47 protein-coding genes (1 of these 47 only partly in view) are annotated in these 57,671 nt (G+C 35.8%); 12 read left to right on the forward strand and 35 right to left on the reverse strand.

Going from position 1 to position 57,671, the window contains the following annotated elements; translation table 11 throughout:
* The 4 genes from ACRD7B_RS00545 to ACRD7B_RS00560 form a co-directional block, all read left to right on the forward strand.
* Positions 1 to 166, forward strand: the 3' end of a protein-coding gene (locus ACRD7B_RS00545; protein WP_430822481.1) for a lipoprotein N-acyltransferase Lnb domain-containing protein. Its footprint begins 1,013 nt before the window's first position; only the last 166 of its 1,179 coding nucleotides appear in the window; its start codon lies off the left edge, out of view; its stop codon occupies positions 164 to 166.
* 132 nt (positions 167 to 298) lie between these two features.
* Positions 299 to 775 carry a thioredoxin domain-containing protein gene (locus tag ACRD7B_RS00550; RefSeq protein WP_430822482.1) on the forward strand — a complete coding sequence of 159 codons (477 nt, stop codon included), beginning with the start codon at positions 299 to 301 and terminating at the stop codon, positions 773 to 775.
* A gap of 6 nt (positions 776 to 781) precedes the next feature.
* Positions 782 to 1,363 (forward strand): thioredoxin family protein, encoded by a 582-nt coding sequence (locus tag ACRD7B_RS00555; protein WP_430822483.1) that lies wholly within the window; start codon positions 782 to 784, stop codon positions 1,361 to 1,363.
* 84 nt (positions 1,364 to 1,447) lie between these two features.
* Positions 1,448 to 2,776 carry a serine hydrolase domain-containing protein gene (locus ACRD7B_RS00560; protein WP_430822484.1) on the forward strand — a complete coding sequence of 443 codons (1,329 nt, stop codon included), beginning with the start codon at positions 1,448 to 1,450 and terminating at the stop codon, positions 2,774 to 2,776.
* 537 nt (positions 2,777 to 3,313) lie between these two features.
* Here the strand turns inward: ACRD7B_RS00560 and ACRD7B_RS00565 are convergent.
* Together ACRD7B_RS00565 and gyrA are read right to left on the reverse strand one after the other, a co-directional pair.
* Positions 3,314 to 4,498: a tetratricopeptide repeat protein gene (locus ACRD7B_RS00565; protein ID WP_430822485.1), complete on the reverse strand. Its 1,185-nt coding sequence runs from the start codon at positions 4,496 to 4,498 to the stop codon at positions 3,314 to 3,316.
* 47 nt (positions 4,499 to 4,545) lie between these two features.
* Positions 4,546 to 7,083, reverse strand: a complete 2,538-nt coding sequence (gyrA, locus tag ACRD7B_RS00570; RefSeq protein ID WP_430822486.1) for a DNA gyrase subunit A — start codon at positions 7,081 to 7,083, stop codon at positions 4,546 to 4,548.
* 259 nt (positions 7,084 to 7,342) lie between these two features.
* Here gyrA and ACRD7B_RS00575 point away from each other — a divergent pair, with 259 nt between their 5' ends.
* On the forward strand, positions 7,343 to 9,850 hold the full coding sequence (locus tag ACRD7B_RS00575) for an ATP-dependent Clp protease ATP-binding subunit (protein WP_430822487.1): 2,508 nt from the start codon (positions 7,343 to 7,345) through the stop codon (positions 9,848 to 9,850).
* 87 nt (positions 9,851 to 9,937) lie between these two features.
* On the opposite strand, the gene ACRD7B_RS00580 is transcribed toward ACRD7B_RS00575, so the two are convergent.
* The 29 genes from ACRD7B_RS00580 to ACRD7B_RS00720 all read right to left on the reverse strand — a co-directional run bounded on the left by ACRD7B_RS00580 (position 9,938) and on the right by ACRD7B_RS00720 (position 41,534).
* The gene (locus ACRD7B_RS00580) at positions 9,938 to 11,080 is read right to left on the reverse strand and encodes a 1-acyl-sn-glycerol-3-phosphate acyltransferase (RefSeq protein ID WP_430822488.1); all 1,143 of its coding nucleotides are present in this window, start codon (positions 11,078 to 11,080) and stop codon (positions 9,938 to 9,940) included.
* A 1-nt stretch (position 11,081) separates the two neighbouring features.
* The gene (gene flxY / locus ACRD7B_RS00585; RefSeq protein WP_430822489.1) at positions 11,082 to 12,374 is read right to left on the reverse strand and encodes a flexirubin biosynthesis putative acyl-CoA ligase FlxY; all 1,293 of its coding nucleotides are present in this window, start codon (positions 12,372 to 12,374) and stop codon (positions 11,082 to 11,084) included.
* A 16-nt stretch (positions 12,375 to 12,390) separates the two neighbouring features.
* A complete protein-coding gene (locus ACRD7B_RS00590) occupies positions 12,391 to 14,058 on the reverse strand; it encodes a C45 family autoproteolytic acyltransferase/hydrolase (RefSeq protein WP_430822490.1) in 1,668 nt (555 codons plus the stop codon).
* Positions 14,059 to 14,060: 2 nt separating this feature from the next.
* Positions 14,061 to 15,575 carry a phytoene desaturase family protein gene (locus tag ACRD7B_RS00595; RefSeq protein WP_430822491.1) on the reverse strand — a complete coding sequence of 505 codons (1,515 nt, stop codon included), beginning with the start codon at positions 15,573 to 15,575 and terminating at the stop codon, positions 14,061 to 14,063.
* A gap of 4 nt (positions 15,576 to 15,579) precedes the next feature.
* Positions 15,580 to 17,058, reverse strand: a complete 1,479-nt coding sequence (locus ACRD7B_RS00600) for a phytoene desaturase family protein (protein WP_430822492.1) — start codon at positions 17,056 to 17,058, stop codon at positions 15,580 to 15,582.
* A complete protein-coding gene (locus ACRD7B_RS00605; RefSeq protein WP_430822493.1) occupies positions 17,051 to 20,905 on the reverse strand; it encodes a 1-acyl-sn-glycerol-3-phosphate acyltransferase in 3,855 nt (1,284 codons plus the stop codon). The genes ACRD7B_RS00600 and ACRD7B_RS00605 overlap by 8 nt, the downstream gene beginning before the upstream one ends.
* Before the next feature lie 4 nt (positions 20,906 to 20,909).
* Entirely contained in the window at positions 20,910 to 22,076 is a 1,167-nt protein-coding gene (locus ACRD7B_RS00610; RefSeq protein ID WP_430822494.1) for a DUF2062 domain-containing protein, read from the reverse strand.
* A gap of 14 nt (positions 22,077 to 22,090) precedes the next feature.
* Positions 22,091 to 22,459 carry an ApeI family dehydratase gene (locus ACRD7B_RS00615; protein ID WP_430822495.1) on the reverse strand — a complete coding sequence of 123 codons (369 nt, stop codon included), beginning with the start codon at positions 22,457 to 22,459 and terminating at the stop codon, positions 22,091 to 22,093.
* Between the two features lie 7 nt (positions 22,460 to 22,466).
* Positions 22,467 to 23,054: a flexirubin biosynthesis protein LolB2 gene (lolB2, locus tag ACRD7B_RS00620; protein ID WP_430822496.1), complete on the reverse strand. Its 588-nt coding sequence runs from the start codon at positions 23,052 to 23,054 to the stop codon at positions 22,467 to 22,469.
* Positions 23,017 to 23,673 carry a flexirubin biosynthesis/transport protein LolA2 gene (gene lolA2 / locus ACRD7B_RS00625; RefSeq protein ID WP_430822497.1) on the reverse strand — a complete coding sequence of 219 codons (657 nt, stop codon included), beginning with the start codon at positions 23,671 to 23,673 and terminating at the stop codon, positions 23,017 to 23,019. The genes lolB2 and lolA2 overlap by 38 nt, the downstream gene beginning before the upstream one ends.
* Positions 23,670 to 24,407 carry a polysaccharide deacetylase family protein gene (locus ACRD7B_RS00630; RefSeq protein WP_430822498.1) on the reverse strand — a complete coding sequence of 246 codons (738 nt, stop codon included), beginning with the start codon at positions 24,405 to 24,407 and terminating at the stop codon, positions 23,670 to 23,672. Before ACRD7B_RS00630 ends, lolA2 begins: the two co-directional genes overlap by 4 nt.
* A 2-nt stretch (positions 24,408 to 24,409) precedes the next feature.
* Complete coding sequence (locus ACRD7B_RS00635) at positions 24,410 to 25,387, reverse strand: beta-ketoacyl synthase chain length factor (protein WP_430822499.1); 978 nt, start codon at positions 25,385 to 25,387, stop codon at positions 24,410 to 24,412.
* 1 nt (position 25,388) lies between these two features.
* Complete coding sequence (locus ACRD7B_RS00640; RefSeq protein ID WP_430822500.1) at positions 25,389 to 26,570, reverse strand: beta-ketoacyl-[acyl-carrier-protein] synthase family protein; 1,182 nt, start codon at positions 26,568 to 26,570, stop codon at positions 25,389 to 25,391.
* A gap of 6 nt (positions 26,571 to 26,576) precedes the next feature.
* Positions 26,577 to 26,831 (reverse strand): phosphopantetheine-binding protein, encoded by a 255-nt coding sequence (locus ACRD7B_RS00645; protein ID WP_430822501.1) that lies wholly within the window; start codon positions 26,829 to 26,831, stop codon positions 26,577 to 26,579.
* 3 nt (positions 26,832 to 26,834) lie between these two features.
* A complete protein-coding gene (locus ACRD7B_RS00650; protein ID WP_430822502.1) occupies positions 26,835 to 27,395 on the reverse strand; it encodes a hypothetical protein in 561 nt (186 codons plus the stop codon).
* On the reverse strand, positions 27,388 to 28,524 hold the full coding sequence (locus ACRD7B_RS00655; RefSeq protein ID WP_430822503.1) for a beta-ketoacyl synthase N-terminal-like domain-containing protein: 1,137 nt from the start codon (positions 28,522 to 28,524) through the stop codon (positions 27,388 to 27,390). The genes ACRD7B_RS00650 and ACRD7B_RS00655 overlap by 8 nt, the downstream gene beginning before the upstream one ends.
* Positions 28,508 to 28,924, reverse strand: a complete 417-nt coding sequence (locus tag ACRD7B_RS00660) for an acyl-CoA thioesterase (protein WP_430822504.1) — start codon at positions 28,922 to 28,924, stop codon at positions 28,508 to 28,510. The genes ACRD7B_RS00655 and ACRD7B_RS00660 overlap by 17 nt, the downstream gene beginning before the upstream one ends.
* A gap of 15 nt (positions 28,925 to 28,939) precedes the next feature.
* On the reverse strand, positions 28,940 to 29,335 hold the full coding sequence (locus ACRD7B_RS00665; RefSeq protein ID WP_430822505.1) for a hypothetical protein: 396 nt from the start codon (positions 29,333 to 29,335) through the stop codon (positions 28,940 to 28,942).
* A 6-nt stretch (positions 29,336 to 29,341) separates the two neighbouring features.
* Complete coding sequence (locus tag ACRD7B_RS00670) at positions 29,342 to 29,755, reverse strand: hotdog family protein (protein WP_430822506.1); 414 nt, start codon at positions 29,753 to 29,755, stop codon at positions 29,342 to 29,344.
* A gap of 6 nt (positions 29,756 to 29,761) precedes the next feature.
* A complete protein-coding gene (locus ACRD7B_RS00675) occupies positions 29,762 to 30,829 on the reverse strand; it encodes a methyltransferase (RefSeq protein WP_430822507.1) in 1,068 nt (355 codons plus the stop codon).
* 1 nt (position 30,830) lies between these two features.
* Positions 30,831 to 31,727, reverse strand: a complete 897-nt coding sequence (locus ACRD7B_RS00680; protein ID WP_430822508.1) for a lysophospholipid acyltransferase family protein — start codon at positions 31,725 to 31,727, stop codon at positions 30,831 to 30,833.
* The gene (locus ACRD7B_RS00685) at positions 31,727 to 31,966 is read right to left on the reverse strand and encodes an acyl carrier protein (protein WP_430822509.1); all 240 of its coding nucleotides are present in this window, start codon (positions 31,964 to 31,966) and stop codon (positions 31,727 to 31,729) included. Before ACRD7B_RS00685 ends, ACRD7B_RS00680 begins: the two co-directional genes overlap by 1 nt.
* Positions 31,967 to 31,973: 7 nt before the next feature.
* On the reverse strand, positions 31,974 to 33,200 hold the full coding sequence (locus ACRD7B_RS00690) for a beta-ketoacyl-[acyl-carrier-protein] synthase family protein (protein WP_430822510.1): 1,227 nt from the start codon (positions 33,198 to 33,200) through the stop codon (positions 31,974 to 31,976).
* Between the two features lie 6 nt (positions 33,201 to 33,206).
* The gene (gene flxB / locus ACRD7B_RS00695) at positions 33,207 to 33,932 is read right to left on the reverse strand and encodes a flexirubin biosynthesis SDR family reductase FlxB (RefSeq protein WP_430822511.1); all 726 of its coding nucleotides are present in this window, start codon (positions 33,930 to 33,932) and stop codon (positions 33,207 to 33,209) included.
* Positions 33,933 to 33,959: 27 nt separating this feature from the next.
* Positions 33,960 to 35,519: a flexirubin biosynthesis tyrosine ammonia-lyase FlxA gene (gene flxA / locus ACRD7B_RS00700; protein ID WP_430822512.1), complete on the reverse strand. Its 1,560-nt coding sequence runs from the start codon at positions 35,517 to 35,519 to the stop codon at positions 33,960 to 33,962.
* 209 nt (positions 35,520 to 35,728) lie between these two features.
* Entirely contained in the window at positions 35,729 to 38,209 is a 2,481-nt protein-coding gene (gene hrpB / locus ACRD7B_RS00705; RefSeq protein ID WP_430822513.1) for an ATP-dependent helicase HrpB, read from the reverse strand.
* A gap of 84 nt (positions 38,210 to 38,293) precedes the next feature.
* Complete coding sequence (locus ACRD7B_RS00710) at positions 38,294 to 39,748, reverse strand: aminoacyl-histidine dipeptidase (RefSeq protein WP_430822514.1); 1,455 nt, start codon at positions 39,746 to 39,748, stop codon at positions 38,294 to 38,296.
* A 37-nt stretch (positions 39,749 to 39,785) separates the two neighbouring features.
* Positions 39,786 to 40,655 (reverse strand): transglutaminase-like domain-containing protein, encoded by an 870-nt coding sequence (locus ACRD7B_RS00715; RefSeq protein WP_430822515.1) that lies wholly within the window; start codon positions 40,653 to 40,655, stop codon positions 39,786 to 39,788.
* A gap of 3 nt (positions 40,656 to 40,658) precedes the next feature.
* A complete protein-coding gene (locus ACRD7B_RS00720) occupies positions 40,659 to 41,534 on the reverse strand; it encodes a nucleoside phosphorylase (protein ID WP_430822516.1) in 876 nt (291 codons plus the stop codon).
* A gap of 216 nt (positions 41,535 to 41,750) precedes the next feature.
* Between ACRD7B_RS00720 and ACRD7B_RS00725 the strand changes: the two genes are divergently transcribed.
* Complete coding sequence (locus tag ACRD7B_RS00725) at positions 41,751 to 42,200, forward strand: DUF4293 domain-containing protein (protein ID WP_430822517.1); 450 nt, start codon at positions 41,751 to 41,753, stop codon at positions 42,198 to 42,200.
* 69 nt (positions 42,201 to 42,269) lie between these two features.
* On the opposite strand, the gene odhB is transcribed toward ACRD7B_RS00725, so the two are convergent.
* Positions 42,270 to 43,532 carry a 2-oxoglutarate dehydrogenase complex dihydrolipoyllysine-residue succinyltransferase gene (odhB, locus tag ACRD7B_RS00730; RefSeq protein ID WP_430822518.1) on the reverse strand — a complete coding sequence of 421 codons (1,263 nt, stop codon included), beginning with the start codon at positions 43,530 to 43,532 and terminating at the stop codon, positions 42,270 to 42,272.
* 84 nt (positions 43,533 to 43,616) lie between these two features.
* Entirely contained in the window at positions 43,617 to 46,439 is a 2,823-nt protein-coding gene (locus tag ACRD7B_RS00735; protein ID WP_430822519.1) for a 2-oxoglutarate dehydrogenase E1 component, read from the reverse strand.
* Between the two features lie 152 nt (positions 46,440 to 46,591).
* On the opposite strand from ACRD7B_RS00735, the gene ACRD7B_RS00740 reads away from it, so the two are divergent.
* The 3 genes from ACRD7B_RS00740 (at position 46,592) to ACRD7B_RS00750 (ending at position 50,113) form a co-directional block, all read left to right on the forward strand.
* Positions 46,592 to 49,456, forward strand: a complete 2,865-nt coding sequence (locus ACRD7B_RS00740; RefSeq protein ID WP_430822520.1) for a PD-(D/E)XK nuclease family protein — start codon at positions 46,592 to 46,594, stop codon at positions 49,454 to 49,456.
* 136 nt (positions 49,457 to 49,592) lie between these two features.
* Positions 49,593 to 49,820 carry a hypothetical protein gene (locus ACRD7B_RS00745; RefSeq protein WP_430822521.1) on the forward strand — a complete coding sequence of 76 codons (228 nt, stop codon included), beginning with the start codon at positions 49,593 to 49,595 and terminating at the stop codon, positions 49,818 to 49,820.
* Positions 49,817 to 50,113 (forward strand): type II toxin-antitoxin system RelE/ParE family toxin, encoded by a 297-nt coding sequence (locus ACRD7B_RS00750; RefSeq protein WP_430822522.1) that lies wholly within the window; start codon positions 49,817 to 49,819, stop codon positions 50,111 to 50,113. Before ACRD7B_RS00745 ends, ACRD7B_RS00750 begins: the two co-directional genes overlap by 4 nt.
* Before the next feature lie 14 nt (positions 50,114 to 50,127).
* Here the strand turns inward: ACRD7B_RS00750 and trmD are convergent, their stop codons facing one another.
* A complete protein-coding gene (gene trmD / locus ACRD7B_RS00755; RefSeq protein WP_430822523.1) occupies positions 50,128 to 50,805 on the reverse strand; it encodes a tRNA (guanosine(37)-N1)-methyltransferase TrmD in 678 nt (225 codons plus the stop codon).
* A gap of 185 nt (positions 50,806 to 50,990) precedes the next feature.
* Here trmD and ACRD7B_RS00760 point away from each other — a divergent pair, with 185 nt between their 5' ends.
* The 3 genes from ACRD7B_RS00760 (at position 50,991) to yidC (ending at position 56,614) form a co-directional block, all read left to right on the forward strand.
* Entirely contained in the window at positions 50,991 to 52,994 is a 2,004-nt protein-coding gene (locus tag ACRD7B_RS00760) for a DUF349 domain-containing protein (RefSeq protein ID WP_430822524.1), read from the forward strand.
* Positions 52,995 to 53,135: 141 nt separating this feature from the next.
* On the forward strand, positions 53,136 to 54,737 hold the full coding sequence (gene pyrG / locus ACRD7B_RS00765; RefSeq protein WP_430822525.1) for a CTP synthase: 1,602 nt from the start codon (positions 53,136 to 53,138) through the stop codon (positions 54,735 to 54,737).
* A 14-nt stretch (positions 54,738 to 54,751) separates the two neighbouring features.
* On the forward strand, positions 54,752 to 56,614 hold the full coding sequence (gene yidC, locus ACRD7B_RS00770; protein WP_430822526.1) for a membrane protein insertase YidC: 1,863 nt from the start codon (positions 54,752 to 54,754) through the stop codon (positions 56,612 to 56,614).
* A 380-nt stretch (positions 56,615 to 56,994) separates the two neighbouring features.
* Here yidC and ACRD7B_RS00775 read toward each other — a convergent pair whose 3' ends face one another.
* Positions 56,995 to 57,657: a Crp/Fnr family transcriptional regulator gene (locus ACRD7B_RS00775; protein ID WP_430822527.1), complete on the reverse strand. Its 663-nt coding sequence runs from the start codon at positions 57,655 to 57,657 to the stop codon at positions 56,995 to 56,997.
* Positions 57,658 to 57,671 lie beyond the last annotated feature (14 nt).

A 57,671-nucleotide genomic window follows, 5' to 3' on the forward strand; every position in this document is an offset into this window, starting at 1 on the left:
AAATTTTATAAAGTACCTTTTAATTTTTAGTCTTAGTACACTATTTTTGTTCTTAGCAGCTTGGTTTATTATTCCACAGCAATTGCCACCAATGGTTTTTCCAATAGCCATCTTATTATTCGTGCGTTTAGCTTTATTATATAGGTACATTTTTCAACAGAAATAAGTTTTTGCGAACCTTTTTATTTCACTTCTGTTTTAATATCAGATAGATAAAACTTTTAAACGTTTTCTAATTATCATAATTGATAGTGGGAAGGTTTTTGAAGGTGAATTATTTAATGGTAAACAGAAATAAGTGAAAAAGTTTGTTTTAATACTAGTTATAATTTTTGGAGTTAATACGCTGTTTTTAAAGGCACAGCAACCATCAGTTGTTAAAGCCGATGAACTTGTCAAACGTATTGAAAGTCCGTCTGACACCCTCTATATTGTTAACTTTTGGGCTACTTGGTGCGCTCCATGTGTCGAAGAACTACCTGTATTTGAATCTTCCATTTATAAGTCAGATGATACAATTATTAAAATATTACTAGTTAGTCTAGACTTTAAACAGGCATATCCGTCACTGGATTTATTCTTATCAAAGCATAATATTACCGAAGATGTTTTGTGGTTAAATGAAAAGAATCCAAATACTTGGGTTGATAAAATAGATAAAAGTTGGAGTGGTGCCATTCCTGCTACAAAATTATACTACGGTAGCAAACAGCTATTTCATGAGGGACAAATAAGCATAGATCAATTGCAAAAAATGATTAATAATTTAAAATAGAAAGATATGATTAAGCAAGTATTATTCACCGCAATGTTATTGGTATCATCAATCAGTTTTGCTCAATTAAAAGTTGGCGATGTTGCGCCTGATTTCAAATTGCTAAACACAAACATGCAGATGGTTTCGTTAAGTGATTATTCTGAATATGAAGGTGTTGTTGTTATTTTCACATGTAACCATTGTCCATATGCGAAATATTATGAGGATCGTATGAAAGCCTTAAATGAAAAGTATGAGCAAAAAGGATTTCCGGTAATTGCAATTAATCCAAATGATTCAGTTGCCTATAAAACAGACGGTTTTTCATATATGGTTGAAAAAGCATATGACTTCCCTTACTTACTGGATAATAAGGGAGTATATAAGAAATATGGTGCTACAAAAACGCCTCATGTCTTCCTGTTAAAACAAGAGAACAATGGCTTTAAAGTGGCCTATATTGGAGCTATAGATGATAGCCCCCAGGATGAAACACAGGTTGAAGAAAAATATTTGGAGATCGCAATTAACGCGGTTAAACAAGGAAAAAAGCCAAAATACAGCAGTACGAAGGCAATAGGATGTAGCATTAAACCTTTTAAGTAGGTAATTAGCTTAAATTAAGGCCTTAAAATTTCAAGAAGTTCAAGTAAACTGTTATTTTTGCACCCAATGAGTGGTACAAGAAATATGAGATTATTACTAAAAACATCCGTTTCAGTAATAATGGGGACGGTGATTTGGGCTTCTTTTGCATTTTTTTATCCAATGACGGAGTCATTTGGAAGTGATTTTACACCACCTAAAAACACACCTAATTCTTTTAAAGTTGCCAATTTCTTTTCTGAGAATGATGAATTTGCCTATTTAGAGAAGCAAGTAAATCGTTTTATTCGAAGAGAACACTTGGCTGGTGCATCCGTTGCTATAGCTAAAGATGGTGAATTATTATATGCTAAAGGCTTTGGTTATGCAGATAAGGAAAACATGCATCTTGTTGAGCCACATCATTTATTTCGTGTAGCGAGTGTTTCAAAACTCGTGACAGCAGTTGGCGTTATGAAGATGATAGAAGATGGCCAATTGACACTCGATAGTAAAGTATTTGGTCAATCTGGTATTCTTAACGACTCAATCTACCTAAATTATATTGATAAACGAGTTACTGATATTACTGTAAGGCATTTACTTGAACATAGCGGAGGATGGACCACAAGATGGGGTGATCAAATGTTTATGCCAACCATTATAGCCCGATCATTAAAGAAATCCTTACCTGTTGATGAATCTGACATAATACGCTTTGTACTGAGTAAACGCTTACATTTTACTCCTGGACAATCTTCTTATTACTCAAATTTGGGTTATATGGTACTGGGTCAGGTTATTAGTAAGGTATCTGGATTAGATTACGAAAAGTATATTCAAACAAATGTACTGTATCCATTGGGTATTTTCGATATGCAATTGGGAGGTAGCCATTTAAATGAAAGGGTTGAATCGGAGGTTAAATATTACGAGCCTGAACAAACTTTTTATGTAGATGATTATACCGGCACGGGCGAACAGGTACTTCGTACTTATGGAGGAAATGATATGCACACCTTGGGTGCTGCTGGTGGTTGGATTGCATCATCAACAGATCTAATGAAATTATTGTTGTCAATTGACGGTTTTGAATCTTATCCCGATGTTCTTGATGAAGAGTCAATTGAAACGATGTCGACACCAATTCGTTTGGGTTATAGTCCGTTAGGATGGCGAAGAATTAAGAAAGATGCCTGGTATCGCACTGGTACGCTGGCTGGAACATCAGCTTTAATGGTTCGTAAAAACGATGGAATATCATATGTGGTATTGGTAAATACAGGAAGTTGGAAAGGACCCGCATTAGCCAACGACATAAGTAAAGTAATGGAACGTGGTTTACGTAAAGTTACTGATTGGCCTGAGTATAATCTTTTTGAGTTAGATAATTCATGGGCATCTAACAGAAAGCGTCCTCAGGTGATATATTAATGATTCTCTAGGCTCTAAAAAAGCAATCATTTCAATTTCTTATTATTATCAGAATATAATATAACTCAGGATTATGTAATTATTTCTAAGATAGATAAGCTTAGTCTAATTGAAATAATCTTGTATTCTTAAATTTAAACTGGTTCTTATAATAATGAGTGCGTATTAAGTTCGATCATTATTATCATAATTAAGGCAGTTTCTTTTACTTATTATTTTTGATCTTTACTACAACTTAAGAATACCTCGTTAAAATTTCTATCAATTTCAGGTTTTGTTATATATTAGCTGATATTAGGATTACAAATCAAGGTTATTTAAGTTTTTAGTTTGTTTCCGGAAACGTTTGAGCTTACTATATAATTCTTAGCAATGATTATCTATTTTCGTTATGCCTGAATTTCTTGAGGGTTTACAGGTTTTTAAATTCCATTGGTAATAAACGATCCCCATATGCTTGTCCTATATTTGATATTATGTTATTTTTAAGTATAAATAAATAGCCAGACTAATTCTGGCTATTTATTCTTAATATTCTTAGTTAGAACCTAAAGCTTCAATTTTAGCTTTAACCTCATTGTACTTATCCATATTTTCAAATCGATAATACAATCCTTTTAAAGTTTCTAATACTGCAACCTTTTCACCAACACTTTGCGATTCAGGCTGAACTAAATGTGCTTTTTCCAAATATGGTAAAGCTTGTTCCCAATAGCCGTTTGCTACTTCAATTGCTGCATTGTATTCTTTTGTAGTCGTTTTATCATTGGCAATACCTTGTTGTTCTACGCCTTTGTTGAAATAAATTACGCCAATATTATACAATGAATTAAAAAAGTTGTCATCTATTTCAAGACATTTCTCATAATTACTGATTGCCTCTTCTTTATCAATACTCTCGAATAAGACACCACGGGCATAATAGAATGATGGATTGCTAGGATCTTTTTCAATAGCCGTATTTAAGTAATCAAGTGCCGCATCGTTTTGTTTGCTATCTAAATAAAACTGAATTAGACTTGTTAAAATACGACTATCTTCAGGAAATAATTCAAAACCACGTTGTAGGTTTTGAGCCAATTTAACAGAATCACCAGTTTCATCAAATACTTGATCTAACAGTAATATAGCATCTCCTCCACCATATTTATAATCTATGGCTTTGTTAAAATACTCTTCAGCTTTTTCCCAATTCTTCGCATTGTAGGCTGCTAAAGCACAGTTATAAATAATAGAAGTATCAACAGCTGCACCTTCTTCTGCCATTACAGGTAAAGAATTAATGTACAGAACATTTTCAAATGCGAATAATGCTTGATTAAAATCTTCTGTATTAAACCCTTCGATACCAGAATTAGTAAGATCAGGCTTAAAGAAAGTTAATTGTAATTTGATTTCCTTCTCATATTTGCCAATACCTTTTCCTTTATGATCACCTTTTTGATCTAGCTCAATGGCTTTTTTGTAAAAATCAACGGCTTTCTTAATGCCGTCAGCATCTTTACCATTTTTGTATAATTCGGTATATACTTTTGCTGCAACAATGTAAGTTTTAGGCCAATTAATTGACTTTTCATGTTCCAATGCGACATCAATCGCTTTCTGTGCAGCCTCAAAATCATTTGTATCTAAGTAACCAGATGCAGCAGAAACTTTACCTTTTTGGGCAAATACTGCGGAAACAGTTAACATTAAAATTGCAAATAGCGCGACTCTTTTCATTACTAAAAGTTTTAGATTTATTCTGTATGGTAATTTAACTTTAAAATTTATTCATTTGTTGTTTCAGTTGAATTATCAGTATCAACATCGTTTTCAGGAATTTCAGCTCCTTCAGTAAGTTGTTCTTCTTCTAATTCTACTTCAGATGTAACTTTAGCAACCGACGCTATCTCATCTTGTTTTTTCGACAAGTTGATTAAACGTACTCCTTGAGTTGCTCTTCCTGTAACCCTCATATCACTAACAGATAGGCGAATGGCAATACCTGAACGATTGATAATCATCAGATCATTGTCATCTGTTACGTTCTTAATCGTAATAAGTTCCCCTGTTTTGTCAGTAATTTTCATGGTTTTTACACCCTTACCACCGCGGTTGGTAACTCTGTAGTCTTCCGTTTTTGATCGTTTACCAAAACCTTTTTCAGAAACAACTAAAACATCTTCTGACTCTATATCCTTCACAGAAATCATGCCAACAACTTCATCATGCTCTGAAGCCAGCGTTATTCCTCGTACCCCGGCACCTGTTCGACCTATACATCTAACCTGAGATTCGTTAAAACGAATAGCACGACCAGAACGTGAGGCCATCAAAATTTCTGTCTGACCATTGGTTAAACGAGCTTGCAACAACTCATCATTTTCTTTAATTGTTATGGCATTAACTCCATTAACACGAGGGCGAGAATAATCCTTAAGAAGTGATTTCTTAACGATACCCTTCTTAGTACCCATGATGATATAGTTCTCATTCACGTAATCCTCATCGTTCAATTTCTTAACTCGGATAAACGCTTTTACTTGATCATCAGGATCGATATTAAGTAAATTTTGGATAGCCCTACCCTTACTGTTCTTCGTTCCTTCAGGTATTTCGTATACTTTTAACCAGAAACACTTACCTTTTTTAGTGAAGAACAACATCGTATTGTGCATCGATGCTGGATAGATATATTCAATAAAATCCTCTTCACGAGTTGTAGAACCTTTTGAACCAACTCCTCCTCTATGCTGTGTTTTAAACTCAGCTAGTGGCGTACGTTTCATGTAACCCAAATGCGAAATTGTAATAATCATTTCATCATCTGCGTAGAAATCTTCAGGGTTGAATTCTTCAGAACTATATACAATATCAGTTCGGCGATCATCGCCATATTTAGCTTGTACTTCAATTAACTCATCCTTGATGATGTTCATGCGTAACTCAACATTAGCTAGAATCTCTTTCAAATGAGCAATCTCTTTCATCAATTCATCGTACTCAGCTCTTAGTTTATCTTGCTCTAGTCCTGTTAATTGACGCAGGCGCATCTCAACAATTGCACGCGCTTGAATATCAGTTAATTCAAATCGATTAATCAAATTCTCGCGAGCTTCATCAGGAGTTTGTGCAGCACGAATAATCTTGATTACTTCATCAATATTATCACTTGCGATAATTAATCCCTCAAGAATATGGGCACGTTTTTCAGCTTGATCTAATTCGTATTGCGTACGGCGAACAACCACATCGTGACGATGCTCTACAAAACACTCAAGCATCTGTTTGAGGTTCAATAATTGAGGACGTCCCTTAACTAAGGCGATATTATTAACTCCAAAAGACGTTTGTAAAGCCGAGTATTTAAATAAATGATTTAGAACAACGTTTGCAATTGCATCTCTTTTCAAGTCAATAACGATACGCATACCATTACGATCCGATTCGTCATTGATATTTGAAATACCATCTAACTTCTTTTCATTAACAAGGTCAGCTATCTTAATAATAAGCTCAGCCTTATTAACCATGTATGGTATCTCGGTAATAACGATCTTTTCGCGACCGTTACTTTCTGTTTCAATATCAGATTTAGCACGTATAACAATACGTCCCTTACCAGTATTAAAAGCATCTTTTACACCTTGATAACCATATATTGTACCTCCTGTTGGGAAATCAGGAGCTTTAACGATTGAAATTAAATCTTCAATTTCAATGTCATTATTTTCGATATAGGCTATGGTAGCATCGATGGTATCTTTTAAGTTATGAGGAGGCATATTAGTAGCCATACCCACAGCAATACCAGAAGCACCATTCACTAATAAGTTAGGAATACGTGTTGGTAACACGGTTGGTTCCTTTATAGTATCATCAAAGTTGAGTTGAAAGTCAACCGTATTCTTATCTATATCGATCAACATTTCTTCGGCTAGTTTATTTAAACGAGCCTCAGTATAACGCATGGCGGCAGGGCTATCGCCATCAACCGAACCAAAGTTACCTTGTCCATCAACTAAAGGGTAACGCAACGACCATTCCTGTGCCATACGTACCATTGCAAAATAAACAGATGAATCGCCATGCGGGTGAAACTTACCAAGTACCTCTCCCACAATTCTTGCGGACTTTTTATAACCTTTATTGGCCGCAAGTCCTAATTCGCTCATTCCATACAAAACCCTGCGATGAACGGGTTTCATACCATCTCTCACGTCGGGCAAAGCGCGCGAAACAATCACTGACATCGAGTAATCGATGTAGGCAGATTTCATCTCCTCTTCAATGTTGATTCTTATTATCTTTTCTCCTTCAGTCATTTATGATTTTATTTTGATATGCTATTACAATAAAAAATGGCTTTTTGAAGGCCATTTTTTGAACGCCCTAATTTAAGTAAATTAGCTAACATGAGAAAGCGAAAAAGACACCAATTTATTAACAATTAATTGCTATAGGAGCATCCATATAAATATGCTAATTTTGACTATTAAATGAGATTCATTATTTTCATGTTTGTAAACAACATGTATATTTGACTTGTTAGTTAAAAAAAACGAAAATTCATCAACTAATTATATGGATTTAAATTTTTCACCACGTATTAAAGACGTTATATCGTATAGTAAAGAAGAGGCGGAACGTTTAGGCAATCACTTTATATCACCTGAGCATTTAATGCTGGGGATATTGCGTGAAGGAGAAGGTACGGCAATGGGTATATTACAAAACTTGGAAGCTGATATTCCTCGTATTAAAAAAGCCATTGAAAAATACCTCAAGGGTGACGAACCAATACGAAACGAGAATCTTCCTTTGTTAAAGTCTACCGAAAGAGTGCTTAAGTTAGTACATCTGGAGGCTAAATTACTAAAGAGTGAACGTATTGATACGGGACATTTATTAATTGCTCTTCTAAAAGAAAAGAGCAGCGTAATATGGGAAATTATGGCAGAAGAAAATATTCATTACCAAAACGTTAAAAGCCTGCTTGAGGCACAGCAACCAATAGCTAAAGCTGATTATCCAGAGGATGACGATCAGGAAAGCTCATTCTCAGGTTCGAGTAGTTCGGGTGAAGGTTCCAAATCTAGTTCCAAATCAAGTTCGGATACACCTGTGCTTGATAACTTTGGAATTGATATCACTAAGGCCGCTGAAGAAGGACGTTTGGATCCAATTGTTGGACGTGAGAAAGAAATTGAACGTTTAGCTCAAATATTAAGTCGTCGTAAAAAGAATAATCCGATATTGATTGGTGAGCCTGGTGTAGGTAAATCGGCCATAGCAGAAGGATTAGCTTTGCGTATTAATGAGAAAAACGTATCAAGAGTTTTATTCGATAAACGAGTTGTAACTTTAGATTTAGCTTCAATTGTAGCGGGAACAAAATACAGAGGGCAATTTGAGGAGCGAATGAAAGCCATTTTAAATGAGCTAAGTCGTAACCCTAGTATTATTTTATTTATCGATGAAATACACACCATTGTTGGAGCTGGTGGGGCTACTGGCTCTTTAGATGCTGCAAATATGTTGAAACCTGCGCTTGCGCGTGGCGAAATTCAATGTATTGGAGCTACTACTTTGGATGAGTACCGCCAACATATTGAGAAAGATGGTGCCTTGGAACGTCGTTTCCAAAAAATAATGGTGGAACCTACCTCTATCGATGAAACGGTTGAGATTCTGAATAACATTAAAGCTAAATACGAAGATCATCACAATGTGAATTACGATGGTGATGCTATAGAAGCCTGTGTCAAACTAACAGAGCGTTATATTTCTGATCGCCATTTACCCGATAAAGCAATTGATGCGCTTGATGAAGCTGGTTCGCGTGTACATATCTCAAATATCGTTGTTCCCGAAACAATTGTTAAGATTGAAGGTGAAATTGATGAGATTAAGGAGAATAAAATAAAAGCTGTTAAAGCTCAAAACTTTGAATTAGCGGCTAGTTTCCGTGATAAAGAGAAGAATCTTCTTGATAGCCTTGATGAAGCTAAGACTAAGTGGGAAGAAGAACTTCAACAACATCGCGAAACAGTTGATGCTGAAAAAGTTTCGGAAGTAGTTGCAATGATGACTGGTATACCTGTTCAACGAGTTGCACAGGCTGAAGGCTTCCGCTTATTAAAAATGGGAAAAGAATTAAATGGTAAAGTTATAGGACAAGACGATGCCATTGTGAAAATTGTTAAAGCAATTCAACGTAACCGAGCCGGATTGAAAGATCCTAACCGTCCAATTGGTTCATTTGTATTTTTAGGCCCTACCGGTGTTGGTAAAACACACTTGGCTAAAGTGCTTGCACAATATTTATTTGATACAACTGACGCGCTTATTCGTATTGATATGAGTGAATACATGGAGAAATTCTCGGTGTCGCGTTTGGTTGGAGCTCCTCCGGGATATGTTGGGTACGAAGAGGGTGGTCAATTGACAGAAAAGGTACGCCGTCGCCCTTATGCAGTGGTGCTTTTAGATGAAATTGAAAAAGCTCACCCCGATGTGTTTAATTTACTTCTTCAGGTACTTGATGAAGGAAGATTAACCGATAGTTTGGGACGAAAAGTGGATTTCAAGAACACGATTATTATCATGACTTCGAATATTGGTTCACGCGAATTAAAAGATTTCGGTCGTGGCGTAGGCTTTACACCTTCTAGTAGTGCTTCTGATCAGGAACATGCAAAAGGGGTTATTGAGAAAGCGCTAAAGAAAGCTTTTGCACCTGAATTCATTAATAGAATTGATGATGTTGTTATTTTCAATAATCTTGAAAAAGATGATATTCACAAAATCATTGATATCGAATTAAAAGGTCTTTATAAGCGAGTTGAGGGACTTGGCTATAAACTTGAATTAACTGATGAAGCTAAAGACTTTATTGCATCTAAAGGTTATGATATTCAGTATGGAGCAAGACCACTGAAAAGAGCCATACAGAAGTATCTCGAAGATGAAATGGCGGAGGTTATCATTCAGGCATCTGTTTCGGAAGGAGATATTATTAAAGTAGATTACAATGCTGATGAGAAAAAGATTGAAACAGAAATTGTTGAATTATCGAAAAAGAAAAAGTAATAAATACTTAATTTAAATAGAAATAGGCAAGCTTTATTAGCTTGCCTATTTTATTATATATTCAAGCGCATAAATATTTAATTGGAATTACTTCTGATTAAGATAATTTCTTACTGGTGCTGCATACATTTCGTATAACTTTTGTTTAGCCATATTCTTATTAATAGCCGATAATTCATTGGCCTTTCTATCGATTAAAGCTCTTGTTTCCTTAATATCCGTTTCATTATAAGTTACATTCAAGCCCGAATCTATATATGAAATGATGTCATAACATACATAATTGATGGGATTCAATTTATAATTCAAATAGATTTGTCGATCCATTTCCTTACACACATTCTCATGAATATTACAAGCAGTTAATGTATCCGCATTGGCATCAATAAAAGAGTTGATTGGCTCACCAAAAGCCAGATGTATCTTGCCTTTCTTTCCTGTTATACCAGTTAATACACTATTAAAATCTTCATCTTTCTTTTTAGCATACGAGCCTTTTTCAGAAATGATACTTTCATTAACTTTAAGTATATCGCAAGGTTCAAGCTCATAAGAGATACTCACAGGGACAATATTAAACTGTTTGATTGCTTTAATTGGATCTTTTTGTTTGATCGTTAACATCTTTAAAAGAGAGAGCTGCGTTTTATCATTCCCATTTTTTGTTCGCCCATCCCTCTGGGCTATCCAAATTGATTGATCTTCTTCGGTGAGAACCTTTTTAATATATAATGAATGAGCTAAAGCGTTGTAGTAAATGTCATTTCGAGATCCTCCACGATAAAAAGTGAACATCTTGTTAATTTTTCCGATGTCGATAATAAACTGATTACTCATTAAATTACTACCAAAAGTAATTTGAGTTGTTCGATGCCCATTTGTTAATAGTACATTCTGGAGAATTGCACTATCCATAACAATATCGCGATGGTTCGATATAAATAAATAAGAAGAATCATTTCTTAGATTCTCCAGACCGGAAAATGAAAAACATGAAGCCGTTTTATTCAGAATTTCCTCAACAGCACTACTGCTAAATATCCTTTGAAAATCATTGGTTGATTTAACATTTCGCATTTGTTCCAACGAAATATCAATATCCTGATTGGGAAAAACATATTTAAGTATCTGCTCAAACTCTTTGTGTTTCAGAAGTCTTATCATTGCCTCCTGCACCTCTATATCATTATACGGTCGCATCTCGACCAACTTTCGATCTAAATCAATCATACTATACCCTGTTATCCACAAATGTTACTGGCTTCCTGCTCATATCGGGAAATTGCATCTTAGAAATTTCTGACGGAGCATAAAATGCCACGGAAGGTGCAACTCTTAATTTTGTTCTGAAGCTATCCTTTATCAATTTCTCAAGCTTCTCACTTATATTATTCGCCCCTATTCTGATCTGTATGTCATCCGTTCCAATCGTGTTTTTATCCACTAAAACAATGTAATTTTCCACCCCTTCAATATCATTTAACACATCGTATAAGGCAGGAGGATAAAGTGTTGTACCCTTATATTTTATCATCTGATTTTTACGTCCAATTACAGGACCTAATCTGGTTGTTGTTCGTCCACATTCGCATTTTTCAGTATGGTGATTACAAATATCACCAGTTTTAAAACGAAGCAATGGCATTCCTTCAACTCCTAATGTGGTAATTGTTACCTCTCCTGGAGTGCCCGGTTTTACCGGCTTTTCATTTTCATCCAAAAATTCCACAATTATCATTTCAGGATGATGATGTCCACCCTTACCAAACTGACAATCGGTAAAGGCTGTTCCCATTTCTGTTGATGCATAGGTTGAGAATAACTGAATGTCCCATTTATCTTTAATGCGCTGTCCTAATTTATTTAAAGAAAAATCTTCGTTGCGAATACTCTCGCCTATGCAAATAGCTTTTGTGATTGAGCTATTCTTGTAGTCGATATTATTTTTCTCGGCATACTCAACCAACTTTAGTAAAAAAGACGGAACAGTAACCAAAGCAGTGGGCTTTATGCGTTCAATGGTGTCAAATTGCAAACCTGGATTTCCGGGACCCACTCTAACGATGGCACCACCCAGTTTCCTGATGCCTTCGTAGTAGGCCATTCCGGCCATAAATCGGCGATCTAAGGTAACCATCAACTGGAAAATATCATCAGCCCTTGCCGTTGCACAAGCAAATGAAATGTACTCATTATAAGCTAAGCGCTGTAAATCTTTTTCTGTTTCCGCAAACACAACTGGCTCTCCACTTGTACCAGATGTAGTTAAATAATCGATTACTTTTTTAGGTTTAACACATAAAAAATCCATATTGTGCTTTTGCAGATCATCCTTCGATGTGGTAGGAATATGAACCAAATCATCCAAAGTATTTATCTTGCTAATATCTACCTTATGTGTTTTGAAGAATCGTTGATAAAAAATAGAATTTTCTTGTAAATAGTTTAGCAAGCCTTTCAGTTTTCCTTCCTGATAAAGCTTTATATCTGCTTGTGCTTGGGTTTCTATTTTTGGTATTAGCATTTTAGTCATTTAAACATTAATTCAACTCTTCCATTTCCTTAAGTGCATCTATAACCTGCCGACGATCAACTTGACGAGGAAACTCACATTCTAGTGCCTTATTAAAATATTGGCGAGCCTTATTAAAAGCCTTCAATTCTTTATAATGTTGTGCAATAATGTAATAAGCGTAATAATAGTTAGGGTTTTTAATTAAAATATCAGTTATCGAACTCTCCGATAATTCTACGATATTATCATCCCCCATATGTTCTTTTATAGAATCTAACTGTTGACGGTATTCCCAAATGGACTCAACACCACCCTTACGGTAAAAGTTGGAGGACTTAACGCTTAGGCTATCTATTATAAAATCGGGCCTTGACACATTAAAAGTATCTGAGAACAAAACATTTAAATCATACGCAACAAAATCATTTTCTTGATATGGAAATTGCGATACCCACATCAATCTTTCACTTGGTTTAAATACAAGCGAGTGATGGCATATAAGCTGGTTAACTGCCATTTCGTTACTTAAACCAATATCTGAATTATTTAAGCCCTTTTTATCACGTAAAATGGCAACCATTTTTTCATGATCGATATTACTGCTTTGATCTATTAATTCATGTGTTCGATTTAAGCGATATACTGAGCAACCTTCATTTTTAGCTTCTATATTTAGCTTACTATCTGCAAGTTTCTTGCTTTGAAAATGATTGGTTAAAACCAATTTGGAGGACTCTGAATCATAGACATCGGTCTCATCTAACGATTTCTCAATTACTACAGCTCTATTATCAAAAGCTGAGCTGACAAAGAAGGATTCGGAAACAAAGGTTTCGTGATCGGCAATAATTTCATAGGCCTCTTCGATGTTCTTGGCATTCTGTAAAACGGCTCTCGAGACTAATGACACAGGCGATTTAGCCGACATAGGAATACCTGACTTAGCAGAATTCAGACTAATAGATAAGCCATGTTCATTCATACCGGAAAGTACTCCAATCATTCCGCCCCATGCTATGTAGGCAAATTTATATCCGGAATCAGGCTTACAGAAAACAACAATTTTCTTTCTGGCAAAGTCATCGCCTGCTGAAAAATCCAAATTACGACCAACGAATAAACTGCTATCTTTCGTATACTCATTTTGAACACTAAAGGCTGTACAATTAACCAGATTCATATTTTGGATTGTATGTCCTATATCATGTGCCGCATGATAGTTTAACATACGATGATATTTATCGCCGATAAAATCAAAATCATCCGAGGCTGATAATGAAATACCATAAATTTCCTGTCTGTATTCCAATGGGATGAAATCATCCAGATCCTTATTAAAAATGGTAATAAAATACCTCAGATAATTAAGGGTAGTTTCAGATGGAATTAATGTTTTTATAAAATTTACAAAATGAAGCTCTTGCTCTTGTGCCAGTTCTTTGGTTAATAAACCGTTTTTAACCCCCATTTCAAAAGGAGCGCCAGATATATATAATTCATATAAACCTCCCTTGTTTTTATGAAGCCAATCATCGTCGCATACCCAAAGATTACTATCTTGTTGCACTACTTTGTAATTATTAAGCAGCGAATAATCCACATTAGGTGGAGAAAGAATCATTGATCGAATGGAAATATAAGTAATTCCAATAACCACCAATAAGGCTATGAATATGTATTTAATCCATTTCATACTTATGTTGTTTGCTTGTGCTTGCGTAAATCTGCCATAATGTTATTAATTCCTTCTATCTCGCCACATGTAAGAATTGCTCCTATTGAAACGCCTAATATTCCATGCATGTTTATATTTTGGCCCGTTAGAAATAAATTTTTCACCCTTGTACGTGGCTGAATCTGCGACTCAAAAGGGTTACGATTATCAACCGATACGCCATACATTGCACCTTCACGAACACCCGTATAATCGCGATAACTTAATGGCGTGGAAGAATAAGTGTTTGCTATATCCTTTCTTATGCTTGGAAACTTCTTTTCAATCAAGTTAATCAACTGATCGCTCTTTTGAGCTTTCATTTTTTTGTAATCATCACCTCGCTTTTCAATTTCAGTATCAAACCAAGGAGCCATTTCATTATATTCCATTGGCGATAATACTATCATACTTTCGGCATATCCCTTGTGCTCCTTACTTTCCTTCATATAAAGCATAAAGCCCTGCGGCCATGTTTGTTCGCTATAGTTATCTATACCCCAAACGTCTTTATCGTTGTAATAATAAAGATTGGAGTTAATGTACTTGACGGATTTTTCTTTAAATACAACATAAAGACTAAAACAGGAAATGGTTTGTTCTTGTCTTTTCAAACGACTAAGGTATACCTTTCGAAAATTACCCCCCGTTGTCATTTCCATTGTAGTTAATGGATCAATGTTAGAAATAACAATTTTGGCTTGAATTGAATTTTGGCCTTTAACCTTAACTTCTTCTATTCTATCTTTATCACAGATTAAACCCTCAACTTTTGCCTGTGTAAGAACCCTTCCTCCATTGTTTTCAATTACTTTTTTGAAAGCATTTGCTATTTGTCCTCCCCCATGTTTCAACTTATAGGCACTTTGCAAATAAAAAATAGAAATGACTGCATGTATAAATAGAGAAGCCGATTTCTTTTTACCTGCATACAATGAGTTAGTATAGCACAATATATTTTGTAAATCTATATCTGAAGTAATACTCGAAACAAATTCAAATACATTTTCATCTAAGCCCTTTTTACCGGCCAATTCAAATACATTAACGTCTCGCAGATTAATAATATCAACCGAACTAAATATTTCTTTCAGTTTGTTGATATAGGTCTTAATGCCATCTTTCTCATTTGGAAAAGATTCAATTAGTTTCTCTTTGAACTGTTTAATTCCCTGAGGTATAGAAAACTCCTTATTATTAACATTTAAAACATCAAACGCATGCAAATCCAGCTTTTCGGCATCCACATCCTTGTAAATGGCAAAATATCGAAATAATGTATTTAATATCTGACCATCATCGTAGCTACCAATGTAATGCATACCAGTATCAAACAGTTTTCCTTTCCGTTTAAAATCCTGCAAACACCCACCTATTTGATGGTGTTGTTCAAGTACACAAACGCTATAACCTCTTTGACTTAATATACTTCCACAAGCAAGTCCACCCAAGCCACTTCCAACAATCACAATATCATATTTGCTTTGTGTTTCCATTAACTCAATGCTTAATAAGTTTTTGGTATAAATAATTATCGCCTAAAAATTGTGCGCAGGTTAAGAATGATGAAATCGATACACCAAGAATACCATGCATATTTAAGTTTTGGCCAGTAAAATATAAATTTTTCAAGCGCGTTTGCGGAGTAATAATTGAATACAATGGATTTTTGTAATCTTTTACCACACCATAAGCCGAGCCATTATAGCTTGCGGTATAATCGCGATAGCTTAATGGTGTTGATGTATAAAACGACTTGATATTTGATTTTAATTCTGGTATTTTCTCAGAAGCTAAATCAATTAATTTCAAAGCCTTTTCATTTTTAAATGCCTCATATTCCTCACCTCTGTTTTCAATGGTACTATTGGCCCATTTTTCTACGTCTGAATATTTCATGTAAGCAATAATACAGAAACCATTGGCATATTCATTGCTCTGGTGATTTAAAGGTGTATACATCAATACATTCTGAGGCCATTTGTCAAGTTCTGTTGTCCAAACTTCATTGCTTTTAAAGTAGTGATGGTTGTAATTTTGGTATTTTATCTTGTTCTTTTTTAAAACCACATATACCGAAAACATTCCGATGGAATCTTCCTGAGATAATATTCGATTTCTATATACTTTTTTGAACGCACCATCATCAATTATCGACATAAATGTTTTGGGGTGCATACTTGAAATAAACTTTCGCCCATGAATAATTTCTCCATTTTTGAGCTTTACGTTTTGTACAGCACCATCTTTTACATCAATCTCACTAACTTCAGAATTGCGTTTAATTATACCACCATTTGCCTTTATCGCATTGGCCATAACGTTTGCCATACCGCTTCCACCTTCCTTTATTCTCCATGAACTTTTAATAAAAGAATAGTTTATTAAGGCATGTGTATACAAGGCGGTTGAACCAGCTTTACCTGCATACAAAATATTGATACCTGCCAAAACTGCTCGAAGCTCGGCATTGGAAGTTAAACCATTGATAAATCCGGAGGCCGATTGTTCTGTATAAGGACTTTCTGCTGAAAAATTCCTTATCTCTGATTTTAAACTGTACAAAGGAAATGATTCACAGACCTTTTCTATACCCTTCATGTATTCATCTATCCCATTTACTTCCTTTGGGAAATAGGATTTTAAAGTTTCCGAGTAACGCTCATGGCCTTGTGGAATTTGATATTCCTTATTATTAATAGTCAGTAGTTCGGATTGATTTAAATCAAGCTGTTTTAATGTTAGTTGCCCCTTTAGTCCGAATAAATTAAAATACCTGTCTAAGACCTCTCCATCGCCTAAGCTCTCGGTGTAATTTAATCCTGTATTAAAAACTACTCCGTCGCGAACAAATGATTGCATCATACCACCTATTCGATCGTTTTTCTCAAGCACACACACCTTCAGTCCTTCTTTACTTAAAAGGTAAGCGCATTGCAAGCCTGACAAACCACCTCCTATAATCACTACATCAAACATGAACATTGTTTTTAGGTGACTTGGAAAGAATATATGTTACGTTGGAGGTATATTTGGCATTATCAACCTTATTAAAGTGTAGATTATTCTTTTGGGCAAATTCCATAATTATTTTGGATGATACAAAATCTACCTCATAATCCATCTTATTAAATTTAAATAACTTAATGGAGAAGAACTCGGTTAACTTGGTCACTTTAGTTCTATTCTTTAAATCTGTATCGGCATCTCGAATTACAAGCATTCCCAAATCTGACAGTTGCTCATACGCTTTGCCAAGTACCTTTAGTTGTTTTTCCCTGGAAAAATAATGTAGTACATCATTAAAAATAAACACATCAGCAGGTTCAAACACATCGGTAACCACATCTTTTTTATTAAAGTGCAGCTGCTTGTTTTCACTTGCCACTTCTTTAGCAACACCTATTTTATCTTCGTCGTAATCCCATCCTACAATCTCACGATTATTGGTGGTATATGACAACATGTTACACAAAAAACCATAACCACAACCAACATCTATTATCTTTCCATCTTTAGGAATTATTTGATCATAAAACCTATAATTCTTTTCCAAGCTAATCTTAACTCTAAGGTACCATTCAAGTATGGGACCTTTATACACATATTGATTAATTAATCGGCGAGCGTAAAAGTCAACATTTTGTTTTTGATCTTTAAGAACCCCAAACTGTTCTCTATAAAACGCAGTCACTTTTTTTGCTTGTGGCCGATATGTTATTCCTTTTTCAAGGTTTATCTCATCAACCTTTATTCGGTCGAAGAACTTAAGCGTTATGTGACCTGCTCTTAAAAAGAATTCAGTTTTCGGCATGCATTCGTAAGCACCATGCAACAAAATCGGCAGTATGTCTAAGCCCAGATAGTCAGCTAGGCTAAATGCTCCCTGGTGAAAACGATTAATCTTCCCATTTTTGGTACGCGTACCTTCCGGAAACACCAATACAGAATAACCTTTATCTACTTTAGCTTTGATTTTTTCATAGCCGTGTTCAATACCCGTATAAATAGGATAAAAGTCGATGTAGCGAATAATGTACCCATAGAATGGATTCTTCCACACCCATTCATTTGTCAACACAATAATTTTAGGGCTCATCAAAAGAATTAAAGCAATATCAAGATGTGATTGATGATTACAAATAATTACAGCTGGTTTAGTTAAATCGAACTTTTGTTTGTCGATGTATTCTTTTTTAAATAAAAAGTTCAGCCCCACTACCAGATTACATATTAAATACATAATGTAGTGGATACAACGTTTTTTCTTCTGTTTAAAAAAGGGAGTGACTTTAAAAATAAAAACGAGAAGCGAAACCCCTATTACACCAGCTAGAAAAATAAGAAATGAAATAATGGATATTAATACATCGAGAGCAACTATTGGAAAAATGCGTTTTTTTCCACCATTTGAAACCAGTAAGTTAAAAATAAATGGTAAAATCGTAAATGATATGAGGATGACAGATAGTATTCCTAGTACAGTAACTATGGCTATTGATTTTAAGGCAGGATGTTGCGCAAATATAAGCACACCAACTCCTATCAAGGTTGTTGAAACACTTAATAGTATAGATACTTTATAGGGCAGTATGCTTTTTGTACCATATTTATGCTTATTAATTAAACCTTGGGTAAGAAAAATTGAATAATCAATTCCCAGTCCAAAAATAAAGGTGCAAATAATGATATTGAAGATATTGAACTGAATATCAAAGAGCCCCATTAAACCAATGGTCCATTGCCAACTTAATACTATGGGAACAAATGTAATAAGCGCTAACTCAATACGTCCCCAGAAAAGTAAAATGATTAGAAAAACAACTATCATCGAGTAGTTGATTAATTTCGTAAAATCATCCTTAAGCACTTCGAAAAATCGATTGGTAAAGAATTGCTTATCAAGTATCAGAAGGTCAGACACAGGGCCAAGTATGGCAAAGAACTGTTTCTTTTGAGCTTGATCTACCTTGCATACAGAAACCAAAGACGTTTTATCAGCTTTCTCATTTATTAAGTTGCTCAGAAATAACTCTTTTATAAACTTTTGATCGTCCACTGAAATACTTGCGTAATCTTCTCGCAATTTAGCATAGAAAGCATTGAATGTGCTTGCTTTGAAATGATTGTTCTTGCCCGCTTCCGTGAAAGCTGAAATTGTTTTATCCAGATTTTTTTCTTTCCAAAATTGATTCCAACGGTTCAATTGTTCTCTTTGTTTATTCTCTGAAATCAATAAAGTACTTACACTGCTTAAGGAGCCAATAACATCAGAACTTTCTAGTTCATTAAAAAGTGCCTGGTGCTTCTCTAAGGTTTCCAAGGCATTATTTAAGTCGGTGCCTTCGGTAACTACATATATGGCACTTGCTGTTTCGGTACTTATAGCTTTTAGGTTCTTTTCAGCCTCAGCGAGATGTTTGGGTAGATAATTAAGGTTAGCAATGTCGGCATCAAATGTTATTGATTTACCAGTAAAAAAGAAAAGTATCGATAATACGAATACGCCAACAAGCCAATATTTATTTTGGTGAAAATTAATGGCTGCAATTTTATCAAAAATACCATTTGTTTCAACTTGTTTTTTTGCCTTTTGCTTACCAAAGAACAATGGAAGACAAAACAAGACAAATAAAGATGAAGCCATAACGCTAAGCCCAGCGAAATACCCAAGTTGATTTAAAGCCTTTGAATTAACTACACTTAAACAATAAAATGCACTAGCCGTTGTTAGACTACTCATTATAATTGGATCGGAAATATCTTTTAATATCTCCCTGACCGAATGTCCATACCGAACATGCGAAAAGTAATGCAATGAAAAATCGATGGATATCCCAATTAAAATGGCTCCCACCCCCAAAGATATAGCTGACAGAGAGTCATAACTTACAGACATAATGCTCAATGCAAGGCCAACTCCTAGTACTACGGGGGTAAATAAATAAAAGAGGACTTTTATATTTCGAAAAACAAATACGAATAACAGTAAGAGCAAAACTAAAGCTACAGCCACTGTTAAGAAAATATCCTTTTGAACGCGGTTAGCATTAGCCACCGCAACAGCTGTTCCTCCATAATATTCAACAAATACATCTTCGGGTATTTGAGCAGCCAGGTAATTATCTATTTGCTCAATAAGTACTCTATTTTCCTTTGTATTCTTCGATGAGAAGACCGGATCGACAAAGCATAAAGCATGTTTTTTATCCTTTGTGAAAATGTGGGACTTATGGAGTGTAAAATTCTGATCGAGTTGAAATGTCTTTAATCGTTCCAGAAATCGAGGCACAATACTGAGTGGATCTTTTAGAATATAACGTGCTGTTCCAAATCCTGTTGGAGCAATTATGCTTTTATAATTCTTAAGCATTAAACTTTCAAGGTAGGGTTCATGAATGATGGTATCCAAATAGGCATAATCCTCATCGCTCAGATAATATGGTAGATTGCGATAAAAATAATCGTATACATCAATAAATGCATTTTCAGCAACAATGCTACGTACAGCTTTAATGCGAACAGTGTCTTTCAGAAGGTGTTTAGCAAGCTTATCAAGCACTTGTATAAGCTTGTTTTCACCGAGTAGGCTACTATCTTTTAATGAGACATTAAATATGATCTGATCAGCAAACTTAGAATTAGAAAAAGTCTCACTCATCTCAGTAATTCGCTCATCCATTGGAATAAGCGATGAAACATCTTCTTCTAAATTTATATTTTTAATAAAAAACACAAGCGCTAGTATAAGCACAACAAGTGGCACTAACATGCGTCTACCTGCCGAACTAAAAACCGTGTGTATGTATATAAAAAATTGATGCATTCAATTATTTAAGTTTGGTGAACGACAAAATGAGGTAGCTAAGTCCATAAAATAATCCTCCGGCAACAATAGACAAACCAATGGCACCTAAAAGGTATTGCTTAATATTAGTTGTTATAGATGAGATGTCGAGTGCGGTATCGACCTCAAACGAACCAGCTCCCATTAAGAAACTACCCATCACATAGCTTAAATATAAGATTATCGGAATCATTGGAGGAAGGCTAATATTGGCAGCTACAAAAAAAATTGCCTTATTAAGTTTTAACCAGTGTGCTATTAAAAAACCAATTAATAATTGGTAGCCCCAAACTGGAAAAATCCCCATAAATACACCGAAGCCGATTGCAGCAGCTATTTTATGTTTCGTTTCATTCCCATCAATTATTTGTGTTCGGATTATTTCTTTAAAACTTTTGCCTTTAAATTCACGCAGTATCATACGTGGACGATGAATTAAGAAGGCAAGTGTAACCAATATGGAATTCAGTACACTAATGCGGAAGAAATCAAGAAAAGGACGAAAATGTGAGATTCGCTCTTCTTTACTCGGATAATACACATCAATTGGTATACAACTGACTTTAATGCCTTTCCATGCTGCCCTAACGATTACTTCAATTTCAAATTCATATTTTGAACAAAACCATTTCTTTTTTTCTAGCGCTTTTATTGGATACAGGCGATAACCCGATTGTGTATCTGGAAGTTTAATACCGGTTTCAACAGCAAACCAAAAATTGGAAAATTTATTGGCGAATCCGCTTGACTTCGATTGTTCCTTCCCTTCCATATGCCTGCTACCAATCAACAAGCTGTTAGGATTATCATTAATAGCATTTATAAATGTGGGTAGATCTTTGGCATAATGCTGACCATCAGAATCAATGGTAATGGCATATTCATACCCCAATGAGAGGGCATGTTTAAACCCGGAACGAATAGCATAGCCCTTACCCCTATTGGGTTCATAATTAACTATCTCAACCCATTCTATATTTGAAATAATAGCCGTTGTTGAATCTGTACTACCGTCGTTTACAACAATAACATTAGCTGTGTATTTTTTTACATCATTTATAACTTCTAACAATGTTTGTTCATTATTATAAGTCGGTATTATTACACAACACTTAAGCTTATTAAATTCCTCTGCTATCGCCATCATCATCTTGTTCCAATGCTTTATTTCCTGGAATAAAGCGCTCTCATTTTTAGATATTTATTTCCATCCTGACTAAACAGAGCATTGATAGACAATTCGTTCTCATCGTTCTGTTTTAAAGTTATTTTCAAATGCAATGATAGTATTTCTTGGGGATTAATTAGCTTAAGAAACTTAATATCACGTGCCGATTTTAAAGTGTATTCCGTGTCTATGCATTCTTTAATAATTTCACTCACCATTTGAACCTGACAAACTCCTGGTGTTATTGGCATTTCAGGAAAATGTCCCTTATAAATATCACTTTTTTCGTTAAGCTTTAAAAGCGCTTCAATTTCCGATTCACTTTGGTTCTGGATGGTATATGAGAAAAAATTATTAGTTAGCATGATTCCTTTATTTCAATAATTTTAGATTCATTTTAAAACGAATACCACTATGCTTGAACTCGATTTGCTTTGGAATCCCATTCTGGTAATTATTAAAATTCACGCGAATACCATTAATTAAGCGGCACTTTTTTATATTACTTATTTTTTTGTCATCGTATGTTGTGTATTTATAACCAGAACGACTTTTATAAACATTCGCCTTCTTTTGTTTTAATAGAGGTAAAGTGTGTAGCAAAAGTGAAAAATCCTGGGCTAAAAGTTTTTGAGCTGATTTGCTCTGAAACAAACTACTTGCATTTTTTAATTCCATCAGTTCACCATTGGTAAAATACTCACAAATGGTTAATCCCACCTCACTTAATAATACAATATGATGCCCTTTACCTTCTTTTTCAGCTTTAATTAATAACAAGCCTGAAAAGAAATTACCAAATACTTCGATATTTACCTTATACAAAGCAGAAGCTGCATCGGCCATTAATGGCGGCTGAATGTGTAGCTGCTTGTATTTATCAGTCGCGTTTTGGGAGCACACGTATGTAGACAAGCATATGCTACTCGCAAGCAAAAGTATCAGCAGCCAATTGCGCATTAAATTTCTTATTTAAAAAGTTAATCTCCGTATAATTATCCTCTTTCTCGTACATAATAACTTTGTTAACCGAGAAGTTTGTTTTATCAATCTGCAACTTTATCTCACTCAACACTTTTTTAAGCTCCTCATCTTTAGGTTGCATAAGCACTGTATATTCTTTTTCATTCTGCTCAGCACTAACATTAAATGATGGATCGGTAAAGATTGTTCCATTAACCGAACTTACAATCAATTCACTAATTTGAGAAAACATTTTATTGGACTCTATATCGTATTCACTAACGCGGCCATCTGTTTTAATACTAAAGATTCCATTGTTTATAACAATTAGGTATTCAAATGGATCGACATACTCCCACCGCAATCTATTCTTTTTATCGAATATTAATTTGCCCGTTGAAGTAACCACAGCATCCAAATATTGTAAATGTTTATTCTGCTCAAAATCGCAACTAACCGATACAATATCGCCTGTTTTAACTAGCATTTCTGACTGTAATTGCTCCAATGAAATTGACTTACTTTCCTGTCCTTTAACTGAACTAAGACATAGGCACAAGCTTGCAATTAAAATATATTTAAGGTTTAAATTACCTAATCTTGTTTTCTGTTTCATAAAGCAATAGGTTTTAGTTTTTGCTTTTTACAATACAGCAATATCTGCTCCAATTCGTCACAAACATGTTTATTTGTATCGTGTAACAATATGATTGATCCTGGTTTAAGTTTTCTTTTAACTGTCCTCAAGACTTGTTCCGGTGATTTGACTGTATCTTTTGTTCTGATACTCCATCCAATACATTGTTTGCCGCAAGTTTTAATTGCCTTCGCAATCAGGTTATTACTTACACCAAATGGTGGACGAAAAAGATTACTTTCTTGTATGCCTATTTTATTCAATTCTTTATCTGTAGCTATAATTGAGACTTGCATTTTTTTAGTACTCCATATCGGAAAACTATTAGAATGTTCATAGCTATGATTACCTATACTATGACCTTCATTATGCATTCTGCTTAACACAGCTTTGTTTTCGGCTATTTTATTCCCAATACAAAAAAAGGTAGCTTTTGCATCATAACGAGCCAATAAGTCTAATATTTGCGGGGTTCTATCAGGGCAAGGACCGTCGTCGAAAGTTATGGCTATTTCATTGTTATTGCCAGATAAGTTGCATACAGACTTTATGAATAAATTGTATTTTAATACAGATACGCCAATAATTGTGATGGTAATAAATAATGCAGTAATTAAACCCACCAGAAATAATATAGAATCACTCTCCTGCCCCATTACAAAGACAAGTATTATTGAGATAATATATATAACAATGAGTCTATTAAAACGCATATTTAATTTATTGAAAGCAACATTAAACTTTGCTCACCACCTACATTGTTGTAAATTAATACATTATTGCATGCTTCTATTTTAGCCTTGTTTTTTGTCCAACACGCAGGTATACTTTGATCTTCTATCGCTTTAACCCCCAAATATAAAGCAATGGATGAAACCGTTCCGAACTCTCCAACAAACGGTTTGTACCAAAGGTATGGCTTTTCGGCAAAGGTTTTATGAAAATCAGAATAAGAAGGATCATCTTCAAACTTATCGCCTGCAACAACAAGATCAATGTCATCAATTGACAAACCATATTTCTGAAGTTCATCGTTAAAGTCACACTGACTTGAATTAATAATGCTCACGCCCTTAAATACAACTTCACTTTCATCGGAGCTTAATACAAAGAAAGCACCACCCTCACCCAATTTAGCATCTTTATAGCATTCCAAGTCCTTAATTAGTTCGTAACTAGTTTCAGTTAGTTCATCAACACCTCCAACTAAAACATTTTTAGCTTCATTATCTAACAAAAGTAATTGTGCATCCAGCAATGCACATTCAAAAGAATTATGCATTTGCGAAAAGGTAAAATTATAATTGCTGCATTTGAGCAATAATGCCAATTGGCCAGCTATTGTATTATGGGTTGATTGAATAAAGTGAGTAGGATTTGGCAAAGCCTCATTATCTTCGATCAGCTGTGTTAAAAAACTAGTGGTATCTTTAATACAACCCAAAGCAGTACCAACTATTATGGCATCAGGATTGTCAATTTCAGCATTCTGCAATGCTGATAAACTACAGCTAACACCATTCCGTATAATGGGACTCATTCGCCGCAATAACTTTGGACTAATATATTTCTTATACTCGGGTTTTATGCAATTATAAAATGAGGCATCGGTATTAATCAATTCCTCCGGCAGATAACTTCCGAATGTAGCCTGTGCACTAATGCAGTCTGATGATTTAATATATAATGCCATATTATTTTGAAAAAATGACTGTTGAATTATTACCACCAAAACCAAACGAATTTGACATCACATTTTTAACGCCACCGTTTTTAATCAACTTAGTATTGGGTACCAACTTGAGTTCTTCAATTGGTCTTGAAAAGTTCAAGTTAGGGTAAATAACATCATTAATAATGGATAAAACCGAGAATACGGCTTCGATGCCAGCTGCTCCAGCCAAAGTATGACCAGTATATGATTTGGTGGATGAGAACGAAGGTACTTTTCCTTCTCCAAAAAGTCGATTTAAAGCAACGCCTTCAGACAAATCATTATTCTGCGTACCTGTACCGTGCACATTAATGTAATCAATTGAACTTGCCTTAATTCCGCTCATCTTTAAAGCCTCTGACATGGACTTAAAGGCCCCATCCCCATTTGGCGACGATGCTGTTTGATGATAGGCGTCATTGGCATTGGCAAAACCTCTTAATTGGCATAAGTATTTTTCAACTTCATTCTTTCTCTCTAATACTAAATAGCCACCTCCTTCAGCTAAATTCAAACCTTTTCTATCGGCATCAAAGGGCTTACAATAGTCTTCATCCAATATCATTAATGAATTAAAGCCATTTAAAGTGAATTTGGTTAAAGCATCAACGCCACCAACCACAACACGATCCACAATTCCGTGATTCAATAAGCGAACCCCGTGAATTAGAGCATTGGTTCCGGAAGAACAAGCTGTATTTAGAGTCGTGTAATAATCTGTCGAATTCAGATATTTTGCAATTTCTTTACTCGAATCACCACAAGGATGAGTTTGCAGGTAAGAATTGTCACCAGTCTCTTTAAGAAATCGTTTTTCAGTAACGTCCATACCACCAACTGTGGTGGACGAAACGATACCCGTTGTTTTTTCTCCATTTACCGATACAGCCATTTTAAAAGCTTCATTAGCTGATACCATAGCCAATAGGGCTGTTCGACTGTATTTATGAACATTACTTACAGGTAAATCCAACATTGTTGCAAGTTCGGCATTACTGCGTTTTACCTCACCCAACTTGAACTTATCTTTATGAACGGTTTCAAGGTATTGAATCGAATCAATACCCGACTGTTCATTCACAAGGGATGTAAAACACTCCTGTGCATTTGTTCCAATGGAGCAAATAACACCAATACCAGTTACAACAATAGTATCACTCATTCTTAATTAGCGTTTGCTTTCAATAAAATCGGATAGTGTTTGAACCGATGTCATGATATCTTTACCTTTTTTCGGATCATCCAGCTTAATGCCATACTCTTTTTCAAGTAGCACAATGATCTCTAAAGCATCAATTGAATCAAGTGCAAGACCATCATCTCCAAATAAAGCATCGCTATCAGCAATATCTGAAATTTCAAAATCTTCTAGGTTCAACTGTTCGATTAATTGCTTTTTTAGATTTTCTTTTAATTCACTCATTTTCTAATTATTTTTTTGACACAACATCAAATTAGCACAATACGCACCTTCCATATCTACTTCAAGCCATCCAACAATAGCCTGCTTACACGAGCCAGAAGCAAAAAGAGTTGCGGTATAGTCCAATAATTCTGTTTTATTATATGTTGATTGAACAAAGAACATATGTTCTCCATAAAATTTATTTCTAATGCTTATTTCGCCAATTACAATATTGGGTAATGTATATACAAATACTGACGGACTAGGTATTTCACTTATTGATGATTGGTATTTAACATCGGTATGTAAGGAAGACGAAGTATTGGCCAAAACAATCGCAACATCATCACTATCTGTAAGGATATCATTCTCACCATTCAATAATACTTCAGAAGCTAAAAAACCAAGCTTACACAAATAATCCATTTTATAGTATTTGCTATACTTCAAATCCAGTTTCTTATACAAGCATTTTAGGAATGGGCCTATTTCAAGACTTTCGTCGTGAAAAAAATCAAGACCGTTTATCTTAACCTTTCCTTGCTCTATGGTAACTTCCTTTATAACTTGAATATTATCCATGTTTCTTAAAGTAAATAGCAGCATTACAACCACCAAATCCTGACATCAATTTCAAAAACTCTGTTATCTCCTTGGTCTCGTTCTCTTTTACTACGTTAATATCCGAAACAACTCCTTGTTCAAGCAATCCTTTCGTCCCGATTACAATATTCTTTTGCATGGCTAAAATAGAAATGATTGACTCAATTATGCCGGCAGCACCCAAGGTGTGACCAAAGTAGCCCTTTAAACCAAAAACAGGAACAGTCGCTAAACCTGACCTATAAATAGCTTGTGATTCCATATCATCATTAAAGGGAGTAGCTGTGCCATGTGCGCAAATTGCATCAATGCTTTTAAAATCCTTTAATGTTGCTTGAATTGCACGAAACAAACCTTCTCCAGTTCGAGATGGTCCGGAAATGTGGTTCGCATCATTCCTGATAGCTCCGTTAACAAGTTCTATCGTTTGAGAAGAAGTTTCGTTAGTAGCCCGAGATAAAACAAGGCTTGCAACACCTTCACCTAAGGTCAATCCATTCCGGTTTGTATCAAATGGTTTACATGGTTCTGCACTTAACGATTGAAAAGATTGAAAGCCTGAAACTATAAACTTGGATAATACATCAGCTCCCAATATCACCACATTCTCGTATAAACCAGCATCTATGTATCGCTTGGCTACAATAAAAGCCGCTAAACCCGATATGCACGCATTAGATACCACTTGAGCCTTGGAAGTAAAACCAAAATAATCAGCGATCTTCTGAGCACACGAAGCTAAAAGCACATCGCTTGGATTCGTATGCTTATGTAATTGATCAATATTTCCCTTTGTTGTACTAAAAATAAAACCAGTTCTTTTACTTTTAACATCAACAGATTTAATAATTGATTTAATGGAAAGAATTGATAATTGCTCAAGTTTAGTATAGTTCTCAAGTCCAGAATGTTCGGCAAGTTTCTGTTTTAGCACACCCTCATCGATTAGACTTGCTTGAAAATCAGAATCAGAAATGTTTCTATTAGAGCACAATTTTATACCAGATTTATCTGAAACAACTTGCTGAAAGTTTTCTTCCGATGTCCAGCCCAAAGGCGAAATAATGTTATGCGCAGCAATATACACCATATTATAAGCCCTGTTCATTTTTCCATTCAATGTAAAATGGAGGATTGGTAATCTGCAACTCGCCTTCCTTATTCAAGAAAACCTGAATGCTCATTGCTTTGGCAACAATTTTCTGATCTGTCTTGCGGCTTATCTCATATTCAAAATATATTTTGGCAGCATCAACGCTTTTAAAAATTGTTTTTACTTCCAATTCATCACCGTAATGCACTTGATTCTTATAATCGATATCAACTTTAACAATTGGGGTTAAATAACCTTTATCGTAAACATCGTAGTATCCTAAACCATATTGTTGGCCAAATGCCTCACGCCCATCCTCAAGAAACTTCACGTAGTTACCGTGCCACACAATTTGCATAGCATCAACTTCGCTGAAACGCACTTTTATATTTGTTGTATTAATTAGCTTCTTCACTATTTCAAATCTTACTTATTCAGTCTCAAACATGGGTTGAATTCGCTTCGAAACCAATTTAGTTATGACGGCTCGTTTTGTATTAAAATCCATTGACATGCCTGTATTTACAGTCTTCGTTTTTTTTAACTCCTTGTTATCAATGCTTAGAAATGTCGCATAACCTTTTTTATCACCAAACGCCTGATTCTTGTAGGTGAATTTTAATATAAAGTTAGCTTTAGTCTTATCCTTTACAATTGTCCAATAGCCCCAAAACTCTAGAGCATTAGTTGCATGTGTGACGGAAGCCTCATCAGGTGCTTCAATAAAAACATTATTACCCTTTAGGGTAAGTTCTGAAAACTCATTTTCTTGCGAAAACCCAATACTACTTATCAAGCAAAAAACGATAGCTAATGTTATTCTCATACTAAACTAGTCCTCCTTTAAAAATATATTCAATACACATTTTGCAACAGCTTCTCCATTACAACTTACATGTCCTTCTGCAATATTAACGCCCAAGGCTGTATTAACAATTTCAACATTGGTCAGCAAAACATCACCAACAACAACTTGTTTATTAATTTCAAGATTCTTTACAGATCCAATAAAGCCTATTTTAACTGCTTTATTGTTCTTTTTAGCATTGCAACCTTCAAGAGCCGCTGCCGTTTGAGCCATGTTTTCAATTAAACCACTCTCAGCCATACACCCATTTTCAACCAAAGGATTATTCTTTTTAACGACATACTCTGACTGAACACTTATATCTGTAAAATCAATGACGCGATCGACAAATACAAATGGTGAACGTTGTGGTATTAATTCTTCAATGGACCAGTTCATGGACTTTTACGTTTTCTTACAAATCAATAAAGTATGACTTACGCCAATATTACTTACTCTCTCCTCAACTTCTAGCCCAGCTTTTTCAATTAAGGCCAACATATCCTCAGTGTGGTACATTTGGCTACAACCATTCGCAATGTTAGTAAAATACAATGAAGTTGCATGTAAACTATAAGTAGAAGCTTCAAATTCCTGATCGTCCCAATAGGTTTCAAGAATATATACACGCCCCTGCTCATTAATTGCATTTGCCGATCGTATTAATAGCTGCAAAATATCCTCTTGCGAAAAGCAATCAAGAAATTGGCTCATCCAAACAATATCAGCTCCTTGAGGGAAAGCATTATCATGATCAAGCAGGTTTAAAGGATGACCATCAATTCGATCTGAAAAACCATTACTTTCAATGTTTTCATATGCCACATTTAGCTGCCCTGGTAAATCCAAAATGGTGACTTTAACATCAGGATTGTGCTTTGCACATTGAATAGAAAACTTTCCCGTGTTACCACCTACATCCAGAATTCTACGAGGCTTGTTTTTAAAAACCAAAGGTAGCACCTCTGGGAAAGCGTAATCAGAATAATAATGATCAAATGCAAACCAGCTTTCTTTTGCTTTTTCAGGCAAATGAGCCAAGCCTTCATATACCGTTGGCCAATCACCAAATACCTTCAATCCTGTGGGTTTCCCTTCTTTAATTGAATCCTCAAGTGAAAACATGCCTTCGTAATTAACATCTTGCGTAAAATCCATGTTAACACGGGTAAGCTCGTCGCATAAAATGTACCAACCTGTTTTTGTCAGCTTATATTTATCTTCATTAACAATCACCAGCTCCAAACTAAGTCCGGCCTCAAGTAAAACCTTAACACCATAAACCGATAAGTTTAATTCTTCAGCAATGGCTTTAATGCTAATTCCTTTACGATGTTTCTTAATCAGTTCAAGAATACCGAGGTTACGCAAAGCCAGGGAGGCTTGAAACATAATAGGTGCAAAAGCTATTTTTTGAGCATCAAACTTAGCCTGTAAGGCTGATTTTTTATCTTCTCCGTACGATACTGACATATTATTCTTTCATTTCATTAGTCCAAAACCGATGGTAATTAAACCATTGTAATGGATATTTTTTGACCATCGTTTCAAGATGTTGAACGTACTCGTTAAGCATCTGTTTATTGGCCTCTTTTTTTAGATCTGGCTTACGAAAACTAGGATACACCTTACCTTCTGTTGCATAAAAATGGTAATGCGTATTGCTTTCCTTCAAGGTGAAAACAAAGCTCACCGGAACCGAATATTTACTTGCTAATAACATTGGCCCAATTGGGAATTTTGCTTTGGCTCCAATAAAAACAAGTTCAATATATGGTGCATCCTCTACAAAACGGTCTCCATGCATTGCAACCAGTTCCTTATTCTTAAATGCTTCAATAACAGCAAATAGATGCGACATATCGTCCTTGATGGGGATAATGTTCACTTTCTTTTCACTAATAGCCTCGTTTAAAACCTCTTTTAAATTCTGATTTTCAACATCAACCATTAAAATATTAATGACAGAATCCACTCTTTCAAGCAATTCTCCAGCCACTTCCCAGTTACCCATATGTGCTCCAAGTAGCAAGCCACCTTGTTTATTCTCTACCAAGGCATGTAAAAATTCCTCGCCTTCAAACTCAAAGGTATACTGCTCTTTCTGTCCGGATAATATGGCTATTTTATCAATTAATACTTTCCCCAGAAATAAATAATTCCGGTATATGCTACTAATGGTTTTGTAACTCCCATAGCCTAGCCTTTTGCTATAGAAATAAGAAATGCTTTTCTTATTGGAAACAATCAGGTAAAAAAGAGTAACGGGATAAAGCAAGAAATAAGCAAGTCTGATATCTATCTTCAAAACAGCTATGAAGATGCGATATCCTAATGGACTACCTTTCGACTTGCCTGTCCACTTACTCATTACATGTTTTTTTCGATATAATCGTATAGATCATTTAATACTCTGATATCCTTCATTTCTTCACGTTTAACTTTAAAGCCAAACTCTTTCTCGATGATAACAACAATATCAACAAAATCTAAGCTTTCCAAACCCAGATCATCAATAAGATGAGCATCATCAGCAATTACATCTTGCTCAATTTCAAACTCATCAATTAAAAATTCAACAACTATATTTTTAATTTCACTCCTCTCCATACTTCTACTATTTACTATATTTTGATAATATTATTGAAGAATTAGTACCTCCAAACCCAAAGGAGTTAGATAATACTGTATTCAATTCTTTTTCAGTTGTTTTAGCAATGAGGTTTAGTCTCTCCGAATCTTCATCGGGAGTTACTAAATTAATATTTGGTGCTATAAATGATTTATCCATCATAATTGAGGAATAAATGAGCTCGCTGGCTCCACCCATCCACATTTCATGACCAGTCATTGATTTTGTTGAGCTAATCGGTGCTTTACTATCTCCAAAAACTGCATTTAAGGCCCTGGCTTCCATCGTGTCACCAACTGGGGTTGAAGTCGCATGAGCATTCACATAATCAATTTGCTTAGCTGCCATATTTGCATCCTTCAAGCATCTTTCCAAAGAAATGGTTGGCCCCTCTTGGTTAGGAACCGAAATATGATCTCCATTGGAAGAAAAACCATATCCTTTTATTTCAGCTACAATATCCGCCCCACGTGCTATTGCAGATTCAAGACTTTCAACAACCAGTGATGCACCACCGCCACTAGGTATTAGTCCATCACGATCCTTATCAAATGGGCGCGATGCTTCGTTTGGTTGATCGTGGCGCACTGAAAAAGCAGATAAACCATCGAAACTGCCCATTGACTCGGGGTTAACCTCCTGACCGCCTCCGCAAAGAACAATGTTTTGATAGCCATGCTTGATTAAGAAATAAGCCATCCCAACAGCATGTGAACTACTGGCACAAGCTCCACTAACGGTAAAGTTAATCCCTCGCAGTTTATAAATAACCGACAGATTCATTGAAATGGTCGAATTCATGCTCTGAAAAATTGAACCAGAGCCCAACAAGGTAGTATCTTTTGTTTCACGAACTCTGTCAATGGATTCAATTACAGGTATTGATGAGCTATCGTTTCCATACAATATGCCAACTTCATTTTTCTCAAGGAAGTCCATATCTATCTTAGCATTCTCAAATGCTTCAGCGGTGGCCATGAATGCGTATTCACCTTGCTCAGGTAAACCAATACGTTGTCTCCTGTTTAATAATTTTTTCAGATTAGGGCGTTCAATAATTCCTGTTAGCATTGAACGAAAACCTAACTCTTTTCGTTTGCTATCAATTCCGATTCCAGAAGTACCATTGTACAATGACTTTGACACCTCTTCTATGTTTTTTCCAAGTACCGAATAGATACCAACACCCGAAATAACTACTCTTCTATTCATAATTATTTAACTATACATTCCACCATTAACAGCAATCGTTTCACCAGTAATATAAGAAGCTCCATCGGATGCCAAGAAGCTGACAACACTGGCTACCTCTTTGGCTTCTCCAAAGCGATTTAAAGGAATCATCTTTTTCCAGCTTTTCTCATCAATTTGCTCGGTCATATCTGTTTTTATAAACCCCGGCGCTACGCAATTTACAGTAATTTTCTTTTTACCAACCTCCATAGACAAGGATTTAGTAGCAGCCATAATAGCACCTTTTGAAGCCGAATAATTCACCTGCCCCGGATGACCTTTCTGCCCTGATAATGATACAACATTTATGATGCGACCAAATTTACTAACAACCATTCCTTCCAGTACTTCACGAGTAACATAAAAGAAGCTGTTTTGGTTCGTATTAATTACTTTATTCCATTCGTCATCCGACATGAAAACCATTAGGTTATCAGCAGTAATACCTGCATTATTAACCAATATATCGATGTATTTTTCATTCTTTTGCATCCAGCCACCAAGTATTTCATTCACTTGACTTGAACTTGAAACATCAAAAGGCAGAAGTTCAGCACTTCCCCCGTTCTCTTTAATTTCGTCAAGTACTTTTTCAGCCTCTGCATGGTTCGATCTATAATTAATCAACACGTAACACCCTTGTTGTGCCAAGGCCAAGGAAATTGCTTTTCCAATACCTCTAGATCCTCCTGTAACTAATGCATTCTTCATCAGAATATTAATTTAAATCTGTGAACATTAGTTTGCCTTTAATTCAGATGGTAACTCAATATAGCTGTCAAACAAATGATTTACCATTACAGCAATTTCTTCATATTTCGGTGTATCTTCCACAAATACAGGCACAATCTCTCGTAATTCGTGATATATCTTTTTTGTGAACGCAGACAACTTATCACTTACTTTTAAATAATCAATAGCCTGTAATAAAGCTATCATTTCAATAGCCTGTACCTGAAATGCATTATCAATAACTCGTTTTGTTAGCATTGCTGAATTAGTTCCCATGCTAACGATATCCTGATTATCGTTATTGGTAGTAATACTATGCACATACATCGAATTTGATAAGGTCTGATTTTCGGCAGCCGTTGATGTGGCAGTAAACTGAACACCTTGCATGCCCAGGTTTAAGCCTAAAGTACCTAAATTCACAAAAGGAGGTAAGATTTCATTTATCTTACTATTGAATAAGAATGCTGTTTGGCGCTCGGCCAACATTGATATTCTTGTGACCGCCAATTTAAGTTTATCCATTTCCAAGGAAACATAGTCGCCATGGAAGTTACCTCCGTGATAAACATTTTTATTTTCAACATCAACAATTGGGTTATCGCTAACCGAATTAGCTTCATTGATTACCACTTTTGTAGCTGACTCAACCGTCTCGAAGATAGGCCCTAATATTTGTGGCACACACCTAAGTGAGTAATACTCCTGTACTTTTCTTTTAAAAATTCTTTCGTCAGCATTCCCCGAGAAAAAATGATCTTCACGACGTTCTATAAGCTTACTATCCTTAAGAATACAGCGCATAGTACCAGCAATATAGTCCTGTCCATCATGTTTTTTTACCGAATTCAGTACAGCAGAAAAATGATCATCAAAGGAAGACACAATTTCGTTGAGCATTACCGATGCTATCAAGGACCAGTTAAGCAATTGCTTTGACTTAATCACATTAACTAAACCAACTCCTGTCATCACAGATGTTCCGTTAATTAATGATAAGCCTTCTCGAAGTTTTACTTCAATGGGTTTAATATTTAACTCAGTAAATACATCCTTTGTTTTGCGAAACTCATCTTTGTAAGTAACATGTCCTTCTCCAATTAAAACCAAGGCTAAATGAGCTAATTGAACAAGATCTCCACTAGCGCCAACACCACCATGTTCCGGTAAAAATGGATAAATATTAGAATTTATCAATTTCTCTAATAATTCGATGCACGATGGGTGTACTCCTGAATAGCCTTGCATGATGGCACGCATACGAACGAGCATTGAAGCTTTAACGTAAATGTCCGGTATTTTTTGTCCCGCGCCTGCTGAGTGACTTCTGATTAAGTTATACTGAAGATCAACCAATTTATCGTCACCAATACGATACTGAGCCATAGGACCTAAGCCCGTATTAATACCGTAAATTACCTTGTTCTTGGCAAATTCTTTTAAAAACTGATAACTATCTTCAACTTGTTGTTTACTGTTGGTATCAATCTGAACATCCTTCCCCTTAAATAAAATTTGATATACATCCTCAATAGAAAGAGCCTGCTCGGTATTTAATTTGATCATAATTGAGACGACTTATACTTTTATATTCGATCTGCAAAGAAAGCAAATTATAGGATAAAATGCTTACGGAATTTTACAAATAATACCAATTATCGCCATTATTAGGTGAGCTGCAAGAATAAATATAAATACTGAGAAAAAGTATAAACTTAGAAGACTTACTCAACACCACTTGATATATCCTTTATCACTAATGTATTTAATCCCGTTTATTTCTTTTTTACCCCGTACACAGCCTTTGAATCCAAAGGATTTTCAGGCCAAAAGTGTTTAGGATACCGGGCTCTTAGCTCCTTACGAACTTCGAAATAAGCATCTTCCCAAAAGCTTTTTAAATCACCGGTAATCTGCACCAGTTTAAAACCCGGCGAAAGTAAATGCATTAATACCTTTTGATTACCATTATTAACGCTAGGCGTTTCATTCATGCTAAACACTTCTTGTAACCTCACAGGAAGAATTGGCACCGTACCATCAGAAGAATATTTGAGTTTAATATTTGATCCACTCGGCACTTTAATACGTTCTGGCGCTAACTTATTCAATAAGGTTTGAAGTTGGTAAGGAAGTGCATGTAATAGTACTTCAAGTAAATCAATTTTTTTCAGATCATCGGTTTTCTTAACCGAACTTAAATAAGGAGCTAACCACTCTCTTGTCGTATTTAAAAGTGAAGAAGTTGAAACATCGGGCCACGCATTGTTTTTATCCCATTTACGTATGGATAAAACTCGATTTTGAAATTGAACCACATCTTTATTAAAATCCAACAAATGCTCACCTTCTTTTTCAATGGCCTTGCAAATAGCCTCAACCTTAAGTTGTTCATCGAAGTTATTCAGTGGTTTACTTTGCAGAATGATACTGCCAATTCTTAGTTCGGTGCTAGCAGAAAAACCTCCTTTTTTGGTATCCCATTTAACATTATCAATAGTTTTGACCATTGGAGCCAAATCTTGAGGATTCAATGGTGACGCCAGAAATATTCTACCTACACCCTCACGAGCATTGACATGAGCAATTGCCAACCATGCTTCATGTGCCAAGTCATCTGTATGGCCTGCAGCAGCAATACTTCCATTTGCCAATTTAAATTGGGCATTGTTTCCTGGTTTAGCATGGGCAATGCGTTCAGGGTAGGCATGCACCAATAATAAGCCCGTCTCAAAGGGATCAACTTCGGTATTTTCAACCTCTGTGCCCGCAATTTGCCTGTATTGTCTTGCTATTTTCTCAATCCGAGCTAAAGGTTTACTTTTTAAATCACCTTTTCTATATCGTCTTAATGCTTCGATGCGCAGGTTAATATCAATGCCTGATTCTTTTCCCAAAGGGTCTCTTTCTTCAAGTATTGCCGCTAAATCGGAAGCCAGTGCACTTAATCCATCCTTTTTAGCCTCTATTAACATATGTGCCAATCGTGGATGGCAGGGTAACTTATGCAATTCGCGACCATGATTACTTATATTTGCACCTTCAACAGCATGCAAACTATTTAATAAAGCATAAGCCTGTTTTACATGTCCCTTTGGTGGGGTTGTAAGCCAACAAAGAGATTCAATATCCTTAACTCCCCATTGTGCCATATCCAAAACCAAGGATGTTAAATCAGCATCTAATATTTCTGGAAAGCGATGTTCTTGCTTTCGATTATGTGTTGCTTTATTCCACATTCGGTAACACACACCCGGCCCTAAACGCCCTGCTCTACCTGCTCGCTGATTAGCTGCATCTTGGGTAACTTCAATTGTTTCAAGGCGCGATAGACCAGTATTCGGATCAAAACGCATAGTTCTTCCAAAGCCGCTATCAACAACGGTTGTTACGCCTTCAATGGTTAAACTTGTTTCTGCTATAGATGTAGCCAATACTATTTTTCTTCTGCCATTTTTATCAGGCATAATGGCTGCATATTGTTTGGCTCCATTTAGCTGACCATATAAAGGATGGATTTGTACACCAAGTCGCTTATTTCTTAATAAGGTTTCGCAACTTCGAATTTCTCCTTCGCCTGGCAAAAACACCAGGATATCTCCCTCCTGCTCTTTCAATGCATTCACAACAATTCCAGATGTTAATTCAGCTATAGCCCTAACATCATTCTCACCTACATATTTAATTTCAACCGGATACTGTCGACCTTTACTCACAACTGTTGGACAATTTAACAAAACTGTTAGTTGAGGCATGTCCAAAGTTGCCGACATTATAACAATTTGCAAATCTGGCCTTAATACTTCTTGCGATTCGCGGCAAAGCGCCAATGCCACATCCGCAAAAATACTACGCTCATGGAATTCATCAAAAATCACCATTCCAACACCTTCCAAGGCGCCATCCGATTGAAGCATTCGAGTGAGGATTCCTTCAGTCACTACCTCAATTATTGTATCAGGTCCAATAACATTATCAAAACGAATACGATAACCTACGGTCTGCCCTACCTTTTCGCCAAGTAACTCCGACATGCGCATCGCTATTGTCTTTGCGGCAAGTCTTCTTGGTTCTAACATGATTATTTTTTGCCCCTTTTGTCTTGCATCCTCAAGCAAGGCCAGTGGCAGCAAGGTACTCTTTCCGGCTCCGGGAGGTGCATTGACAATTAAAGTATTCGTTGAACTGAGGTGCTCTTTAACTTCGTCAATTACCTCGGTAATGGGTAAATCTACTTTAAAAGGATCAAATATCATGTATGAACATTAAATGCTTAAAATAATAAAAGGCCGTTTCAAAGTTAATTCTGAAACAGCCTTTCCAAAAATATTTATACTATTTTAACTATCGATACGATTTAGAACATCAACTAAATGATTCCAAAACATTTCAACAGTATCAATCTTTATACGTTCGTCAGGAGAATGGGCTCCTTTTATTGTTGGACCAAATGATATCATATCCATGCCAGGATATTTTTCTAAGAACAAGCCACATTCTAAGCCAGCATGAATGGCACGCACTTCGGGCTCTTTTCCAAATAGTTCAATATATGAATCACGTGTGACTTTTAATATCTCTGAATCGGTATTAGGTGTCCATCCAGGGTAACCATCGCCGTGCTCTACCTCAGCTCCAGCCAACTCAAATACGGATCGTACCATATTGGCAATATCGTCACGCGCACTTTCTACAGAGCTACGCTGACTAGTTGTAATTAAAATATGATCATCCTTAATTTTAATAGCTGCTAAGTTGGTTGAAGTTTCCACCAAACCTGGTATGTCGCGACTCATTTCAATAACACCATGCGGACAAGCATATAGTGCATTCAGTAATCGCTTTTGTAAGTCCTCACTCAGTATTTTCGAAGGTAATTCAAGCGATTCCAACTTCATTCTCAAGCCCGGCTCGGTGACCTTAAGCTCCATCTGTACATCGTGAAACAGCACGTTTAACGCGATGCGAGATTGCTCCTTATACTTAGAAGGCACGACACATACGGCAGATGCTTCACGCGCTATTGCATTACGAAGGTTTCCACCATCAATGCTAGCTAAACGCATTTCACAATCGCGCGCCATTTCCCATAAATAACGGTTCAATATTTTATTGGCATTGCCAAGCCCCTTGTCAATCTCGTCGCCCGAATGCCCACCACTTAAACCTGTGACCTTAACTTTAAAAGCAAAGCCTGTTGATGGTGTACTTTCATATTCCAACGGAAACTTAGCAAGTGTATCGATACCACCAGCACAACCAATAAATAATTCACCTTCGTCCTCCGAATCCAGATTAAGCAATGTTCGCGAATCAAAAAATCCTTCTTTAAGTTCAAACGCACCAGTTAATCCCGTCTCTTCATCAACGGTAAACAAACACTCAATTGGTCCATGAGCAATGTCAGTAGCAGTTAAAACAGCCATTTGCGCTGCAACACCAATGCCATCATCAGCACCTAGAGTTGTACCTTCAGCCTTCACCCATTCACCATCAATGCGTGGTACAATTGCATCATTGTCAAAATCATGCTGAGTCTCATTATTCTTCTCGCAAACCATATCGATGTGCGATTGCAAAATAACAGCTCTAACATTCTCCTTACCTGCTGTGGCCGGCTTCTTAATTAAAACATTACCAATGTGATCCTTTTTTGCTTCCAGCTTGTGTTCGGCAGCAAAATCAAGAAGAAATTTTATAATTTTCTCTTCCTTCTTAGAAGGACGGGGAACCTGGCAAATATCCTCGAAATACGACCATACAACTGATGGTTTTAAATGAGATAATTTATTCATTAGTATCCTGTATTATTAATTAGGTATCATTTTATAATTATTCAAACAGTTCTAACAACTGTTTGATTTCATTCTTCTTAACTTCATCGCCACGATTATCAAAGGCATAACTCAAATTATTAAAAAGACGACGTACGATAATTGCATTATCACAAGGTAAGAAGTAATCTTCTTTTAATTTCAGTTTCTGCTGTTTCACAAAGTACTCAATTTCCTTACGTCCCAAAACAGCACCCTTATTTATGGGATTGACATAAAACAAAACGGAGGTAACATCTTTTATCTCGCCTTCTTCTTTTACGGCACTATCATCCATAAATGCAAGAATAAAGTTCTTGGGTAAATTTACTCCAAACACGGGTAAACCAAGCTCTTTACAAAGAATAGAGTAAATGATTGACAAAGAAATTGGATTGCCCTTTCGCGTTGATAATACTTCGCTAATGAAATTATTTTCAGGCGCTAAAAAACGATTGGTATTGCGCGAATACTTATGTGTATCGAACAACACATGGTTGACAATCCTAATTTTCTCCAAGGAAGTAAGGTGCTCATTTAGTTCCAACCAAATATCCTTTCGTAAGTCAGCTAGTTGAGCTTTTAAACTATCAATTGACAATTCAGGATATTGGTATTTACATACTAAAAAAGCACCATGCAATAAATCACGCGAATCCGTATTTAACCATTTACGAAGTTCAAGCTTTATATCGTTAAGTTGAATGTTATGAATTATTGCCTCAACCCTTTCTTGAAATAAACCGTTTAAAGAGTTTTCCCAGGCATCCTCCAATTCAGGCACGATATCCACCCTTTCTTTCAGTAGCTCATTTTCTACCGAAGAATAAATTTCTTCATTGGGATCGTCCAATAAAGTAATTAAGGCTTTTATCTTTTCTTTGTTCATCAACTATTTGCTTAAGCTTTCAAGTACGTATGGAATTAATGCTTTCATTACCGGCTTGTAATCTTTACTTGCAGTTCCAGCTAATCGGTTTGCTATAATAACACAAACGGTTGCTGCATTATGCCCCAAAAGAGCACTAAGCCCATAGATAGCAGAACACTCCATCTCGTAGTTTGTAACCCTTAAATCAGCCTGTCTGAATTGATTTATTTTATTATTAATATCCGAATCAGCCAAATCTAAACGTAATATACGTCCTTGAGGGCCGTAAAACCCAGGAGCTGATATGGTAACACCTTTAGTAACTTTTTCACCATCTAATTTATTTAACAAACTAGTGGACGCATTAACCACATAAGGCGCAGTTAGCTGAGGGTTCCAGTCTAAAGCTTTTTTAAAGTTGGACTCAAAATCCAGGTCACAAACAGCATCACGGTTAGCGTAGAAATTTAATAAACCATCAAATCCAATTGCTTTTTCACTTAATAACCAGGTATCAACTGGTAATTCTTTTTGCAACGAACCAGAGGTGCCGATTCTCACAAAATTAAGACTTGTTAATTCAGTTTTAACCTGCCTTGTTTCGAAATCAATATTAACCAGAGCATCTAGCTCATTAACTACAATGTCAATGTTATCGGTTCCTATTCCGGTAGCAATAACAGTCATTCGCTGCCCCTTATACATTCCAGTACATGACACAAATTCTCGATTACTACGTGTTAATTCGATGGAGTCAAAAAATGAGGAAACTATCTCAACTCTACCTGGATCACCAACAAGAATAATGTTATTTGATATTTCACCTGGCTTTAAGTGTAAATGGAAGACACTTCCGTCAGGATTTATAATTAATTCTGAAGCTTCTATTGTTCGCATGTGTGTTTATTTTCATCCAAATTAATGATTTTTTTTTGATATAACCTTTGCTAAATGATCTAAGATTTAAGAATTAAAAAATAAATCTCTCTTAATAAACACTTTGTAAGACATTTTAAATAAAACATCAATTCTACACTAAACATATGCATGAGCTTGCATCTTTAAAAACGATTTAATTAAATTTGCAGCTAGAAATTGAAAAATAAAAAAGAAATGATACAACGAATTCAATCTGTATACCTTTTAATTTGCACACTTCTTACAGGGAGCCTATTTTTTCTTCCATTAGCTAGTTTAAGCAACGATGAGAATACTTTTACCTTATTATATCGAGGACTTGATAATGGTACGGAATTAACTACACCTACACTTGCTTTGGCAATTCTTGTTTGTGTAGCAACTCTGGTTTCATTTATAAGTATCTTCCTATTTAAGAAACGCATGATTCAAATTCGCCTATGTGGATTAAATATGGGATTTCTAATTGGCACAACAGGGATGATATACTTCTTGGGATCACAAATGGCAAAAGAACTATCGGCTGAAATATCTTATCAGCTTCCAATGTTTTTTCCTATAGTGGCTTTAATTATTACTTTTCTTGCCATAAGAGCTATTGGTAAGGACGAAGCTTTAATTAAATCGATGGATAGGATTAGATAATTGATAAAATAACATATAACATAAAAGAGCTCAATTACTTGAGCTCTTTTTTTGTGCCTAATTTTATATCTATAATCCTAGAACCAGTTCTTCAGGATTAAATCCTCCTTGCAATAATTTGGCAGGATCTTCTATCATTTCTTTCACTTTCACTAAGAAACCAACGGAATCTTTACCATCGATAATTCGATGATCGTAAGATAAGGCCAGATACATTATTGGACGTATCTCCACTTTACCATTCACAGCAACCGGACGCTCAACTATATTGTGCATACCCATTATAGCCGATTGTGGCGGATTAATTATTGGTGTACTCAACATCGATCCAAATACTCCCCCATTAGTAACCGTAAAAGTACCACCAGTCATTTCTTCAATACCAAGTTTACCCTTACGCGCTTTCTCGGCTAAACCTTTTAATGACAATTCTAAATCGTGCAAGCCTTGTGTTTCAACATTACGAATCACCGGCACCATTAATCCTTTTGGTGTTTGAACAGCAACCGAAACATCATGGTATTCAGGCATTACAATTTCTTCCTGATCAATCATGGCATTTACCATTGGGTGATGTTTTAAAGCTAATGAGGCAGCTTTAATGAAAAATGACATGAAACCCAATTTTACACCATGCGTATCGATAAATTTACTTTGGTATTTTTTACGTAATGCCATAACTGCCGACATATCAACTTCGTTAAAAGTTGTTAGCATAGCCGTTTCGTTTTTAACCGAAACCAAGCGTTGACTTAATTTCTTACGTAAGGTTGTCATTTTCTGACGTTCAACTTCCCTGCCAGCCACAGCATCAACAAAAGTAGAAGAAGGTGAATTTGACACAGTCGATTCAGCAGGTAAACCTTTCACTAACTCAACCTCTTTGGTCGAAATTCGCTTCAAACCATTAATTATATCATCAGCATTCATGCCTGCTTCATCCATTAACTTCTGAGCTAATGGTGAAACTTTTGCATTTGAATGCTCCAGTGTTTCTTTAGTTTTTATTGCTTCCTTCGGCGTCTCAATTTCCTTTTTTGATTCAGCTTTAGTTTCTTCTTTAGCAGGAGCAGTCTTTGACTTGGCTTCTCCGGCAAAATCTGTATCAACAGAGCACGCTACGGAATCTACCGCAACCGTTTCACCGGCCTCTACCAACAGTTTAACTTTACCAGCTTCGGTTGCCAATAGCGAAAGCGTTGCCTTATCCGATTCTATTTCGGCTAATTCCTGATCTTTTTCAACAATATCACCATCTGATACAATCCAGGAAGCCAATTCAACTTCACTAATTGATTCTCCTGGTGTTGGAACTTTTATTTCAACTATCATTTGTTTCTTTTTTAGTCTGGAGTCGAAAGTTAGAAGACCGAAGGTACAACTATTGACTACTGACAATTAACGACTGACTAATTATTAAATCGAAAACCTTGGCGGCTCTTCAAAATATTTATGTTGTTTTAGAATTTCCGTTCGCGACTTACCGCTAACACACTGTAATCCACAATATTTCAGCTTCCTTTCGCAATGACATTCTTTAAACACTTTGCCAACAATTTCATTTTGCCCAATTACATGCAATCCATTTAATCCTGTAGCGGGACTTCCACTCGCCAAACGAGCTATTGGTTGAATATCTGCATTAGGCATATTGCTACGAATATAAGGCCAAGCGCCCATATTTTCAGGTTCTTCCTGTACCCACAAACGCAATAATGCATTTTTGTATTTCTTCAATACCGCATCAACTTGCTCCGTTGGGAAAGGATGTAATTGTTCCAGTCGCACTAGAGCAACATCAGTGGCATTTAATTCTTCCTTACGAGCCAATAAATCGTAGTAAATCTTACCAGTTGAAAATACAACCCGTGTTACCTTATCAACATCCACATTCGTATCGTCGATCAATTCTTTAAAACCATCCTTTTCAAACTCGCTTAAAGAAGATACACACTTAGGATGACGCAACAAGCTTTTAGGTGTAAACACCACCAATGGCACTCTAAAGTTACGCTTCAATTGACGGCGCATTACATGAAAGAAATTGGCTGGTGTGGTACAGTTAACAATTTGCATGTTGTTTCGAGCTGATAAAGACAAGAAACGCTCCATACGCGCACTTGAGTGCTCTGGACCTTGACCTTCGAAGCCATGAGGTAGCAACAACACAAGGCCATTCATTAAACCCCATTTCTCTTCTGCCGAAGATATATACTGGTCGATAATTACCTGTGCCACATTATAGAAATCACCAAATTGTGCTTCCCAAATAGTTAATCCATCAGGTTTAGCAAGTGCATAACCATATTCAAAACCCATTACCCCATATTCCGATAATAGAGAGTTAAATACTTTAAAAGGTGCTTGATCTGGTGAGATATGTTGAAGCGGACGATAGCGCTTATCTGAATCTTCAATGGTCATTGCCGCATGGCGATGAGCAAAAGTACCTCTTTCTGCATCCTGACCACTTAAACGCACAGGATGGCCTTCTTTAACCAAAGATGCATAAGCCAGTTGCTCACCCAGTGCCCAATCCAACTTATCGTTTTCAACCATTGCCTTTCTATCGCCGACAATCTTATGTAATTTCTTAAAAAAAGCTTTGTCTTCAGGTAAATAGTTAATGCGTTCCAGAAGCGATAGGAGTTCCTCCTTTTTAATAGATGTAACAGGTGATTTTATAAAATCTTTATTCGTTGAATAAGTATAATCGCTCCAATCTTCATTTAAGAAGCGTTGAATAAATACCTTTTCAATTTTCTTTGATGCACTTAAATCATCTTCCAAGCGTTGATTAAAATCATCGGCTTCTTTACGCGCATCATCCTTTGATACAACATTCTCTTCCAATAATTTATTACTGTAAATGTCGCGAGGATTAGGATGACGTGCTATTGTTTTATACAATGTAGGCTGTGTGAAACGTGGTTCATCACCTTCGTTATGCCCATATTTACGATACGATAGTATGTCGATAAACACATCCGAATTGAATCGCTGACGGAATTCCATGGCTAGTTCAATGGCATAAACCAAGGCCTCAACGTCATCGCCATTAACATGAAATACAGGAGATCGTGTTACTTTACCAACATCGGTACAGTATGTTGATGAACGGCCTTCCAGATAGTTAGTTGTAAAACCAACTTGATTATTTATTACCAAATGAATGGTTCCTCCGGTTTTATAACCACGCAATTGCGCCATCTGAACAACCTCGTAGGCAACTCCTTGCCCAGCAATAGCCGCATCACCATGAATAACAACAGGTACTACTTTGTCAAAATCCTTACCGTATTTATGATCAATTTTCGAACGAGATATGCCTTCAATAATAGGTGCAACTGTTTCAAGATGGGAAGGATTAGGCGCTAAATTAACACGAACCTTCTTGCCATTATCAGTAACAATATCATTGCCATATCCCAAGTGGTATTTAACATCACCCAAAGAAATGCCATCTTCGTATTCGTCACCAACAAACTCTTTGAAGATATTTTTATAAGGCTTGTTAAGAATATTTGTCAAAACATTAAGGCGACCTCGATGCGACATTCCAATGAGCACCTCCTCTGCCCCTAACTCAGAACCTTTATTAATAAGAGCACTTAAACCCGGGATGAGTGCCTCGGATCCTTCCAATGAAAATCTTTTTTGGCCAACAAACTTTTTATGAATAAAGGTCTCAAATCCGACCGCCATATTTAACTGACGAAATATTTGACGTTTCTTTTCTGGTGCGAACTTTGGCGTATTTCTATCGCCTTCCATTCGTGTGCGTAACCAACTTACAACTTCAGGGTGGCGAATATACAGGTACTCAACAGCAACTGACTGGCAATAAGTCTGCTGAAGATGAGCTAAAATATCTTTCAAAGGAGCAGGTCCCAAACCTAACTCATTCCCTGCCTGAAAAACAGTATTTAAATCCTTATCGCTCAATCTGAAATTTTCAAGATCGAGTGTTGGGTAATACTTACGACGTGATCTTACGGGGTTGGTTTGCGTAAATAAATGCCCACGCTGCCTATATGCATGAATTAGATTAATAACATCAAATTCCTTGTCTACATATCCCGACCCACTGGGTTGCTGATAATTTGCTATTGCAAAATCAAAACCCTTAAAAAAATCGTGATAACTTTCGTCAACCGACTCCGGATTATCTTTATATTGTTGATAGAGTTTATCAATGGCTTCTATGTTGCTGTTACCAACGAATGAGAATTTATCCATATAATTATATTTCTCTCCAAAAATTAAATGCCTTGAATAGCTTGGCTTGTTTAAGCAAAGTTAAAAACAATTTACACCTTGCTCTCTTAATTTATCGCTAATTTCACAGCATTTGATTAATTTCAACGTTTCAAATTTTAATTTATAAAAACATGACGTCAGGTTTTCTAAACGCCATTGCATCGTACTATTTTCAAAATTCTAAAACAGAATTGTCGAAGTTTTGTTTTGTTTTTCCTAGTCAAAGAGCTGGTATTTTTTTCACAAACCATTTGCGTCAATATATTCAATCCCCGATTTGGTCGCCCAACACCATTACAATCAACGACTTGTTTTCAAACCTGAGCAATTTAGTAGTTGCAGATAACATTACACTACTTTTTAACTTACATCAGGTTTATAAAGAGATTACTCAAAAGGATGTTAGCTTTGAAGAGTTCTTGCCCTGGGGAGAGATGTTTTTAAATGATTTTGATGATATTGATAAATATTTAGTTGAAGCAGATCAATTATTTTCAAACCTCCTTTCGCTTAAAGAATTAGACGATGATTACAGCCATTTAAGCGACAAGCAAAGAGAAGCCATTCAATCTTTTTGGTCGACATTTGATACCCAAAAACGTTCAGAGCATCAAAACTATTTTCTGGAAACCTGGAAACAAATTCCAGAGGTGTATTTAGCCTTTCAGAAGCGCTTAAAATCTCAAGGCATTGCCTACGAAGGCATGGTATATCGACAAATAGCTGAGTTGATTAAAGATGAGAAGCACATCTATTTCGAGTGGGATAAAATCATTTTTGTAGGTTTAAATGCTTTGACTCCTGCGGAGATTAAACTAATGAACTATCTTAAGAAAAGAGACATCGCTTCTTTCTTTTGGGATTATTCAAGCTGGATGATTAATTCAGAGAGTGATGATAATAAGGTAAAACGACATGGTCCTGGCTTTTTTATTGAGGAGAATTTATTTCGCTTTCCTCATCCCAAAGATTTTAATATGCCAATGTCGAAAGAAGCACCTGAAATAACCATTACAGCCGTTGCTAATCCGACCGAACAATTAAAATCTGTTCATCAGTTTCTTGAAAAGGAATACATAAGTGACATGAAATCGGCCGTTATTCTAGCCGACGAAACACTTTTGATGCCAGCGCTTCATGGCATACCAACCAATGTAGACAGGGTAAACGTAACCATGGGTTATCCTTTAAATAACACACCGGCGTACGGATTAATCGAAGCCTTACTAAATCTGCAACAGCAAGTGCGCTTAGGAAGTGCAAATGAAGTGTGGTTGTATCATCGACATGTTTTACCATTATTGCAGCATCAATATATTTCAATGCTTGCCGAAGTGGACTGTCTTGTTCTCCACAAAAAATTGGTGAGTAGAAATTACATCTTCATTAAGTCAACTGAGTTACAAATCAACTCGCTTTTTAAACTCATCTTTAAAAAAGTTGAAGGTGGTAACGAATTGGCATCCTATCTAATTGAGATTCTTTCTAAGGTTTATGAATTATTAAAACAATCGGAAGAAAAAATTATAGAACAAGAATTTATTTTTGCTATTCATAAAAGCATCGTTCGTTTGCAAGATTTGTTAGAGCAAAATCAACAAGCCGATCTGGATTCTAAAACATGGGTTAAACTCTTTAAGAAGTTGGCCGATTACCAGACAGTACCGTTCAGAGGCGAACCCTTAGCTGGTTTACAGGTAATGGGTATTCTTGAAACACGCGCACTTGATTTTGATAAGCTAATTATTCTAGATTTAAATGAAGGTGTATTTCCGCGCACATCGCCACCAAACACTTTCATTCCTGCCACCTTGCGTGCAGGCTTTGAATTGCCAACCATCGAATTTCAGGATGCCATATTCTCTTATTATTTCTTCCGTCTTATTCATCGTGCCAAGAAAGTTGAATTACTATACTCCACGGGTGCTCAAGGAATGAAATCAAGCGAGATGAGCCGCTACTTATACCAACTAAAATATGAATTTAATGCCAGCATAAAACAAAAAACAACAACAGGAAAAGTATCCTTAATGAGTGCACCGCTTGTTAAGGCTGATAAAAATGTGCAAGTCTTAGAGCAGCTCGAAAAATTTACTAATAAAGGTGATAAAATTCTATCACCAAGTGCCCTATCCGTATATATTGAATGTCCGTTGCGTTTTTACTATCAGAAAATTGCCAACATAAAAGAGCCGGATGTAATTACAGAGGAAGCAGATGCGCGAATTTTTGGTCTTATTTTTCATGATGTAGTTGAAAAGCTATACGAAAATCATAAAAACAAAGAAGTAACATCAGAAAACATCGACCACTGGTTAAAAAACATTGCTATTCTGGATGCATTAATTAAGGAAGGCTTCAATACTCATATTATGGATTACGAAAAAGGTCGTAAATCATTTACTGAGATTCACGGTAAAAATGTGATGGTATTTGAGGTGATTAAACGCTACCTTATTCAATTTCTGAAAATTGAAAAGAAGAATACACCATTTACAATTATTGATTTGGAAAAAAGTGTGAATTGGCTATTTACTACATCAAATGGAAGGGAAATAAACTTAGGTGGCATCATCGACCGACTTGAAGAAAAAGATGGCATTATAAAAGTAATGGATTATAAAACAGGATCAGGTGCGCCTAGTGTTGATGATATTGCTGACTTGTTTAATACGGACAAACACAAGAAAAACAAGGCTATTTTCCAAACTCTATTGTATTCTCTTATATTGGACGAAACAAGTAATGAGACAAAGCAATTGCAACCTTCAGTAATATGGGTTCGTGATGTATTTAAATCAGATTATGACACGAAGTTATATCTAAAGGAAAAGAGAAATCTTACTCCAATATTTCTACAGGCAGTTAAGGAAGAGTTTAAAAGTGGATTAGATGCCTTAGTCAACGAAATTTATGATGACACCATTAGTTTTGAACCATGCGAAGACATTGAAAAATGTAAATTTTGCACCTACAAATCGCTTTGTAATAGATAAGATAAATTACTTAACTCACGATTTAAAAGACTTGATGTTTATACCCACAGTAAGTGTATAAGTCTAACAATAATGTTACTGTCCAATATGATTACCAAATTGAGCAGAAATCATTAAGTTTGTAAAAAACAGCACTATGAATACAATAGAAAAAAGAGATTATATACATAATCATCTTGGTAGACTTTTGGATAAGGATATTGATGAGATGTTCGAAAAAGTAAAGTTGTTAATTGAAGAGAATATTATATTGACGGAAGAGCAGGAAACTGAACTTACAAATAGAATAGAGAGACACAAAAACGGCACATCAAAATCATATACTTGGCCCAACATAAAAGATGAGATTCACAACCGAATATGAGTTATACTATCTATTTTAAGGAAGAGGCAAAAAATGATATTATTGACGCTTATGATTGGTATGAAAATAAACAAAAAAATCTAGGTGAAATTTTTGTGAGCGAAATAGAAAGATACTTGGACATTCTTAAACGAAAACCACTAATTTTTCGGGAAAGAAAAAAACAACTGAGATATTGCCCCATTAAACGCTTCCCGTTTATTATTGTATTTGAAGTTGAAAATAAAGCGGTTATAGTTTATGCGATTTTCAACACCTACCAACACCCCTCACAAATTGATTCAAGAAAGTAAAAAACTAACTCTCACTATTCGTCCAACAAGTCAGGCCTTAACTGCTTAGTTCGATCGTACGCTTGCTCTTCACGCCATTGATCAATTTTAGCCTGATTACCACTTAGAAGCACTTCAGGCACTTTTCTACCCTTGTAATCCGCTGGACGCGTATAAACCGGAGGCGATAAAAGTCCATCCTGAAAGCTATCAGTTAAAGCGGATGTTTCATCCGACATAACACCTGGAATCAAACGAATGATCGCATCGGAAACTACTGCGGCAGCAAGCTCTCCACCAGTTAATACAAAATCGCCTATGGATATTTCTTGAGTAACATACATGTCGCGAATACGTTGATCGATACCCTTATAATGACCACAAATAATAATAATGTTCTGAGCCAATGAAAGCGTATTTGCAATGCGCTGATCAAATCGCTGACCATCTGGTGTCATGTATATTATTTGATCATAGGTGTGCTCCGACTTTAACTTATCTATAAGGTCTGCGATAGGTTGAATTGTCATTACCATGCCAGCTCCACCACCAAAAGCATAGTCATCAACTTTTTTATGCTTATCTAAGGTATAATCACGAATGTCATGAAACTTCATTTCTACCAATCCCTTATCCATAGCACGCTTCATTATGGATTGCGTTAATGGCCCATCAAACATCTCAGGAAACAAGGTTAAAATATCTATACGCATTGATCAACTTTTTTGCAAAGATAGCTAAAAGCTGCTAGCTGCCAGCCATCAGCTAATAGCAATTCACTAATGGCTTTCTTTTTCAAGCAAAAAATTTGCCTATTGCCCGATAAACAATATATTCGTAGGATAAATTGATGCTAAGCAAATTACTCGCCTGGCACAGAAAATGAACTCATAAGCTTATGGAAGCACAAGATCTAAACAAACCGTTAGAAGAAAATGATGGTTTGAATTCAGAAACAAATTCTGAAAATACGACAAATGAAGAAACAACACCGCAAGAAGCAACTACTGCGGACCCTGAAAAAGAGACTGAATCTGTTCAAGAAGAAAAGATAGCAGAACCAGTTGAGGAAGTTAAACCCGACGAAAAATCAGAACAAGAAGAAGTAAAAGTAACCAACGAGGTTGAATCTGATTCTGAGGAAGAATCTGGTGAAAAAGAGGAACATGTAATTGAACCTGTTGATCACATCATGCTTCATAAAAATGAACTGGTTGATCGTTTAAAGGAAGTTCTTCAAAGCTACCCGGTTGAAAAACTAAGAGATGAAGTAGAAGCTATTAAGTCTGCTTTTTACAAAAAACACAGTGCCGAACTTGAAGACCTTAAACGAAAGTTTATTGAATCAGGTGAGAAAGAGGAAGACTTTAAAGCGCCTGTTGACACTCAAGAAATTGACTTTAAAAAGTTTCTGCAACAATTTAAGGAGCGCAAAGCAGAATTTAACCGTCGTATTGAGGACGAAAAAGCTAGCAACTATAAGGCTAAACTAGAGGTTATAGAAGCCATTAAGGAATTGATAAATCGTCAGGAATCATTAAACGATACATTCCAGCACTTCAGAGAATTGCAACAACAATGGCGCAATATTGGCTCTATCCCACAAAACAAAGTGCATGACTTGTGGGAAACTTACAACTATCACATTGAGAATTTCTACAATTACATAAAGATAAATAAAGAATTACGAGATCTTGATTTGAAGCGTAATCATGAAGCTAAAATTGGTTTGTGCGAAAAAGCTGAGAAGCTATTATTAGAGCCAACCATTGTTAAAGCTTTTAAAACGCTTCAGAAATTTCATGAGCAATGGCGCGAAATTGGCCCTGTACCTCGTGATCACAAAGAAGAGTTATGGCAACGTTTTAAGGAAGCGACATCTTTAATTAATAAACGCCATCAGGCCTATTTCGAAAACCTTAAAGATCAACTACAGAAGAATCTTGATGCGAAATCGGAATTGTGTGAAAAAGCCGAAACACTTTCAGCAGTTGATTTACATTCGCCAAAAGAATGGGAAGCAAAAAGCAAAGAGCTTATAGAATTGCAAACCATATGGAAAACCATTGGTTTTGCTCCTAAAAAAGACAACAATCGCATTTACGAACGTTTCCGCACGGCTTGTGATACCTTCTTTAATAAAAAACGTGAGTTCTTTAAATCATATAAATCGGAACAAGCAACCAACCTGCAGTTGAAAACTGAGTTATGTATTCAGGCTGAAGCAATGAAAGAAAGTACCGATTGGAAACGAACAACTGACGAGTACATAAAAATTCAGAAGCGCTGGAAAGAAATTGGCCCTGTACCACGTAAACAATCAGATGTTGTTTGGAAACGTTTCAGAACTGCTTGTGATGCTTTTTTTGAGCATAAATCAAGTTTCTTTAGCGATAAAGACGAGATTCAGGATAAAAACCTTGAACTGAAGGAAGCTTTGGTTAAGGAATTGGGTGAGTTTAAACCGCATGAGAATTCTGAAGATAACTTCAAGGCACTTCAAGGGTTTCAACATCGCTGGTCAGAAATTGGTCATGTACCTATTAAGGAAAAAGATAGAGTAAACCAGGCATTCAGGGCTTTAATCAATCAGTATTTCGACAACCTTAAATTGAACGAATACGATAAAAATGTTGAGAAATTCCGTAATAAGATTGAAAATTACAAAACAGCTGATTACTCTGGAGATCGTTTAACTCAGGAACGAAATAAGATCATTTCGAAGCTAAAACAACTTGAGAGCGATATTACACTTTGGGAAAATAACATTGGTTTCTTTGCCAAATCAAAAAAATCAGAAGCTTTGGTTCGTGATTTCACGCACAAGATTGAAACCGGAAAGAAAAATATCAAACTGCTTAACAAGAAGTTAGACATGTTGGAAGACATGAATAAAAAATAATTACTTAGGTCGGCTTATCGCCGACCTTTTTTTTGAACCATTAATAAATTATAGTCCTAATTATTAATGGTATTTTTCTACCTTTGTGGTTTTTAAATTTGACTCGTCAGAGTTGTTGAAATAACTATTAAAAATACTGTTGTGCCGGAAACAAGATATGTATTTGTCACCGGAGGTGTGGCCTCCTCATTAGGAAAAGGAATTATTTCAGCCTCATTGGCTAAATTGTTACAAGCACGTGGATATAGCGTAACAATTCAAAAGTTAGACCCCTATTTAAATGTTGATCCTGGAACCTTAAATCCATACGAACATGGTGAATGTTATGTAACTGAGGATGGTGCCGAAACGGATTTAGATTTAGGTCATTACGAACGATTCCTTAATGTGCCTACCTCACAAGCCAATAATGTTACCACTGGTCGTATTTACCAGAATGTAATTAATAAGGAACGAAAGGGAGATTATTTAGGAAAGACTGTTCAGATTATTCCTCATATTACTGATGAAATTAAACGTAACATTAAATTACTAGGTACTAAGCACAAATACGATTTTGTGATTACCGAAATTGGTGGAACAGTTGGTGATATTGAATCCTTACCTTATATAGAGGCTGTTCGTCAGTTAAAGTGGGAATTAGGACACCGTGCTGCAGTTATTCACTTAACACTGGTACCATTCCTTAATGCTTCGGGTGAATTAAAGACGAAACCGACACAACACTCGGTTAAGCAACTATTAGAAATAGGTGTTCAGCCAGATGTACTTGTACTTCGTACCGAACATCACTTAGATCAGGATATACGCAAGAAAGTGGCCTTATTCTGTAATGTGGATAGCAAAGCAGTTATTCAATCGATAGATGTAAAAACCATTTACGAAGTACCTGTTAAAATGCAGGAAGAAGGATTGGACGAAATTATTCTTAAAAAACTTGAATTACCAGTTGAAGAAAAACCTGCGCTTAAAGACTGGAAGGGTTTCTTAAATAAGCTAAACAAGGCTAATAAGATTGTAAAAATTGGCTTGGTTGGAAAATACGTTGAATTAGCAGATGCTTACAAGTCAATTATCGAAGCCTTAATTCATGCCTCCACCTATAATGATCGTAAAGCCAAAATAGAGCTGATTCATTCTGAAACTTTAAATCCTGATACGGTTGCCGACAAACTAAAGGGGCTAGATGCCATATTGGTTGCACCTGGATTTGGGCATCGAGGCATTGAAGGTAAATTAGAAGCGGTTAAATATGCGCGTGAAAACAATGTGCCATTTTTAGGTATTTGCTTAGGTATGCAATGTGCGGTTATTGAATATGCACGTAATGTAATGCAATTACCAGATGCTAACTCCAGAGAAATGAATCACAAGACCGTTAATGCTGTGATTGATTTAATGGAAGATCAGAAGAATGTTACCGATAAAGGTGGTACAATGCGATTGGGAGCCTACGAATGTAAACTTAAGGAAGGAAGTAATTCGTTTTCGGCATACAATTCTGAATTGGTACACGAACGTCACCGCCATCGTTATGAATTTAATAATGATTTCCTTGAGACCTATGAAAAAGCTGGTATGAAGGCTGCTGGATGCAATCCTGAAACTGGTTTGGTTGAAATCATGGAAATTCCAAAACATAAATGGTTTGTTGGTGTTCAATTCCACCCTGAATACAGCAGTACTGTTCTTAAACCACATCCTATATTCTTAGCTTTTATTAAAGCTGCTATAAGTGAATAAAAAATAAACATACAATGGATAAAAATTCGATAACCGGAATTATTCTTATAACTGCAATACTTGGTTTTGCCTGGTGGTACAACAAACCATCGGAAGAACAAATTGCAGAACAACAGCGTTTACGCGATTCCATCGAGCAAGTTGAATTAGTAAAGATAAAAGCTGAACAACAAGCGCGTGAATTGCAGGCTCAACAAGCGCAAAAAGAAGTTGAAGAGGCTGCTCCAGTTGATTCGGCTCAAATAGAGGCTGAATTAAATAGCCGATACGGATTATTTGCATCTGCTGCCGAAGGTTCTGAAGAGTTCATTACTCTTGAAAATGATGTTGTTAAAATTAAACTAACATCAAAGGGTGCACGTATTTATTCGGTTGAATTAAAGGACTACCAAACACACGATGGACAGCCGGTTATACTAAGCGATGGCGACCAAAATAAATTTGGTTTCAACTTCGTTCATAATAGTCGCGTTTTTCATACGAATGACCTTTATTTTGAAAAGATAAGTTCAAGCACTGATAAAGTTGACTTTATTGTTAATGCTGAAGAAGGTAAGATGCTATTTAGCTATACCCTACCAGAAAATGGCTACATGCTTGACTTTAATATATCAACTTCTAATCTTCAAAACATTATTGCCACCAACTCAGGAGCTCTAGAGATGGATTGGACAATGGATGTAATGGCGCAAGAAAAGGGCGTTAAATTTGAGCGTCAACGTGCAGGTGTATACTATCTATTTGGTGAAGATGATGTGGATGACATTACAGCTACCAGCTCTGATTCTGAAGAGTTAAGAACCAAATTAAAATGGGTGGCTTTTAAAGATCAGTTCTTTTCGTCTGTATTTATTTCGAAAGATCAATTCTTAAGCGGTCAGGTTAGTTTAGATGTTCCGGAAGATCAGAATGACAGATTGATTATGAGTGCTGCTGCTAAAGTAGCTGTACCATATACTGGTAACGACAATTTAGATTTCAACTTTTACTTTGGACCAAACGATTTTAAGGCGCTTAAACCTTATGAGGAAGAGCTTAACCTTCGTAAATTAGTGTATTTAGGATGGGGACCTCTTAGAGTTATCAACCTTGGTGTTATTGAAGTATTCCATTTCTTCGAGCGTTTCATTAGCAATTACGGATTAATCATTCTTGTATTAACGATTCTAATCAAGATGCTTCTCTTTCCACTAACCTACAAGTCGTATATTTCAACGGCTAAAATGAAGGTTTTGAAACCTCAGATTGAAGAGATCAATAACAAGATACCGAAAGAAAAATCAATGGAACGCCAACAGGCAACCATGGCATTGTATCGCAAAGCAGGTGTAAACCCAATGGGTGGCTGTTTACCAATGTTACTGCAAATGCCGATTCTGTTTGCCATGTTCCAGTTTTTCCCTGCATCCATTGAGCTACGTGGCGAAAGTTTCCTATGGGCAACTGATTTATCGAGCTACGATTCAATTTATGAATGGGATAAGTACATACCTTATGTGAGTGATTATTTTGGAAATCATATTAGTTTATTCTGTCTACTAATGTCGATTACAAATATCGTGTATACTAAAATTAACCAGGAAATGACTCAAAGCAGTCAGCAAATGCCTGGTATGAAAGGTATGATGTACATGATGCCAGTAATGTTCTTGGTATTCTTTAATAACTATGCTTCAGGTTTAAGTTATTACTATTTTATCTCAACGCTTATTACCATTGGTCAAACTTTGTTAATTCGTCGTTTTGTTGATGAAAAAGCATTATTAGCTAAACTTAAGGCTAATCAAAAGAAACCTTCTAAAAAATCTAACTTTCAGAAACGATTGGAAGATATGCAGAAGCAACAAAAGCAAGGTGGCAACAAGAAAAAGCGTTAAGCTACTTTAGTTCTAAAATATAAATGCCGTTAAAGATTATTCTTTAACGGCATTTTTTTTATTGGTAAGGTCTTTCTAAGTGGCATTAAGATGCATTCGTTGTGATACAAATAAACCAAATCCGATAGCTATCGGATTTGTAATAAATAGGTATCATTAGTATGAATCTATTCTTTTTTTATCTCCCCTTTAATTATCAAAGTAGAATGTTTTCTATGACTGAAAGTCATATTTATTTTAACCCAAGCTACTATGCTTGGGCAAAATAAGATAGTTAAATTAATCAAGACTCAGTCTTGCAAACGATATTAAACAGCTTATTCCTCAGATATATCTATTGATCTATAAATACCCTCAACTCTGCCGAATTTTTAAGCATTCTACGAAATCATCACAATCTTCTGTAACTTTTCCTTACTTACAATGCTTATCTCCCTTCTATTAAAGGCAAGTACACCATCTTCTTTAAATTCGGTGATCAAGCGACTAACAGACTCTTTTGAAGTTCCAATCCATCTGGCCATATCCACACGCGAAATAACCAATGGAATAGGCTCATCATCTTTGGTTTGAAATAGCTCTTGTAATTTTAAGAATAAATTAGCCAAACGTCCACGTACCGTTTTTTGAGAGATTTCAATTAATGAATTACATGTTTGCTTTAACTCTTCCATGGTTTGTTTCATCACCATTTCGGATAAGGCTTTATCTTCTTTCATGGCTTTAATTAAAGCATCACCCGGAATAACACACACTTCACTTTCAGTTAGGCTTTCACAACCAGTCACTTCCGGCTCATCTGACAAAAGTGAATGAAAACCTATTAAACTCCCGGCTTTCACTAAACGAACGATCTGTTGATCTCCTTTTTTTCCGCTACGAAATATTTTGAGCAAACCACTCTTTACGTAATAAGCATGCTTCATAGTTGAATCCTGGGCATATACCACATCACCAAATTCGTACTTTCTACACTTTTTAAAAGTTAAATCACTTAACTTATTTTGAGCTTCAAAGAAGGATGTATAATTGAATGATACCATATTACGACGTTTAA

Source organism: Carboxylicivirga fragile, from assembly GCF_050589805.1.
Lineage (GTDB): Bacteria > Bacteroidota > Bacteroidia > Bacteroidales > Marinilabiliaceae > Carboxylicivirga > Carboxylicivirga fragile.

Excerpts from the sequence above, each read along its gene's own strand:
- ACRD7B_RS00555 (WP_430822483.1), top strand. The coding sequence starts at position 782 with ATGATTAAGCAAGTATTATTCACCGCAATGTTATTGGTATCATCAATC.
- ACRD7B_RS00560 (WP_430822484.1), top strand. The coding sequence starts at position 1,448 with ATGAGATTATTACTAAAAACATCCGTTTCAGTAATAATGGGGACGGTG.
- ACRD7B_RS00565 (WP_430822485.1), bottom strand. The coding sequence starts at position 4,498 with ATGAAAAGAGTCGCGCTATTTGCAATTTTAATGTTAACTGTTTCCGCA.
- gyrA (WP_430822486.1), bottom strand. The coding sequence starts at position 7,083 with ATGACTGAAGGAGAAAAGATAATAAGAATCAACATTGAAGAGGAGATG.
- ACRD7B_RS00575 (WP_430822487.1), top strand. The coding sequence starts at position 7,343 with ATGGATTTAAATTTTTCACCACGTATTAAAGACGTTATATCGTATAGT.
- ACRD7B_RS00580 (WP_430822488.1), bottom strand. The coding sequence starts at position 11,080 with ATGATTGATTTAGATCGAAAGTTGGTCGAGATGCGACCGTATAATGAT.
- flxY (WP_430822489.1), bottom strand. The coding sequence starts at position 12,374 with ATGCTAATACCAAAAATAGAAACCCAAGCACAAGCAGATATAAAGCTT.
- ACRD7B_RS00590 (WP_430822490.1), bottom strand. The coding sequence starts at position 14,058 with ATGAAATGGATTAAATACATATTCATAGCCTTATTGGTGGTTATTGGA.
- ACRD7B_RS00595 (WP_430822491.1), bottom strand. The coding sequence starts at position 15,575 with ATGGAAACACAAAGCAAATATGATATTGTGATTGTTGGAAGTGGCTTG.
- ACRD7B_RS00600 (WP_430822492.1), bottom strand. The coding sequence starts at position 17,058 with ATGTTTGATGTAGTGATTATAGGAGGTGGTTTGTCAGGCTTGCAATGC.
- ACRD7B_RS00605 (WP_430822493.1), bottom strand. The coding sequence starts at position 20,905 with ATGCATCAATTTTTTATATACATACACACGGTTTTTAGTTCGGCAGGT.
- ACRD7B_RS00610 (WP_430822494.1), bottom strand. The coding sequence starts at position 22,076 with ATGATGATGGCGATAGCAGAGGAATTTAATAAGCTTAAGTGTTGTGTA.
- ACRD7B_RS00615 (WP_430822495.1), bottom strand. The coding sequence starts at position 22,459 with ATGCTAACTAATAATTTTTTCTCATATACCATCCAGAACCAAAGTGAA.
- lolB2 (WP_430822496.1), bottom strand. The coding sequence starts at position 23,054 with ATGCGCAATTGGCTGCTGATACTTTTGCTTGCGAGTAGCATATGCTTG.
- lolA2 (WP_430822497.1), bottom strand. The coding sequence starts at position 23,673 with ATGAAACAGAAAACAAGATTAGGTAATTTAAACCTTAAATATATTTTA.
- ACRD7B_RS00630 (WP_430822498.1), bottom strand. The coding sequence starts at position 24,407 with ATGCGTTTTAATAGACTCATTGTTATATATATTATCTCAATAATACTT.
- ACRD7B_RS00635 (WP_430822499.1), bottom strand. The coding sequence starts at position 25,387 with ATGGCATTATATATTAAATCATCAGACTGCATTAGTGCACAGGCTACA.
- ACRD7B_RS00640 (WP_430822500.1), bottom strand. The coding sequence starts at position 26,570 with ATGAGTGATACTATTGTTGTAACTGGTATTGGTGTTATTTGCTCCATT.
- ACRD7B_RS00645 (WP_430822501.1), bottom strand. The coding sequence starts at position 26,831 with ATGAGTGAATTAAAAGAAAATCTAAAAAAGCAATTAATCGAACAGTTG.
- ACRD7B_RS00650 (WP_430822502.1), bottom strand. The coding sequence starts at position 27,395 with ATGGATAATATTCAAGTTATAAAGGAAGTTACCATAGAGCAAGGAAAG.
- ACRD7B_RS00655 (WP_430822503.1), bottom strand. The coding sequence starts at position 28,524 with ATGAACAGGGCTTATAATATGGTGTATATTGCTGCGCATAACATTATT.
- ACRD7B_RS00665 (WP_430822505.1), bottom strand. The coding sequence starts at position 29,335 with ATGAGAATAACATTAGCTATCGTTTTTTGCTTGATAAGTAGTATTGGG.
- ACRD7B_RS00670 (WP_430822506.1), bottom strand. The coding sequence starts at position 29,755 with ATGAACTGGTCCATTGAAGAATTAATACCACAACGTTCACCATTTGTA.
- ACRD7B_RS00675 (WP_430822507.1), bottom strand. The coding sequence starts at position 30,829 with ATGTCAGTATCGTACGGAGAAGATAAAAAATCAGCCTTACAGGCTAAG.
- ACRD7B_RS00680 (WP_430822508.1), bottom strand. The coding sequence starts at position 31,727 with ATGAGTAAGTGGACAGGCAAGTCGAAAGGTAGTCCATTAGGATATCGC.
- ACRD7B_RS00685 (WP_430822509.1), bottom strand. The coding sequence starts at position 31,966 with ATGGAGAGGAGTGAAATTAAAAATATAGTTGTTGAATTTTTAATTGAT.
- ACRD7B_RS00690 (WP_430822510.1), bottom strand. The coding sequence starts at position 33,200 with ATGAATAGAAGAGTAGTTATTTCGGGTGTTGGTATCTATTCGGTACTT.
- flxB (WP_430822511.1), bottom strand. The coding sequence starts at position 33,932 with ATGAAGAATGCATTAGTTACAGGAGGATCTAGAGGTATTGGAAAAGCA.
- flxA (WP_430822512.1), bottom strand. The coding sequence starts at position 35,519 with ATGATCAAATTAAATACCGAGCAGGCTCTTTCTATTGAGGATGTATAT.
- hrpB (WP_430822513.1), bottom strand. The coding sequence starts at position 38,209 with ATGATATTTGATCCTTTTAAAGTAGATTTACCCATTACCGAGGTAATT.
- ACRD7B_RS00710 (WP_430822514.1), bottom strand. The coding sequence starts at position 39,748 with ATGAATAAATTATCTCATTTAAAACCATCAGTTGTATGGTCGTATTTC.
- ACRD7B_RS00715 (WP_430822515.1), bottom strand. The coding sequence starts at position 40,655 with ATGAACAAAGAAAAGATAAAAGCCTTAATTACTTTATTGGACGATCCC.
- ACRD7B_RS00720 (WP_430822516.1), bottom strand. The coding sequence starts at position 41,534 with ATGCGAACAATAGAAGCTTCAGAATTAATTATAAATCCTGACGGAAGT.
- ACRD7B_RS00725 (WP_430822517.1), top strand. The coding sequence starts at position 41,751 with ATGATACAACGAATTCAATCTGTATACCTTTTAATTTGCACACTTCTT.
- odhB (WP_430822518.1), bottom strand. The coding sequence starts at position 43,532 with ATGATAGTTGAAATAAAAGTTCCAACACCAGGAGAATCAATTAGTGAA.
- ACRD7B_RS00735 (WP_430822519.1), bottom strand. The coding sequence starts at position 46,439 with ATGGATAAATTCTCATTCGTTGGTAACAGCAACATAGAAGCCATTGAT.
- ACRD7B_RS00740 (WP_430822520.1), top strand. The coding sequence starts at position 46,592 with ATGACGTCAGGTTTTCTAAACGCCATTGCATCGTACTATTTTCAAAAT.
- ACRD7B_RS00745 (WP_430822521.1), top strand. The coding sequence starts at position 49,593 with ATGAATACAATAGAAAAAAGAGATTATATACATAATCATCTTGGTAGA.
- ACRD7B_RS00750 (WP_430822522.1), top strand. The coding sequence starts at position 49,817 with ATGAGTTATACTATCTATTTTAAGGAAGAGGCAAAAAATGATATTATT.
- trmD (WP_430822523.1), bottom strand. The coding sequence starts at position 50,805 with ATGCGTATAGATATTTTAACCTTGTTTCCTGAGATGTTTGATGGGCCA.
- ACRD7B_RS00760 (WP_430822524.1), top strand. The coding sequence starts at position 50,991 with ATGGAAGCACAAGATCTAAACAAACCGTTAGAAGAAAATGATGGTTTG.
- yidC (WP_430822526.1), top strand. The coding sequence starts at position 54,752 with ATGGATAAAAATTCGATAACCGGAATTATTCTTATAACTGCAATACTT.
- ACRD7B_RS00775 (WP_430822527.1), bottom strand. The coding sequence starts at position 57,657 with ATGGTATCATTCAATTATACATCCTTCTTTGAAGCTCAAAATAAGTTA.